The sequence below is a fragment of the Streptomyces sp. NPDC051041 genome (assembly GCF_044456065.1).
Classification (GTDB): Bacteria; Actinomycetota; Actinomycetes; order Streptomycetales; family Streptomycetaceae; genus Streptomyces; species Streptomyces glaucus.
Genome location: NZ_JBITFM010000013.1, coordinates 57672 through 114755 on the forward strand (window position 1 = coordinate 57672; position 57084 = coordinate 114755).

Genomic DNA, 57084 nt, shown 5'->3' on the forward strand with positions numbered 1-57084 from the left:
AGCGCTTCACAAGCTTGGAGAGCTGGATGGTCACCCTCGCCGAGGTCGCCCAGCACGCCGGAGTCTCGGCGAGCACGGTGAGCTATGTCCTCAGCGGCAAGCGCTCCATCTCCGCGACCACCCGGCAGCGGGTCGAGCGGAGCATCCGCGAGCTCGGGTACCACCCGAACGCCGGCGCCCGCGCCCTGGCCAGCAGCAGGTCGAACATCATCGCGCTGATGGTCCCGCTGCGCACGGACATGTACGTGCCGGTGATGATGGAGATCGCCATCGCGGTGGCGACCACCGCGCGCACGCACGGGTACGACGTGCTGCTGCTCACCGGCGAGGAGGGCCCGGACGCGGTGCGCCGCGTCACCGGCAGCGGGCTGGCCGACGCGATGATCCTGATGGACGTCGAACTCGACGACGAGCGGCTGCCGCTGCTGCGCGCGACCGACCAGCCGTCGGTGCTGATCGGGCTGCCCGCCGACACCTCCGGACTGACCTGCGTCGACCTGGACTTCGCGGCGACCGGCGCGCTGTGCGTGGAGCACCTGGCGAAGCTGGGGCACCGCGACATCGCTGTCATCGGCGAGGCCCCCGCGGTGTACGAGCGGCACACCGGCTTCGCGGAGCGCACCCTGGAGGGGCTGCGCACCCGGGCGCGGGAGCTGGGGCTGCGGCTGCTGCACCGTCCCTGCGAGGGCGGGTACGACGCGACGGCCGTGACCCTCGCCCGGATCTTCGACGAGCGGCCCGGCACCACGGGCTTCGTCGTGCAGAACGAGTCGGCGGTCGAACCGCTGCTCGCCCTGCTGCGCCAGCAGGGGCGGGCCGTGCCCGAGGACGTGTCGGTGGTGGCGGTCTGCCCCGACCAGGTCGCCACCCAGGCCTCGGTGCGGCTGACCTCGGTCGCCATCCCCGCGCAGGAGATGGGCCGGCACGCCGTGGAGCACCTGGTCGCCAAGCTCGACGGGCGCGGCAGCGACGAGGTCGTGCTGATCGCGCCCGAGCTGACGGTCCGGGCGAGCTCGGGGCCGGCGCCCGGCCGGCCGTAGCCCCGGGCCCGCCCGCGCGGCGGTCCGCCCGCACCGGGGCAGCCCCGCCCGCACCCCCGTCGGCGCCTCCCCCCGCCTCCTCCACCGGCCCGTCCGTTCTCCCTGCCGGTCTCCCTGCCCCGCGCTCCCTCGCCGGCGCCCCTGTCGGCATTCCCCTGCCCGCACTCCCCCTCAGGAGCACCCCTCGTGACTCAGCCTGCCGAGAACCGGCCCCAGCCGGGCGCGGTCAGCCTCGCCCAGTCCTCCCCCACCGTCGGCACGTTCCGCGAGCGGGACGGCGCGCTGGAGTGGAGCGGCCGCCAGGAGACCGTCCGGATCGAGCCGTGGGGACCGGACGCGGTCCGGGTCCGGGCCCGGCTCGGCGGGCCGGTCCTCGAAGGGCTGCCGGGCGCGCTGCTCGACGAGCCGCCGGCCGCCGAGAGCACGGTCGAGGTCGTGGACGGCACGGGGACGCTGACGGTCGGCGCGCTGACCGTCGAGGTCGACGCCGAGGGCATGATCCGTTTCCTGCGCACGGACGACCGCGCCGAGCTGCTCGCCGAGGAACGCGCCCACTTCTGGTGGCCCGGCCCCCGCCTCTACACCGCGGTCGGCAACGGCCACCACCGTCTGGAGCAGCGGTTCGCCGCCTACGACGACGAGCAGCTGTACGGCCTCGGCCAGCACCAGCACGGGCGGCTGGACCAGAAGGGCCTGGTGGTGGACCTGGTGCAGCGCAACGCCGAGGTCTCCATCCCGGTGCTCACCTCCAGCCGCGGCTACACGCTGCTGTGGAACAATCCCGCGATCGGCCGGGTGGAGCTGGCGCACAACGGCACCCGGTGGGTGGCGGACTCGGCCCGCCAGATCGACTACTGGATCACCGCGGGCGCCCCGGCCCAGGCGCAGCGCCGCTACAGCGCGGTGACCGGCCGCACCCCGATGCTGCCCGAGTGGGCGGCGGGCTTCTGGCAGTGCAAGCTGCGCTACCGCACCCAGGACGAACTCCTCGCCGTGGCGCGGGAGTACAAGCGCCGGAACCTGCCCATCGACGTGATCGTGTGCGACTTCTTCCACTGGACGCACCTGGGCGAGTGGAAGTTCGACCCGAAGGAGTGGCCGGACCCGGCGGCCATGGTGCGCGAGCTGGCCGAGCTGGGCATCAAGCTGGTGGTCAGCGTCTGGCCCTCGGTGTCCCCGCTGAGCGAGAACCACCGGCCGATGGAGATGAAGGGCTACTTCATCGGCACCCAGTACGGCCCGGCGGCCCACGCCGACTGGCCGGACAAGGAGGTCGCCGCCCCGGTCCAGGTGGCCTTCTACGACGCCACCAACCCCGAGGCCCGGCAGTTCGTGTGGTCGAGGGTGAAGGAGAACTACCTCGACCCGTACGGCATCACCGTGTTCTGGCTGGACGCCTGCGAGCCGGAGCTGAAGCCCGGCTTCCCGGAGAACCTGCGCTACTGGGCGGGCCCGGGCCTGGAGGTCGGCAACCTCTACCCGGCCGAGAACTCCCGCACCTTCCACGAGGGGCTGCGCGCGGCCGGCGAGCAGGAGGTGATCACCCTCAACCGCTCGGCGTGGGCGGGCAGCCAGCGCTACGGCGCCGCCCTGTGGTCCGGGGACATCGGCACCGACTTCGCGACCCTGCGCCGCCAGATCGCGGCCGGCCTGAACACGGCCCTGTCGGGCATCCCGTGGTGGAACACCGACATCGGCGGCTTCCACGGCGGCGACCCGGACGACCCGGCCTACCGCGAGGTGATGGTCCGCTGGTTCCAGTTCGGCGCGCTGTCGCCGCTGATGCGCCTGCACGGCTTCCGCGACCCGGGCATGCCGCTGGGCCCGGAGATGACCGGCGGCCCGAACGAGGTCTGGTCCTACGGCGAGGAGGCCGGCGCGATCCTGGAGAAGTACCTGCACCTGCGGGAGCGCCTGAAGCCGTACGTCCTGAGGGTCATGCGCGAGGCCCACGAGGAGGGCCTGCCGGTGATGCGGCCGCTGTTCCTGGAGTTCCCCGGGGACCGGGCGGCCTGGTCGGTCGACGACGCCTACCTGTTCGGCCCGGACCTGCTGGTCGCGCCCGTCCTGGAGGCGGGCGCGACGGCCCGCACGGTCCACCTGCCGGCGGGCGCGCGCTGGACGGACGCCTGGACCGGGCAGGTGTACGAGGGCGGCCGGCCGGTGACGGTGGACGCGCCGCTGGACCGTATCCCGCTGTTCCTGCGGGACGACGCCCGGCTGCCCGTCGCCGGGTGAGGCGGAGCGCGGCCCGCCCCCTCCGGCGGAGGGGGCGGGCCGCGCGGCCGTGCCGGGTCAGCTGCTGCTGACCGTCAGGTTGTTGGTGGTGAAGTCCAGGCCGCCGGACGACGAGGTGATCTCGTAGCCGAACTGCACGTCGCCGATGGTCTCGTTGCCCATCCAGCCCTTGGTGTCCTTGATCCACTTCAGGATCGGCAGGATGCTGACCGTGCCGGAGGTGGAGTCGGAGGTGCGCAGGAACGAGAAGACCTCGTTGGCGCCGTTGTTGCCCTTGTAGACGTTCCAGGTGTGGCCGCCGAGGGTGACGCTGCCCTGGGAGGTGCCCAGCGGGCCGACGGCCCCGTTGTAGTTCACCCAGAGCATGATCTCGTAGTCGTAGTCGGTGTCCCAGATGTCGTACGAGGTGTTGTACGCGCCGGACGACGGGACGGTGACGTTGTAGCTGCTGGTGAGCGAGGTGAGGGAGGTGATCGGCTTGTTGATCACCTTCTTGGCGTTGGGGTAGGACTTGATGCCGCCGGTGTTCGGGTGGTCGGCGTCGACGCCCCAGTTGGTGCCGGAGTTGGCCCAGATGCACTGGCTGCCGGCGCCGGAGCCCCAGATGTTGTTGTAGAGCGTGTAGCCGTTGAGCGTCGTGTTGCCCCACTGGTCGCAGGAGCTCCAGACGGCGGCCTGGGCGGGCGCGGCGGCCAGGCCGACGGTGGCGCCCAGGGCCAGGGCCGGGGCCAGCAGGGCCTTGGCCAGACGGCTCGGTGTGCGTGTTGCCATGGTGTCCCTTCCATGGGTGGGGGGATTGCGGTGGATCACCGCGCCTTCACGCGAAGGACGCGGTCTTCTCCGGCGACGAGGTCGAGCGGCTCCGCGCCGGAGGGGGTCCTGAGTTCGATGCGTACGGTGCGGGCCGGCCGGAGGAGGGCCGTGGCCTCCCGCGGGTTCCAGGCGAGGTCCAGTTCCGCGCCGAACCGGGTGCGCACGCCCCTCAGTTCGCCGCTCGGGTACGCGCCCGGCAGTGCGGGCAGCAGCACCAGCCGGCCGGGCGTGGAGTGCACGAGCGTCTCGATCAGCACGGCCGGCAGGGTGTGCGCGGCGTCCGCGTTGTAGACGTCCCGGTCCGGGTAGTGCGCGCTCATCAGGGAGGCGTGGAAGAAGCCGCCGCCCAGGACCTGGCGCAGGGCGTGGGCGACGCGCCCGCCGTCCCCGAGGCGGGCCGCGACGAGGGCGTGGTGGAGGTGGCCGTGCGCGGAGTCGTTCTCGGCGCCGCGCAGCTCCAGCGCCCGGTGGGCGGCCGCGGCCAGGCCGGGGGTGTCGTACGGGGTGATCTCGTCGAGCGGCCAGACGCCGTAGAGGTGGCTGAGGTGGCGGTGGTCGTAGGAGTCCGCCAGGCCGGGCCTGGCCCATTCGGCGAGGGCGCCGTCGGCGTTGACCCGGTGCGGCGGGAGGCGGTCGGCGAGGGCGCGCCAGCGGTCGGCGCGCTCCGGGTGGTAGGCGGCGGCCGTGCGCAGGGCGTGCCGGGCGGCCGAGAGGTCCATCGCCGCGTCGAGGGTGCCCCAGCTCGCGTTCGCGGGCCGGTTCTCCGGGGAGTAGGAGGGGACGACGACGAGCCGGCCGTCGGCGTCGGTGCGGGTGAGGAAGTCCTCGTAGAAGAGGGCGACCTCGGCGAGGGCGGCGGCGGTGCGCGGGTCGCGCATGCCGTAGGTCTCGTCGTGGTCGACGAGCGGCTTGAGCAGCCAGTCGGCGCCCGCGGTCCACAGGTGCAGGGGGTACTCGCGGCTGAAGTGGTACGCGTGCCCGCTCTCGCCGTCGCTGTGCGCGGGCGCGACCACGCCCCGGGCGCCGAAGACCGCGCGGGCGTTGTCCCGCCAGTCGGGGAGCTGCCGGTGGATCAGGGACGCCAGGGCCTCGGTGACCTCGGGCAGGGCCGCGGCGGCGGCGGAGGCGGTCTGGAGGTTGAGGTTGGCGTCGTGGGTGAAGGCGCCCGACCAGGCCGTGTCCCAGTCGCCGGTCCACAGTCCGGTCAGGCGGGGCGGGTTGAGGCCGCTGGCGGACAGCAGGTGGTAGCGGCCGGCGGCGAACAGCCGTTCCAGCAGGGCCGGGCCGCCGGTCCGCCGGAGCAGCTCGGAGCCGGGCAGGGCGCGTTCGGCCGGGTCGGCGGCGAGGTCGAGGGCGACGCGCTCGTAGGCGGTGCGGTGCAGGGCGAGGTGCCGGCCGAGGAGGTCGTCGTACGACGCCCCGTGCAGCAGGTCGCGCAGGGCGCGGCCCTCGGCGGCCGGGTCCGGCTCGCCGGTGTGCCGGCGCACCCGGGTCAGCAGCAGCACCTCCCGGGCGCCCTCGACGCGCACGCCGGGCGGCGCGAGGGCGGTGGTGCCGCCGGTGACGGCGATCAGGGTGACGCCGGTGTAGGCGAGGTCGCTGCCGGGGTAGCGGACGCGCAGGCTCAGCAGGGCGCCCTCGGGGGTGAGGACGGATCCCTGACCGATGCGCAGCCCGGTGGGGGCGCCGGGCAGGCGGGGGTCCAGGCGGAGGTCGAGGGCGAGGTGCGGGGCGGTGACCCGCTGGACGATCACGTCGTCAGCGCGGGAGACGAAGACCCGGCCGGTCCGCTCCCCGCACTCGGCGGTCACCTCGCCGGTGGTGAAGTCGACCGACCGGCGGTAGGGCCGCCCGTCGCCGGCCTGCCCGCGCAGCCGCACCTGGAAGGCGGGGTGGAAGGGGCGCACCCACTGCAGCGGGCGGCCGTCGGTGAAGTCCTCGGCGGCGGTGCGGTCGCCCGCCAGCAGCCGGTCCTGGAGGGCGGGCAGCGCGGCGGCCAGCTCCGGGGGCCGGCGCTGTTCGCCGGGCAGGGGGCGGACGAGGGTGTGGTGGGTGACGACGACCCGTTCGTCGTCCGGGCCGCCGAACACCAGGGCGCCGTGGTGGCCGTTGCCGCTGAGGAAGCCGTCCTCCCAGCGGGCGGCCGGGCGGGGCTCCCAGGTGCCGTGGACGGGGCCGCCGGTCATGACGCCAGCACCCGTACGCCGTAGCGGCCCAGCTCGGCCCGGTCCGTGACCGTCTCCCCCGTCAGCAGGTCGCGGTGGCTGCCCGGCACCTCGACGGTCACCGGCGTGCGCCCGTGGTTCAGCAGGAACAGCAGGTCGCCGCGGCGCACGGCCTCGACGCCCGCCGGGATCCGGTCGAGCACCGGACGGACGCCCGCGCCGGCGGCGATGTCCGCGAGCAGGCCGCGCAGCGCCTCGGGTTCCGGGAGCGTCGAGACGTACCAGGCGCGGCCCTTGCCCAGCACGGCGGGCAGCCCGTCCAGCTCACCGCCGCGGTACCGGACGGTCTCGTCGGCGGTGCCGTCGGCCTCCAGCTCCTCCGACCACAGGGTGCCGCGGAAGCCGTCGCACTCGACGGTCTCCCCGGCGGGCAGCGGCCACCACTCGTGCAGGACGCGGATGCCGAACAGCTCGCGCAGCCGGGCGTCCATGCCGCCGGGCCGCACCCGGTCGTCCCGGTCGGCGATGCCGGTGAGGAAGCCGCACACCAGGGTGCCGCCGCCGCGGACGTAGGACAGGAGGTTGTCGACGGCCGCGTCGGTGAGCAGGTAGAGCTGCGGGGCGACCACCATGCGGTAGCGGGACAGGTCGTGCTCGGGGTGGGCGAAGTCGGTGGTGAGGTGCGCCTCCCACAGGGCGCGGTGCCAGGCGCGCAGGACGACGGGCGGGTCCGCTCGGGAGAAGGGGCGGGCCTCCTGGGCGGCGGCCCACCAGGCGTGCCAGTCGTGCAGGACGGCGACGTCGGCCGCGATCCGCGTGCCGGACACGTGGGGGGCGATCCTCGCCAGGTCGGCGCCGAGCCGCTTGACCTCCTGGAAGGCGCGGCCTCGCGGCCCCGCGTGGCCGACCATCGCGGAGTGGAACTTCTCCGCGCCCTGCCGGGACTGGCGCCACTGGAAGTAGCAGACGGCGTCCGCGCCGCGGGCCACGGCCTGGAGGGACCACAGGCGGTTCAGGCCGCGCGGCTTGGGCTGGTCCACGTCCCGCCAGCCGACCGCGCCCGTCGCCTGCTCCATCAGCATCCAGGGCCCCCGGGCCTGCGAGCGCGTCAGGTCCTGCACCAGGGCGCCCTCCTGGGCGCCGAGCGGGTCGCGCGGGTCGGGGTAGAGGTCGACGGAGACGACGTCCTCCTCCTCGGCCCAGCGCCAGCCGTCCTGCCCGAACCACAGCGGCATGAAGTTGGTGGTGACCGGCAGGTGCGGGGTGTGGCGGCGGACGATGTCGCGCTCGGCGGCGTAGCACTCCAGGAGCATGTCGGAGGTGAAGCGCCGGAAGTCCAGGACCTGGGCGGGGTTCTTCAGGTAGTGGGTGCGGCGGGGCGGCAGGATCTCCGCCCAGTCGCCGTAGCCCTGGCTCCAGAAGGCGGTGCCCCAGGCGGTGTTGAGCGCCTCCAGGGTGCCGTACCGGTCCCGGAGCCAGATGCGGAAGCGGGCGGCGGCCTCGTCGCCGTGGTCGTAGGTGCAGTACTCGTTGTTGATGTGCCACATGGTCAGGGCCGGGTGGCCGGCGTAGCGGGCGGCCAGGGCCTCGGTGATGGCGGCGGCGTGGCGGCGGTAGGCGGCGCTGGAGTGCGAGAAGTGCTGCCGGCCGCCCCACCACTCGACGCGGCCGTCCTCGTCGCGGGGCAGCGTCTCCGGGTGCAGCCGGCCCAGCCACGGCGGGGGCGAGGCGGTGGGGGTGGCGAGGACGACGCCGACGCCGGCCTCGTGCAGCAGGTCCATCAGCCGGTCCAGCCAGCCGAAGTCCCGTTCCCCGGGGCGGGGCTCCAGCCTGGCCCAGGAGAACACGCCGACGGTGACGGAGTTGACGCCGGCGTCCTTCATCAGGCGGACGTCCTCGTGCCAGGTCTCCTCGGGCCACTGCTCGGGGTTGTAGTCGCCGCCGTAGAGGATGCGGCCGCGGGTGGCGTCGCTCAGGTCCGGCATCACACCGGCTCCCCGTACTGGATGCCGCGGCCGTTGGTGGCGAGGTAGACCCGGCCGTGCACGCGCGGGTCGCCGGTGATCGCCTCGCCGGTCCAGCCCCACTGGTGGGCGTCGTCGTTGATCCGCACCCAGGTCCTCGCCTCGTCGTCGGAGCGCAGGACGGCGACACCGGCCCCCACCGAGCCGACCTGGTAGAGCGCCGGGTAGGAGGCGCCGCGGGCGGCCCGGCCGAAGCCGAGGCAGTACGAGGCCCGGCAGCTGCCGGCCTTCGTGAAGGCCGCGCCGCCGTCGGTGGAGCGGTACAGCCCGTTCTCCTTGGCGCTCAGCCACAGGTCGCCGGACCGGCCCGGGGCGGCGGCCAGCTTGAACTGGCTGTCCCCCGAAGGCAGTCCGGTGGCCCGCGCGGTGAAGGTGCGGCCGCCGTCGGTGCTGGCGTACAGCGTGCCCGTGTCGGTGTCGTAGGCGTAGAAGCGCGCGGGGTCGAGCGGGTCGGCGACCGGTACGGCGCCCTTGGGGAAGGAGGCGACCTGCGACCACGTCGCCCCGTCGTCCGCCGAGCGGTGGGCGGCGTGCTTGGTTCCGTCCCAGTGCACGAAGGACCACAGCAGCACGCCGCCGTCGGCGCTCGTCGCGATCGGCCCGGGCGCGTTCCGGGCGATCTCCGGCTGGCTCGCGAAGGGCGCCCAGGTGCGGCCGCCGTCGTGCGAGGACGCGCCGTTGCCGTGGTCGCCCCAGCCGGCGCGCACGACGTACGACGGTCTGAGCGCGGCCTGCGCCAGCCCGGTCGCCGTGCCGGTCACGGGGTTGGTCGCCATGCCGCGCGAGGGGGACGCCGTGAGGGACTCGTGGTACAGCACGCCGATGTCCCCGGATCCGCTGATCAGGTGCGCCCGGCCGGTGGGCGGCGAGATCAGCTGGCGCACGGAGGTCTCCTCCAGGCCGCGGATCCGCGGGGCCCAGTTCCTCAGGTCCCGGGTGCCGTACAGGGTGGCGCCGGTGCCGTACACGAGGTGCCGGGAGTCGTACGGGTCGAGGGCGAGGGCCTGGATCCACCAGCCGAACTTGGGCTCGTCCTCGCCCCACTTCAGGTAGGGCGTCTCGGAGACGTCGAGGACGGCCGTGTCCTTCAGGGACGTCCAGGTGCGGCCGCCGTCGGTGGAGCGGAAGACGGTGTCGACGGCCGCCCAGCGGTTGTTGGTGGAGACGACGACGGTGCCGGGGCGGCGGGCGTCGACGGCGACGCCGCCGTAGCCGAAGGTGTCGGCCGCCCCCTCGGCGGTGGTGCCGCCCGGCTTCACCGGGGTGACCTCGGTCCACCGGCCGTCGGTGGTGCGCAGCTTGTGCACGCTGCCGTCGGACTGGCCGTTGGGACCGGGCGCGTCGGCGTACGTGACGTACAGCTCGCGGGCGTGCCGGTCGTAGGCGGCGCGGACCGGGACCTTCGCGGCGGGGCCGGCGGGCTGTCCGGGGACGGCCTCCCAGGCGGTGCCGTCGGTGGTGCGGAACAGGGCGGCGGCGGTGCCGTCGCCGTCGCCCCAGCCGGCGTAGACGGCGCGGTCCGCGGCGACCAGGAGGGTGATGCCCTGGCCGGTGGCGCGGGGGGTGGCCGGGAAGGCCGCGGGCTGCCAGGTGGCGCCCCGGTCGGCCGACTTCAGCAGCCCGTCGTGCCGGGTGCCCAGCCACAGGGTGTCGCTGTCGCGCGGGTCGACCAGCAGCCGCTCCCCGCAGCCGCGTCCGTCCTCGTTGGCGCCGAGCTTGACGGTGAGGTCGGTGCGCCGCCAGGTGGCGCCGCGGTCCTCGGAGCGCAGGACGGCGCCGTCGGACGCCCAGGGCTGGGCGTAGGTGCCGACGGCGAGGTAGAGCCGGTCGGGGTGGGCGGGGTCGACGGCCATCGCCTCCACGCCGAGCAGGTTCCAGTCGTCCCAGCCGAGGTGGTCCAGCAGCGGGATCCAGCGGGCGGTCCGGTGGTCCCAGCGGTAGGCGCCGCCGATGTCGGTGCGGGCGTAGGCCAGGCCGCGCACCGAGGGGTGGAAGAGGACGCCGGTGATGAAGCCGGTGCCGCCGATGACGGCGTTGCGCCAGCGGTAGGCGGGGGCGGCGGCCGGTTCGGCGGCGTGCGCCCGTCCCCCGGCGGACGGCAGGGCGGCGAACGCGGCGGTGGCCGCGGTCCCGGCGAGAACGGCACGACGGCTCAGACGGGACGCGTACATGACATACCTCGTTCTGTGCGGCTCGGGGGTCTGGGGCCGCCGCGGCCGACCGCTGGGCAGGAGCAGGTCGGCCGCGGCGGGGTCTTCCGGGTGTCCGGCGCCGGGGTCAGCCCTTGACGGCGCCGGTGAGCATGCCCTTCTTGAAGTGGCGCTGGACGAAGGGCGACAGGACGGCGACGGGCAGCAGGGCCATGACCATGACGGCCATCTGCACGGCCAGGCCGGACAGCTCCCCGGTCTTGATCGCCTGGCCGAGGCCGACCGGCGCCTCCTGCTTCTGCACGAGCTGGATCATGACGTTCTGCAGCGGCATCATGTCCTGGTCGTTCAGGTAGAGGGAGGCGTTGAACCAGGCGCTCCAGTACCCGACGGCGTAGAACAGGGTGATCACCGCCAGAACCGCCCGGGAGAGCGGCATGACGATCTGCCACAGGATGCGCACGTCCCCGGCTCCGTCGATCCGGGCGCTGTCGATCAGCTCCTGCGAGATGCCCATGAAGAAGCCGCGCAGCACCAGGATGTTGAAGACGCTGACCGCGCTCGGCAGGATCAGCGCCAGGTAGCTGTCCGTCAGCCCCAGCGACTGCACCAGCAGGTACGTGGGGATGAGGCCGGCGCTGAAGAACATGGTGGCCAGCAGCAGCATCAGCAGCCAGCGGTGGCCCAGGGAGCCGCTGCGGGACAGGCCGTAGGCGCACAGCACCGACACCGTCATCGAGAACAGCGTGCCGACGAGGGTGACCAGGACGCTGATGACCGCGGCGCGGGTGACCTGGCCGCCGCTGAGCAGTTCCTGGTAGGCGACGAAGGTGATGTCCTCGGGGATCACCACCAGGCCGCCGGCCTCGTCGATGGTCCGGCGCGAGGACAGGCTGGTGACCACGACGATCCACAGCGGGAACAGGATCGCCAGGCAGGCCAGGGCCAGCACCAGGCCCTTGGCGGCGAGTCCGGCCGGGCCGGGCTTCTCCTCCCACACCGGCCGGGGCGGCGCGGCCCACCGGCCGGGCCGGCGGGCGGGCCGGTGCGCGGGGTCGTCGATCACGGCGGTCATTTCTTGTACACCCCCTGCTCGCCCATCAGGTGGGCCACCTTGTTCGCGGCCAGGACCAGGCCGAGACTGACGACGCCCTTGATCAGGCCCGCGGCGGCGGCGTAGCCGAAGTCCTGGTTGCGCACGCCGTTCCACCACACGAACGTGTCCAGGACCTCCGCGGCCCCCGGTCCGACGGCGTCGCGCTGGAGCAGGATCTGCTCGAAGCCGACGGTGAGGGCGTCGCCGACCCGCAGCACCAGCAGCAGGGCGATCACCGGGCGCAGCGCGGGCAGGGTGACGTGCCACATGCGGCGCCAGCGTCCGGCGCCGTCCATCGCGGCGGCCTCGTACAGGTCGGGGCTGACCGAGGCCAGCGCGGCGAGGAAGACGATGATCCCCCAGCCGGCGTCCTTCCACACGCTCTGCGCGGTGATCAGGAGCGCGAAGGTGTCCGGGTCGGTCATGAGGTCGAGCCCGTCGTACCCATGCTGCCGCAGCAGCTGGGAGAGGATCCCGGCGCCGCCGAAGATCTGCTGGAAGACGGCGATGACCAGCACCCAGGAGAAGAAGTGCGGCAGGTACAGGACGGCCTGCGCGACCGCCCGCACCCGGGGCCGGACCACGCTGTTGATGAGCAGCGCGAGCAGGACGGGGACCGGGAAGAACAGCACCAGCTGGAGGAAGAACAGCACCAGCGTGTTCCGCACGGCGTTCCAGAAGGCCGAGTCCTCGAAGATGCGCTGGAAGTTGTCCAGGCCCACCCAGGGGCTGTGCAGGATGGAGACGACCCCGTTGTCGCTGACGTAGGGGTCGTACTCCTGGAAGGCGACGACGTTGCCCAGGATCGGTGCGTAGTTGAAGAGCAGCACCAGCAGGACGGCCGGCAGCGTCATCAGCAGCAGGACGCGGTCGCGCCTGAACCGGAGCCTCAGGCTCGGTCTTCCGGTCGGTTTCTTCCCGGGCCCGGCGGCGTCGCCGGGCGCCACCGGGGTCTTCTCCGTCGTGTCGGCCTCGGTCCCGCTCCGAGGCACCGTGCTGTGGGACACGGCCGTTCTCCTCGCCTCGGTGCCGGTCAGCTCGCCGCCGAGCCGTTCTCGTCGAGCAGCTTCCTGTACCAGTCGCGCAGTTCGTCGCCGCCCTTGCTCCGCCAGTCGGAGACGGCCTGCTGCACGTCGCTCATCTTCTTGCGGCCGCGGACGAAGTCGTCCTCCAGCTGCTCGAAGTCGTTGGAGAGGTTGGTCCAGCGGGCGGGCTCGGTGATCTGCATGCCGTAGAACGCCGACTTCCTGGTGAAGGCGCCCATCCGCTGCTGCCACTCGACCTGGCCCCTGGCGACCTCGGGGAAGTCGGGGTGGGCGATGGTGGGCGCGGGGCTGGCGATCATCACGTAGGCGTTCATCACGTCGATGTTGCCCTGGTCGGTCTTGGTGGGGACGCCGTCCTCGACCGTGTAGTGGGTGCCCTCCACGCCGTAGTTGGTGAGCATGTACTCCTTGGTGCCGTACGGCGCGGCGGTGACGTTGGCGACGGCCAGCACGTCGCGGATCTTGTCCTCGGACGCCTTCTTGTTGACGAAGGCGAAGATGCCGGCCGGATTCTTGGCCCACAGCGTGGGGTCACCGCCGTCGTGGCCGAAGATGTCCATGCCCCAGATCTCGAAGTCCGGGTTCTGCGTGGCCTGTTCGGCGGTGCGGCTCCACCACTGCGACATGTCCTGGTTGTAGATGAGGAACTCGCCCGCGGCGAACTTGGGCCCGGGGTCGGTGGCGTTGCTCTTGCCCAGCTCGGCGTCGGGGTGGACGACGCCGGCGGCGAACAGCTTGCGCGTCCACTCCAGCGCTTCGAGGTACTCGTCGGTCTCGACGCGGTAGACCAGCTTGCCGTCGACCTCGTTCCAGCCGAGCGACTTCTCCTCGCCGGAGAGCACGCCGAAGGCGTTGAAGGCGGTCCACTTCATGTCCAGGCAGGCCCAGCGCTTGGCCCTGGCGTTGGTGATCTCCTTGGCCAGCGCCATGAACTCGTCGGCCGACCTGGGGACCTCGTACCCCTCCTCGTCGAAGACGTCCTTGCGGTACAGGGGCACGATGCCGGTGACGTACGAGGACGGCATGGGCAGGCCGCGCAGCTTGCCGCCGAAGATGGAGCGCTGCCAGGCGTCGGTGGGGATCGCCGCGAGGTTCGGGTAGTCCTTGACCGCGTCGCCGGACAGGTAGGGGCCCAGGTCGGCGAACTTGCCGATGACGGCGCTGGGGATCTTGCCCGTCATGTTCCAGCCGGGCACGACCACCACGTCGGGCACGTCGCTGGAGGCGAGGACCGCGCCGAGCTTCTGGTCGTAGGTGTTGCCGTCCTGGTTCTGCCAGACCACGTCGACGCCGATGAGGTCGTTCATCGCCTTGTAGTAGGCGTTGCCGTCCTTGGGCGGGGAGCCCCAGAACGGCGACATGACGGTGACCCGGCTGCCCTTGCCCAGCTTCTCGGGCACCGACGTCTTCAGGTCCGCGAGGTCGAGCTTGCCGGTGAAGCCGACCGCGGAGCCGTTCCTGCTGGGGATGTCGGGGGTGACGACGTTGCTGGCCACGTACGCCGGCAGCAGTTTCCTGGCGTCCTTGCCCGACGTGGTGCCCTCGCGCGAACCGGCGCCGGATCCGCCGCCGCACGCGGCGAGCAGGGGCATCCCTCCCGCCACCGCTGCGGTGGCGACCGCCGTGGAGGCGAGGAAGCTTCTCCGGGTGGGGGCGGAGGCGTTCGGCGTCATTGCGTCAACCCTTCGTGGCGCACCAGGACACCCGGCGGTGGGCCGTCGGCTGCGGTGTCTCGAGTGGAACTGGCTGAGCTGAAGCGGTCGTCCGACGAGTGCGCACCGCCCGGCGGCGACCTCTTCGTCGAAGCGCTTCGATGTTGCTGCGAGGTTAAGTGAACGCCTGGGGGCGCACAAGGGTCGTTCCCAAGATTCCTCGGAGGTCTCCGGGGGCCCGGCCGCCCTCCTGGCCGGCTTGGAATGTCGGCGGGGATTCGCGGTTGTCGCGTCGGAGTGTCTTGACACCCGACCCGAGGCGAATGAGCATCGAAGCGCTTCGAAAGCGCCTCGCCGCTCCTCCGCAAAGGGAACCTCACGTGACCGAACCCACGCCGCCCGCACCGCCTTTCCGCGATCCGAGCCTGCCGCTCGCGAAGCGCGTCGACGATCTGTTGTCGCGGCTCACCCCGGAGGAGAAGACGGCGTTCCTGCACCAGTTCGCGCCCGCCGTCGAGCGGCTCGGCGTCGCCGCCTTCCGCACCGGTCAGGAGGCGCTGCACGGCGTGGCGTGGATGGGCCCGGCGACGGTGTTCCCGCAGGCGGTGGGGCTCGGCGCGACCTGGAACCCGGACCTCGTGCGGCGGGTCGGCGAGGCGGTGTCCAAGGAGGCCCGCGCGATGCGGGCCCGGGACGAGCGCGTCGGCCTCAACGTCTGGGCGCCGGTGGTCAATCTGCTGCGCCACCCCCTGTGGGGCCGCAACGAGGAGGGCTACTCCGAGGACCCGAAGCTCACCTCGGCCATCGCCACCGCCTACACCCGCGGTCTGCGCGGCGGCCACCCGGTGTACTGGCGCACGGCGCCGGTGCTGAAGCACTGGCTCGCGCACAACAACGAGACGAACCGGGACACCACGTCGAGCTCGGTCCGCCCGCGCGTGCTGCACGAGTACGACCTGCGCGCCTTCCGCGAGACCGTCGAGGCGGGCGCGGTGGCCGGCGTCATGCCGGCGTACAACCTGGTCAACGGCCGCCCCAACCACGTCTCGCCCTATCTGCGCGAGCACCTGCGCACCTGGACGGACGAGGAGCTGCTGGTCTGCTCGGACGCGGGGGCGCCCTCCAACCTGGTCGACTCCGAGCACTACTTCGCCACCCACGAGGAGGCGACCGCCGCCGCGCTGCGGGCCGGCGTGGACAGTTTCACCGACCACGGCACGGACTCCTCGACGATCGTCGGACGGGTCCGGAGGGCGCTGGAGCGGGGCCTGCTCACCGAGGCCGACGTCGACGCCGCCGTCCGCCGCCAGCTCTCGGTCCGTTTCCGCCTCGGCGAGTTCGACGCCCACGACGACCCCGGCGAGTTCGACACGCCGGAGCACCGCGCCCTGGCGCAGGAGGCCGCCGAGCAGGCGGTCGTGCTGCTGAAGAACGACCGCCTGCTCCCCCTCGCCCCCGGCACCACCCGCCTCGCCGTGGTGGGCCTGCTCGCCGACGAGTGCAAGCTCGACTGGTACAGCGGCACGCTGATCCGCCGCTCCACCCCGCTGGAGGGCCTGCGCGAGCGGTTCGGCGCCGGGCACGTGGAGTTCGCGGAGGGCGTGGACCGCGTCCTGCTGAAGACCCGTGCGGGAACGTTCCTCCAGGTGCCCGCGGCCGAGGACGCCCCCGAGGAGGTGCGCGGCGCCGAGGGCGCCCTCGACCCGGCGCTGCTCGCCGGCCGCACCGACCTGCCCCCGCTGACCACCGGTGCCACCGGCACCGAACTCGCCCTGGCCGACTGGGGCGAGGGCGTCCTCACCCTGCGCGCGCCCGACGGCCGCTACCTCTCGGTCGCCGAGGACGGCCGGCTCCGCGCCTCGGCGGACCAGCCCGGGGGCTGGGTCGTGCAGGAGACGTTCCGTCTGGAACCCCACGGCGACGGTCACCTCCTCAGGCACACGGGAACGGGCCGCCACGTGACGGTCGCCGCCGACGGCGTGCGGGTTGCCGCCCCGGACGAGGGGGATCCGGAGGTCTTCGAGCTGGTCGTCGTCGAGCGCGGCGAGGAGGCGGTGGCGCGCGCCGCGGCCCGGGCCGACGCGGTCGTGGTGATCGCGGGCAACGACCCGCACATCAACGGCCGCGAGACCGAGGACCGCACGACGCTGCGGCTGCCCGGGCACCAGGAGCGGCTGCTGCGCGCCGCCCGCGCCGCCAACCCGGACACGGTGCTGGCGCTGGTCTCCTCCTACCCGTACGCCGTCGACCACGCGGACCTGCCGGCCCTGCTGTGGACGGCGCACGGCGGCCAGGCCGCCGGCACCGCCCTGGCCCGCGTCCTGGCCGGCGACGTCTCCCCCGCCGGGCGCCTGCCGCAGACCTGGTACGCCGACGACGCCGACCTGCCCGGCCTGCTCGACTACGACGTGATCGGCGGCCGCCAGACCTACCTGTACTTCGAGGGCACGCCCCTGTTCCCGTTCGGGCACGGCCTGTCGTACGCGTCCTTCGCCTACGGCGGCCTGGCGGCCCGGGTGGACGAGACGGCGGTGCACGTGTCGTTCACGGTCACCAACACCGGCGACGTCACCGCCGACGAGGTGGCCCAGCTCTACGTGCGGGCCCTCGACCCGTCGGTCCCGCGTCCGCGCCGCGAGCTGGTGGCGCACCGCCGTCTCACGCTCGCCCCGGGCGAGACGGCGGAGGCGGACTTCGAGGTGCCGCTGTCCGCCTTCGCGTTCTGGGACGTGGCGCACGGCCGGTGGCGGGTGGAGCCGGGCCCGTACGCCCTGCTGGCGGGCGCCTCCAGCGAGGACGTCCGGCTGCGGACGACCGTCACGCTCGACGGCGAGCCGGCCGCGCCGCGCCCGGTGGTGGAACGCGGCCTGGCGGCGGCCGACTTCGACGAGCAGAGCGGCGTCGAGATCGTCGACCGGACGAAGGAGGCGGGCGACGCGGTGACGCCCGCGGCCGGGCAGACCGGTGAACTGGTCTTCCGCCGCTGCGACTTCGGGGCGGGCGTCGCGGAGGTGACCGTGGCGGTGGCGGGCGAGGGCACCGTCGAGGTCCTGCTCGACGGCGGTCCGGTGCTCGCCGCGCTGACCCCCGGGGCGCCCGCCTCCGGTCCGTACGACTACACCACCCTCGCCGCGCCGGTCACCGCCCGGGGCGTGCACGACGTGCGCCTGAGGCTGCGCGGCCCGCTGCGGCTCGCGCACGTCGGCTTCTCCGGTTGAGGGTCCGGACCCGGCCGACGGCAGGAAGGGGCCCGGCGCCAGAAGCATCGGCGCCGGGCCCCTTCACGGAGCCTGCGGGGGACGGTTCCCGTCGGCTAGAGGGCGAGCCCGGTGAGGACCATCACCCGCTCGTAGGTGTAGTCCTCCATCGCGAACCGCACGCCCTCGCGGCCCACGCCGGACTGCTTGACGCCGCCGTACGGCATCTGGTCGGCGCGGTAGGAGGGCACGTCGCCGACGACCACGCCGCCGACCTCCAGGGCCCGGTGGGCGCGGAAGGCGGCCTGCAGGTCGTGCGTGAACACGCCCGCCTGGAGGCCGTACTTGGAGTCGTTGACGGCGGCGAAGGCCGCGGCCTCCCCGTCCGCCTTCTGCACGGTGAGGACGGGCCCGAAGACCTCCTCGCAGGAGATCGTCACGCCGGCCGGCACGTCGGCCAGGACGGTCGGCGCGTAGGAGGCGCCGTCGCGCTTGCCGCCGGTGAGCAGCGCGGCCCCGGCCGCCACGGCCTCGTCCACCCACGCCTCCACCCGCCGGGCGGCGTCCTCGCTGATCAGCGGGCCGACGTCGGTGGCGTCGTCGTTCGGGTCGCCGGTGACCTGGGCCTCGACGGCGGCGACGATGCGCGGCAGCAGCCGGTCGTACACCGAGGCGTCGGCGATCACCCGCTGCACGGAGATGCAGGACTGGCCGCCCTGGTAGTTGGAGAAGGTGGCGATGCGCGCCGCGGCCCGGTCCAGGTCCTCGTCGCTCGCCCAGTCGGCCAGCACGACCGCCGCGCCGTTGCCGCCCAGCTCCAGCGTGCAGTGCTTGCGCGGCACCGAGTCCATGATCGCGTAGCCGACCTTCTCGGAGCCGGTGAAGGAGATGACCGGCAGGCGCTCGTCCTGGACGAGGGCGGGCATGCGGTCGTTGGGCACCGGCAGGATGCTCCAGGAGCCGGCCGGCAGCTCGGTCTCGGCCAGCAGCTCGCCGAGGACCAGGGCGGACAGCGGGGTCGCCGGGGCGGGCTTGAGGATGATCGGCGCGCCGGCGGCGACGGCCGGGGCGACCTTGTGGGCGCACAGGTTCAGCGGGAAGTTGAACGGCGCGATGCCGAGCACGACGCCCTTGGGGAAGCGGCGGGTGAGGGCGAGCCGCCCCTGGCCGCCGGGGTCGGTGTCCAGGCGCTGGGCCTCGCCGCCGTTGAACCGCCGGGCCTCCTCGGCCGCGAACCGGAACACCGACACCGCGCGCCCGACCTCGCCCCGGGCCCACTTGACCGGCTTGCCGTTCTCGGCGGAGATCAGCCGCGCGATCTCCTCGGTGCGCTCGGCCAGGCGCCGGGCGACGTGGTCGAGGGCGGCGGCCCGCGCGTGGGCGGGGGTGGCGGCGAACTCGTCCCGGACGGCGTACGCGGCGGCCACGGCCTCCTCGGTCTGCGCGTCGGTCGGCACGCTCACCGTGCCGACGAGACGGCCGTCCCACGGGGAGGTCACGTCGAAGGTGTCCTCGCCGGTGACCTGGCGGCCGGCGAGCCAGAAGGCGTGGGTGGCCCCCACGTTCTTTTCCTGGGGCATGGGTGGGTTCCGGCCCTTCCGCATCGGGGGTGGGTACGTGATCTGCTGGATCCACGGTAGGGGCCGGACGGCGGCGGGTCGTTTGTCCGGGGCGTAGCAGTGGCCGGCGGGGACGCGCCGGATTGGCGTACGGCTACTCGCCGGCGGTCGCCTTCAGCGCCAGCCACAGCTCCATCCGCACGTCCGGGTCGTCCAGCGACCGGCCGAGGATCTCCTCCACGCGCCGCATCCGGTAGCGCAGCGTGTGCCGGTGCACACCGAGGTCGGCCGCCGCCGCGTCCCACTGCCCGTGCCGGGACAGCCAGGCGCGCAGGGAGGCGACGAGGTTCCCGCGGCCGGTCGCGTCGTGCTCGCGCAGCGCCCGCAGCAGCCCGTCGGCGAACGCCCGCACCGCGTCGTCGGCGAGCAGCGGCAGCACCGAGCCGGAGGCGAGCCGCTCGTGCTCGACGAGCACCCGTCCGCGCCGCCGCGCCACCGACAGCGCCTGCTCGGCCTGCTGGTACGCGGCGGCCGCGGCGGCCGGCCCGGACGGCGCCGACAGGCCGACGACCAGTTCGTGCTCCTCGCCGCCCGCCGGCCGCTCGCGCACGGCCGGGGTCCGCGCCGCCTCCAGCGCCGCCGCGTACGCGCCGCCGGCGGCGACCGCCGCGCCGCCGTCCGCCGCCAGCACCACCAGCCGCCGCCCCTCGGGCACCACCAGCACCGCCTCCCCGGCGCGGGCCGCGGCCGACTCCACGGCCTCGGCGAGGGACCCGAGCGGGTCCCCGCCCGGGCCGGCGACGGCGAGCGCGGCCGCCGAGGACCCGCCGGCCGGGTGCGCCCGGCCGGGGGCGCACCCGGCCGGCGCCGACTCGGCGACGATCACCCGGAAGGGGGCGTCCAGCAGCCCGCCGTACAGGTCCCCGGCGACCGTGCGCGCGTGGTCCGGCTCCCCGGCGAGCAGCATGCGCAGCACGGCCGCGCCGAGCCGCTGCTCGGCCGCGTGCAGCGAGCGCGACCGCTCCGTGGTCAGCGTCAGCAGGGCGACCGCGGAGTGGACGGCGTAGCGCTCGGCGGTGCCGAGGGCGGCGGCGGTGCCGACGGCGAGCGCGGCCCGGGGGCGGCGTCCGGTGCCCAGGGAGTGCAGCTCGACCCGGTCCTCGCCGCCGCCGGCCACCGAGGAGGCGGGTGCGGGCCGCTCCCGCAGCCGCTGCACCTCCGCCGTGAGCCGCGCCGCCCGGCGGCCCGCCCACTCCGGTGCCGCGGCGACGACGGCGCCCGAGGCGTCGTACAGCGCCGCCCATCCGTCGACCTGCGCGGCGAGCGCGGCGAGCAGCCCCTCCGGGCCGGCCGCGAGCGCCTGCCGGGTCAGTTCCCGCTGCGCCGCGAACCCGGCCGTCACGGCCCGGTACTGCTCCGCGGCGATCGTCGCGGAGACGGCCTTGCTGATGGCGAGGAACGGGGTGCGGCGCGGCACCTCCAGCAGCGGCAGCCCCTCCTGCGCGCAGGCGTCGACGAGCGCCGCGGGGATCTCGTCGTAGGTGACGCCGACGGCGAAGCCGAGCCCGACGACGCCCGCGCCGGCGAGCCGCCGCACATAGCGGCGCATCGCCTCCGGGTCCTCCGCGTCCAGCTTGAGGGCGGTGATCAGCAGCAGCTCCCCGCCCTCCATGTAGGGCACGGGATCGGCCAGCTCGCTGACGTGCGCCCAGCGCACGGGCACGTCCAGGCGGTCCCCGCCCGCCCGCACGGTCAGCTTCAGCGCGGAGTGGTGGACGAGCGAGGCGAGCGTGGGGGGCATGGGGCTCTCGGGTAGGCGTCGGGGCTGGGTGACCGCTGCGAGGTTTTGGCCGGGACGGATGAACGCCCCATGCCGATTCTGCCTCACTGTACGGTCCCGGGGCCCGCACCGGCCCGGAGGGCCTCAGCCCCTGAGGTCCACCAGCAGCGGCGGCGCGTGCTCGCCGCGGACGTTCGTCAGCGACAGCACCGCGTGTCCCGGCGGCACCGCGTGCGCCAGCTCGGAGGCGGACCACCGCTCCCGCTCCACCTGCCGCACGGTCACCGCCCGCGCGGTCGGCGCCTTGCCGGTGATCACCCGGCGCAGTGCGTGCACAGCCTTGCCCGCAGGGGTCTCGGCGATGATCTGCCGGTCGGTGACGTCCCGGGCCTCGGTCCACTCCTTGCCCCACACCTCGGCGAAGTCCTGCCCGTCCCACGGGGTGAGCCCGGACAGCGCCATCCGGCAGCCGGTGGCCCCGAGCAGCGGCCCGCGCAGCGGGCGCGGCACGTCGTCCAGGGTGCGCAGGGTCAGCACCACCCCGGCGTGGGCGGAGCGCAGCCGCTGGATGCCGCGGACGGACTCGGGGGTCACCACGCCCGTGGCGTCGTCCAGGACCAGGCAGGCGAACAGCGACCGGTCCTCGCGCACCGCGACGCTCGCCGTGAACTGGGCGAGCACCAGCCGCGCCAGTATCCGCGAGGCGTCCGCGTGCCCCCGCTCGGGCAGGTCGACGCGCACCCGCACCGGATGGTCCAGGGCCTTGAGCGAGAACGGCCGCGAGGCCCCGGAGGTGTCGAAGAACCCGGCGAAGGCGGGCCGGTCCAGCAGCGCCACGCGGTCGGCGAGCACGGCCGCCACATCGCCGGGCTGTCTCATCTGCCGCTCCCGCGCGTCGAGTTCGCGCAGCAGCGACTCCCGTCCGGCGTCCTGCAGCGCCGTGCGCAGCGCGGCGAGCGGCCCGGGCGCGCCGTCGAGCAGCTGCCGCAGCTCCGGCACCGAGGGGAAGCGCCCGTGAACCGCCCGGAACGGCCCGAGCAGCTGGGCGAGGACGGTCGTGGAGCGCCGGCTGTCGCTTCCCGGGTGCGGGTCGGCGAGGTCCCCGACGAGCGCCTCGGCGAGCACGGCCGCCGCCTCGTCCGGGTCGCTGGTCCCGCCGTACAGGTTGAGGTCGTACACGGAGTCCGGGTTCCCGATCCGTATCACGACGTCGTAGGCGTCGGCCGGTCCCAGTCCCGCGCCGGCCGCGCCGACCACGACCACGGCGGCCCGGCCGGCGAGCGCGTGCAGGCACAGCGACTCGGCGAGCGGCCGGACGACGCTGCCGGTCTTGCCGGACCCGGCCGGGCCGACCGCCAGCAGGGAGGTGCCGAGCAGGTCGGGGCCGAGGGCCAGGCCGGTGCCGCGGTAGGCGTACGGGTTGCGGGGGTCGTCGGCGGTGGTGCCGAGCCGGACCTGCCCGGTGACCAGGTCGTGCGGGGCCTGCCGGGCGGGCAGGTCGCGCGCGCCGGACGGGTGCGGACAGGCGGCGGCGCCGTCCTTGAGCACCGCGCCGCTGAAGGCGGCGAGGCTGTGCCGGCCGCTGCGCACGCCCTGCCAGGCGCGGGTGATCCGGGCGTGGTCGACGTCCCGCATCAGCCCGGCGCGGGCCTCGGCGGCCAGCCGCTCGGCGGCGTCGACGGCCCCGGCGGCCCGCAGCTGCGGGTAGTCGGCGGGGTCCTGCTCGGGGACGGGGGGCGGGGCGGCGGCGGAGGCGGTGCGGCGCCAGGCGGCAGGGCCGTAGCGGCGCCACACCTCGGACCAGTGGCCGAGCCTCGCGAAGACGACGAAGACCGCGGCGAACACCAGGCCCGTGTAGACGTACGAGGCCGCGCCGCCCAGGGCCCCCGCCTGTCCCAGCGTCCACGACTCGGGGGCCAGCACGTACCACGGCCACAGCCAGAAGTCGCCCAGGTAGCCGTTCCACAGCAGGGAGCAGAGCAGCCACCCGCACAGGAACGCGATGACCGCGCCGCCGACCAGCTGCCGTCCGGGAACCCGTTCCGGCTCCTCCTGCGGCCGCGGCCGGTGCCCGAACCGCCACACGCCGGGCAGGGCCTCCGGCCGGGGCGTCCGCAGCCACGCCAGGAACGCCGACCCGTCCGGCGCCGGCGGCGCCCCGGGTGCCCGCGTCGGCCGCGGCGGCACCGCGGGCGGCTGAGGCGGCGCCGCCGGACGCGGCACAGGATTCGCATGCGTGCCCCGCGCGTCCCGGATCCCGTCGCTGTCCATCGCCCTTGCCCCCTGACCAGCCGCTCCGTCCACCGTCAGCGAGTCAATCTAACGCCCCCGCCCGGGGAGTCCACCGCTTGACGCGGCCGGACCCGGGCGGACGGTCCTCGCCCGCCGCGCCCGCCGGGAACGCCGCTATGTCCACCGCGGACAACCGCACCCCCCGACAACGCCCACATGGAGCATGCCCAGTCCCCTCCCCTCGTCCTAGCCTGCGGGAAAAGAAGGCATGTGTCCGCAAGGACCCACGACCGCGTACGGAAACCGAGCACACCCAGGAGCCCCGCATGACCGCACTTCCGCAGGAGCGCCGCGTCGTCACCGCCATCCCCGGCCCGGAGTCGCTTCGGCTGCAGGCCCGCCGTACCGCCGCGGTCGCGCAGGGCGTGGGCTCCGTGCTGCCCGTGTTCACCGCGCGCGCGGGCGGCGGGATCATCGAGGACGTCGACGGCAACCGGCTGATCGACTTCGGCTCCGGCATCGCCGTCACGTCCGTCGGCGCCTCCGCCGAGGCCGTGGTGCGCCGGGCCGCCGCCCAGCTCGCCGACTTCACCCACACCTGTTTCATGGTCACGCCGTACGAGGGCTACGTGGCCGTCGCCGAGGCGCTCGCCGAGCTGACCCCCGGTGACCACGCGAAGAAGTCCGCCCTGTTCAACAGCGGCGCCGAGGCCGTCGAGAACGCCGTGAAGATCGCCCGGGCGTACACCCGGCGGCAGGCCGTCGTCGTCTTCGACCACGGCTACCACGGCCGCACCAACCTCACCATGGCCCTGACCGCGAAGAACATGCCGTACAAGCACGGCTTCGGCCCGTTCGCGCCGGAGGTGTACCGGGTGCCGGTGGCGTACGGCTACCGCTGGCCGACCGGTCCGGACAACGCCGGCCCCGAGGCCGCCGCCCAGGCCATCGACCAGATGTCCAAGCAGGTCGGCGCGGAGAACATCGCCGCGATCATCATCGAGCCGGTGCTCGGCGAGGGCGGTTTCATCGAGCCGGCCAAGGGCTTCCTGCCGGCGATCCGCCGGTTCGCCGCGGACCACGGCATCGTCTTCGTCGCGGACGAGATCCAGTCCGGCTTCTGCCGCACCGGCCAGTGGTTCGCCTGCGAGGACGAGGGCATCGTCCCGGACCTGATCACCACCGCCAAGGGCATCGCCGGCGGCCTGCCGCTCGCCGCCGTCACCGGCCGCGCCGAGATCATGGACGCCGCGCACGCGGGCGGCCTCGGCGGCACCTACGGCGGCAACCCGGTCGCCTGCGCGGGCGCGCTCGGCGCGATCGAGACGATGAAGGAGCTCGACCTCAACGCCCGGGCGAAGGACATCGAGGCGGTCATGAAGGCCCGGCTGACCGCCATGGCCGAGAAGTTCGAGGTCATCGGCGACGTCCGGGGCCGCGGCGCGATGATCGCCATCGAGCTGGTCAAGGACCGCGCCACCAAGGAGCCGAACCCGGAGGCGACGGCCGCGCTCGCCAAGGCCTGCCACGCCGAGGGCCTGCTCGTCCTGACCTGCGGCACCTACGGCAACGTGCTGCGCTTCCTGCCGCCGCTGGTCATCGGCGAGGACCTGCTGAACGAGGGCCTCGACATCATCGAGCAGGCGTTCGCGCGCATCTGAGCCCTGTTTCCGCACGTCTGAGGGGCCGGCGGCAGAGGGTGTGAAGAAGGTGTGGGAGGTGGATGGCGGGACGCCGTTCTCCCTGTCGCACGCGCACCCCCTGCCGTAGGTTCTAGGCAGATGAGAGATACACCCCCACCCACAGGGGACTGTGGGTGACCTCAGGCCGGGGCCTCCCCAGCTTCGACCTGGTCGTGCCCTCGCGCACACCGGAGCCGACGGCTCCGGATCTCCTCACCGATCGGACGGTCGCCCGCCCCAGACCCCCCGGGGCGCGCGACGTTCCGGTCCGGACGGCCGCCTCGGAACCATCCCCCCTCGTTCCGGGGCGGCCGACCTCCTTCTCCGCTGCCCGGCCGGATCTGCCAGGCTGTGCGCCGTGGCGATCCTCCTCCCCCTCGGGCTTCCGGCCCTGCTGTTCGCGCTGATCACCTGGCAGGTCGTCGCCGACGGCGCCCTGGTGGGCGCGGACGAGCGGCTCAGCCGCGCCCTGGTCCACCCGGACCTCCTCTCCGAGCTCCTCGCCGACCTGGGCGCCGTCCAGGTCGCGGTGCCGGTGCTCGCCCTGGTGGCGGCGTACGTCGCCCGGCGGGGCCGGGCCGGCGGCGCGGAGCGGTGGTGGCGGCCCGCCGTGGCCGCGGCGCTGCTCATGGCCCTCGTCCCGGCGCTGGTGATCCCCCTCAAGGAGCTCACCGGCCGGCCGGGCCCACCGGTCATGCCGCCGGGCACCGGCTACTACCCCTCCGGGCACACCGCCACGGCCGCCGTCGCCTACGGCTCAGCCGTGGCCGTCCTCCTCCCCTGGCTCCGCGCCGCCCCCGCCCGCCGGGCGGCCGTCGCCGCCTGCGTCGTCGTCAACCTCGGCGTGGGGTTCGGGCTGGTCCGCCGCGGCTACCACTGGCCGCTGGACGTCGTGGCCGGCTGGTGCCTCGGCGCGGTGCTGCTGACCGGCCTCGTGGTGTTCCTCGGCCGGGGCGGCCGGCCTCCCCGGGGGGTCAGCTGTCGAAGCCGAGGCCCAGCCGGTCCATCGTCCGCAGCCACAGGTTGCGCCGGCCGCCGTGCGCGTCCGCCCGGGCCAGCGACCACTTGGTGAGCGCGATGCCGGTCCACGCGAAGGGCTCGGGCGGGAACGGCAGGGGCTTGGTGCGGACCATCTCCAGCTCGGTGCGCTCGGTGCGCTCCCCCGCCAGCAGGTCCAGCATCACCTCGGCGCCGAAGCGGGTGGCCCCGACCCCGAGACCGGTGTAGCCCGCCGCGTACGCCACCCTGCCCCGGTGGGCGGTGCCGAAGAACGCCGAGAAGCGCGAGCAGGTGTCGATGGCGCCGCCCCACGCATGGGTGAAGCGGACGCCCTCCAGCTGCGGGAAGCAGGTGAAGAAGTGCCCGGCGAGCTTGGCGTAGGTCCGGGGCCGGTCGTCGTACTCGGCGCGCACCCGGCCGCCGTACGGGTAGACCGCGTCGTAGCCGCCCCACAGGACGCGGTTGTCCGCGGACAGGCGGAAGTAGTGGAACCGGTTGGCGCTGTCCCCGAGGCCCTGGCGGTTCCGCCAGCCGATCGACGCCAGCTGGGCGGCGGTGAGCGGCTCGGTCATCAGGGCGTAGTCGTAGACCGGGACGGTGTACGGACGGACCCGTCTGACCAGGCTGGGGAAGACGTTCGTGCCGAGGGCGACCCGGCGGGCGCGGACCTGGCCGTACGGGGTGCGGACGGCCAGCCCGCCGCCGTACGGGCGCAAGGTCAGGGCCGGGGTGTGCTCGTACACGCGGACGCCGAGGTCCAGGCACGCCCGCTTCAGCCCCCAGGCGAGCCGGGCCGGGTTGAGCATGGCCACGCCCCGCCGGTCCCACAGGCCCGCCCGGAAGGTCGGGGAGTCCACCTGCTCCCGCACCGCGTCGGCGTCCAGGAACTCGACGCCGTCGGCCAGGCCCCGGCGCCGCGCCTCCTCGTACCCGTCGCGCAGTTCCCACGCCTGGTGGATCTCGGTGGCGACGTCGATCTCGCCGGTGCGTTCGAAGTCGCAGTCGATGGCGTGGCGGGCGACCGCCCGCTCGATCTCGTCGAGGTTGCGGGCGCCCAGCTCCTGGAGCCGGTGGATCTCCTCCGGCCAGCGGGTGAGGCCGTTGGGCAGCCCGTGGGTGAGGGAGGCGGCGCAGAAGCCGCCGTTGCGGCCCGAGGCGGCCCAGCCCGCCTCGCGGCCCTCGAGGAGGACGACCTCCCGCCGCGGGTCGCGTTCCTTGGCGATCAGCGCGGTCCACAGTCCGCTGTAGCCGCCGCCGACGACCAGCAGGTCGCAGGTCTCGGCGGCGGTGAGCGCGGGCTCGGGGCGGGGTCTGGCGGGGTCGTCCAGCCAGTAGGGGACGGGCTGGGCTTCGGAGAGGGACTTCGTCCAGCGGCTCATGGCGCTCGGGGCCATGATCTCAACTCCCTACGAGGATCTCTCTATGCCTTCTGTCTGTCTCTGCGGTGGCCGACCACCGTCGACGCCAGCACGAGCAGCACGGCGACGACGAACATGGCCGTTCCGACGACGTTGATCTGCACGGGCGTTCCGCGCTGGGCCGAGCCCCAGACGAACATGGGGAAGGTGACGGTGGAGCCCGCGGTGAAGTTGGTGATGACGAAGTCGTCGAAGGAGAGCGCGAAGGCGAGCAGCGCGCCCGCGGCGATGCCGGGGGCCGCGATCGGCAGGGTGACCCGCCAGAACGTCTGGAACGGGCCGGCGTACAGGTCCTGCGCCGCCTGCTCCAGCCGCGGGTCCATCGACATCACGCGCGCCTTGACCGCCGTCACGACGAAGCTGAGGCAGAACATGACGTGGGCGATCAGGACCGTCCGGAAACCCAGCTCGGCGCCCATGTTGAGGAACAGGGTGAGCAGCGAGGCCGCCAGGACGACCTCGGGCATCGCCATCGGCAGGAAGATCAGCGCGTTCACGGCGCCCCGCGCGCGGAAGCGGTGGCGCGCCAGCGCGAAGGCCGTCATCGTGCCGAGGACGGTGGCGCCGAGCGTCGCCCAGAACGCGATCCGCAGGCTGACCGACAGCGCGTCGCACAGGCCGGGGACGCCGCACGGGTCCCGCCACGCGTCGAGCGAGAACCGCTGCCACTCGTAGTTGAAGCGCCCCTTCGGCGCGTTGAAGGAGAACACCGCCACCACGACGTTGGGCAGCAGCAGGTAGGCGAGCGTCACCAGGCCCGCGATGACGACGAGACGGCGCTTGAGCCAGTCGGCGAAGGGCATGTCAGACCAGATCCTCCGTCCCGGACCTGCGGATGTAGAGGGTGACCACGAGCAGGATCGCGGCCATCAGGATGAAGGAGAGGGCCGCGGCCGTCGGGTAGTCCAGAACGCGCAGGAACTGCGTCTGGATGACGTTGCCGGCCATGCGCGTGTCCGTGGAGCCCAGCAGGTCCGCGTTGACGTAGTCGCCGCAGGCCGGGATGAAGGTCAGCAGCGTGCCCGAGACCACGCCCGGCGCGGACAGCGGGAGGGTGACCTTCCGGAAGGTCGTCCAGGGCCTGGCGTACAGGTCGCCCGCCGCCTCGTGCAGCCGGGGGTCGATGCGCTCCAGCGAGGTGTAGAGCGGCAGCACCATGAACGGCAGGAAGTTGTACGTCAGTCCGCACACGACGGCGAGCGGCGTGGCCAGCACGCGGTCGCCGGAGGTCCAGCCGAGCCGGGCGGTGACGTCCAGGACGTGCAGCGCGTCGAGGGCGCCGACGACCGGGCCGCCGTCGGCGAGGATCGTCTTCCAGGCGAGGGTGCGGATCAGGAAGCTGGTGAAGAACGGCGCGATCACCAGGATCACGACCAGGGTCCGCCAGCGGCCCGCGCGGAAGGCGATGAGGTAGGCGAGCGGATAGCCGAGCAGCAGGCACAGGACCGTCGCGGTGCCCGCGTAGAGCACCGAGCGGACGAACTGCGGCCAGTACTCGCCCAGCGCGTCCCCGTAGGTGGCGAAGTGCCAGGTGACCCGGTAGCCCTCCTCCAGGGAGCCCGTCTGCACGGACGTGGAGGCCTGGTAGACCATCGGCAGCGCGAAGAAGACCAGCAGCCACAGCACGCCGGGCAGGAGCAGCAGGTACGGCGTGCGGCGGCCCCGCCCGCGCGGCGGCCGCCGCTCCCCGGGGGCGGCGGGGGTGAGCGGCGGGGGCGCCTCGGTGAGCGTCGTCATCGGGCGGCCGCCTCCTCCGCGGCCGGGCTCCCTTCCCCGTCCGGTGCGAACCGGGCGGCGTCGAGACCGAAGGTGTGGGCCGGGTTCCAGTGCAGGACGACCTCGGCGCCGGGCGCCAGCCGGGGGTCGCGGTCGATGTTCTGGGCGTAGACCTCGAAGGCGGGGCAGACGGGGCTGTCGACGACGTACTGCGTGGAGACGCCGGTGAAGCTGGAGTCGGCGATCGTCCCGGTGATCCGGTTGCGCCCGGCGGGGATCTCGCCGGCGTCGTCGGCGTGGGTGAGGGAGACCTTCTCCGGGCGGACCCCCACCAGCACCCTGCCGCCGGCCGCCGTGGGCGCGCCGCACCGCGCCCGGGGCAGCACCAGCCTGCCGCCGCCCGCCCTCAGCACGATCTCGCCGCCGCCGGCGGAGTCGACCTCGGCCTCGATGAAGTTGGAGGTGCCGAGGAAGTCGGCGACGAACGGGGTCCTGGGGTTCTCGTACAGGTCGGTGGGCGAGCCGAGCTGCTCGACGCGGCCCGCGTTCATCACGGCGACCGTGTCGGCCATCGTCATGGCCTCCTCCTGGTCGTGCGTGACGTGCACGAAGGTGATGCCGACCTCGGTCTGGATGCGCTTGAGCTCCAGCTGCATCCGGCGGCGCAGCTTCAGGTCGAGGGCGCCGAGCGGCTCGTCGAGCAGCAGCACCCGGGGGTGGTTGATCAGCGCGCGGGCGACCGCGACGCGCTGCTGCTGGCCGCCGGAGAGCTGGTGCGGCTTCCTGCGCGCCTGCTCGCCGAGCTGCACCAGCTCCAGCATTTCCTCGACCTGCTTCCGCACGTTCCTGACGCCGCGCCGGCGCAGGCCGAAGGCGACGTTCTCGAAGACGTCCAGGTGCGGGAAGAGGGCGTACGACTGGAAGACCGTGTTCACCGGCCGCTTGTACGGCGGGAGACGGGTGACGTCCTGGTCGCCGAGGTGGACGGTGCCGCTGGTGGGCTCCTCCAGGCCGGCGATCATCCGCAGGGTGGTGGTCTTGCCGCTGCCGGAGGCGCCGAGCAGGGCGAAGAAGGAGCCCTGCGGCACGGTCAGGTCGAGCGGGTGCACGGCGGTGACGGAGCCGTAGGTCTTGCTGATGCCGCGGAGGCGGACGTCGCCGCTGCCGTCGTTCGTCATGGTGGTCACGCCCCTATGAGCTTCGCGAACTTCTCTTCGCAGGCCGTCTCCTCCTGCGCGCTCAGGGAGCGGAAGGCACGGGACTTCGCCTGCATGGCCTTGTCGGGGAGGATCAGCGGGTTGTCCGCCGCCGCCTCGTCGATCTTCGCGAGCTCCTCCTTCACCCCGTCGACCGGGCAGACGTAGTTGATGTAGGCGGCGAGCCGGGCGGCGGTCTGCGGCTCGTAGTAGTAGTCGATCAGCCGCTCGGCGTTGGTCTTGTGCCGGGCCCTGTTGGGGATCAGCAGGTCATCGCTGGAGGTCAGGTAGCCGCTGTCGGGGACGAGGAAGTCGATGTCGGGATTGTCCGCCTTCAGCTGGACGACGTCGCCGGCCCAGGCCAGGCAGGCCGCGAAGTCGCCCTTGGCGAGGTCGGAGGTGTAGTCGTTGCCGGTGAAGCGGCGGATCTGGCCCCGGTCCACGGCCTTCTGCAGGCGGGCGATCGCCGCGTCGTAGTCGTCGCCGGTGAAGTCGCCCGGGTCCTTGCCCATGTCGAGCAGGGTCATGCCGACGGTGTCGCGCATCTCGGTGAGGAGGCCGACGCGGCCCTTGAGCCGGGGGTCGTCGAGCAGGTCGGAGACCGACGTCACCTCGATCCCGTCGAGCGCCTTCCTGTTGTAGGCGATGACGGTGGAGATGCCCTGCCAGGGGTACGAGTACGCCCGTCCCGGATCCCCGTCGGGGCTGCGGAACTGCGGCGCCAGGTTGGCGAAGGCGTGCGGCAGATGGGCCGGGTCCAGCTTCTGCACCCATCCCAGGCGGATGAGGCGGGCGGCCAGCCAGTCGGTGAGGACGACGAGGTCGCGGCCGGTGTCCTGGCCCGCGGCGAGCTGCGGCTTGATCTTGCCGAAGAACTCGCCGTTGTCGTTGATGTCCTCGGTGTACCGGACCGTGATGCCGGTCCGCTCGGTGAACGCCTCCAGCGTCGGGTGGCGCCTGCCGCTGTCGTCGACGTCCATGTACTCGGTCCAGTTGGAGAAGGCGACGGTCTTCTCCTGCGCCGAGCGGTCCTGTGCGGAGACGCCGCCCCGGGACCCGCCCGCCGCGGGGATGCCGCAGGCGCTCAGCGTCCCGGACCCGCCGGCCGCGAGCGCGCCGCCCGCACCGGCGCGCAGCAGGGAACGGCGGGTGAGGGCCGCCCTGCCGTTGCGGAGACTGCGCCGCACGGCGGCCGCTCGGGCCGGGGACAGGCGGTCGGGCTCGTACTGCTCCATACGCGTGGTGCCCTTTCGGGAGGGTTGGTGGTCGTGGTCGGCGGCCGTCCGTCACATGCGGCGGTGGCCGGTCACGGTCCGGTCGTCGCCGGTCGGCGGTTGCCGCCGGTCCCCGAAGCGGCGGGCGGCACCGGCGAAGGGCGCGGTGTCGTCGGTCCTCCCCGGCCCGTCGGACTCACGGGCCGGCTTCAGCGGCTTGCCGCACCGGAGGGACCCCCCGGCGCGGGCCGGGTCCTCGGCGCGGCCGGCCGGCCCGGCGGCGAGCCGGTCCGGGGCGGCCGGGGTGGCGCTGCCCGGGTTGTGCAGGTCGCTCTCCTCCCTGTCCCCGCGAGAGGGCCGACGTGGCTCAAGCTCGACTTGAGCGCCGATCCTGACAGAGCAGTGAGACTCCAACAAGTGATTCCGTTGTTGCCTTTTGGTTACGCGACGAAATCTGTTGATCAACTGTCGGGCGCGGCCCGAAAAAGGGTACGGAGCGTCGGGGGCGGGTGCCAGACTCGGCCGCATCGGACGGATCACGGGGGCGAGCGGATCGCGGGAGGCGAGGGATCGCATGACGGACGGGACGGACCGGGGCACCGGGACGGTCGATTCCCGGCAGGCGCTGATCAGGGCGGTCCGCGCGGGAGCCAGGGTCAGGTATCTGCACTTCTGGGGACACCGGCCGCGGCCGGACGGCCGGCTCGGGCCGGGCTGCCTGAGCCAGTGGTGGCCCTCGCCGTTCACGGTCGACGGGGTGGCGTACGCGACCGCCGAGCACTGGATGATGGCGGGCAAGGCCCGGCTGTTCGGTGACGCGGAAGGGGAGCGGCGGGTGCTCGGCGCGGCGCATCCCGCCGAGGCCAAGAAGGCGGGGCGGCTGGTGCGCGGCTTCGACGAGGCGATATGGCGGCGGGAGCGGTTCCGGATCGTCGTCGAGGGCAATGTGCACAAGTTCGGCGCGCACGCCGGGTTGCGGGAGTTTCTGCTGAACACGGGGGATCGGGTACTGGTGGAGGCGAGCCCGGTGGACCGGGTGTGGGGCATCGGGCTGGCCGCGGCCGACGAGGCGGCCCAGGATCCGGAGCGGTGGCGGGGACCGAATCTGCTGGGGTTCGCCCTGATGGCGGCGCGGGAGCGGCTGCGGGCCGGGTGAGCGGGGATGGCCCGCCGCGGGGAACGGGACCGGTGCGCGGGCCGGCCCCTCGCGGCGGGCCGGGGGTCAGGACGCGCCGATCCCGCCCATGATGCCGGCGAAGAGCAGGAAGCCCAGCAGCGGAAGCAGCACCGTGGCCACGATGCCGCAGACCAGGCCGGCGGTCGCCGCCCCCTTGTTGGTGGCCTCGCCGCGGTTCGCCTTCCCCCGGCCGATGGCGCCGAAGATGATCGCCAGGATGCCCAGGACGACGCCGAGGAACCACAGGAAGAAGGTCAGGCTGCACACCACGCCGATGATGCCCAGCACCAGCCCGGTGGTGCCCATGCCGTTGCTCGGCTGCAGGGGCTGGGTGTAGCCGGGCGCCTGCGGGTAGGGCGCGGCCGGCCAGCCGGGGCCCGCCGGCTGGCCGTAGCCCGGACCGGACTGCGGGTAGCCGTAGCCCGGGGCCGGCTGCTGCGGGGGCTGGGACGGCGGCCCGAATCCGCCGGGTGTGGGATTGGTGTGGGACATGAAGCGGTCTCCCCTCCGTTGACAGACGAGGCATGGTAGTGGCCTGTTCGCCGCGGAGAGCTCCCTTTCGCGGGGCTGGTGCGGAGGCGTTTCGGCCGGGGGCGTCGGTGGGTTCGGTGGTCGGGCGGGGGCACGGGCCCTGGTCCGGCGGCCGGGCGCCGCGGCCGTCCGGGGCTCAGCGGTCGGCGAGCACCGTGGCCGTCGGGGTGAGGGCGCCGTAGTACGGGTCGTGGCCGTCCTGCTCCTCGTTGATGGCGGCCGTGATCCCGACGGCGATCAGGACGATCACGATGACACCGAGGACGAGGCCGATGACGCCCATGATCAGGCCGGCCTGGGCCTGGCCGTGGTTGTCGGCCAGGCCCTGCTCGGCCTTCTTGCGGCCCTTGATGCCGAAGACCACGGCGAGGATGCCGAGCACGACCGAGACCACGCCGTACATGCAGAACAGGCAGCAGGACAGGATGCCGAGCACCATCGCCGCGATGCCCGTGCCGTTCTGCGGGGCCATCGGCATGCCGGCCCAGCCGTAGCCCTGGGGGTAGGCGGGGTAGCCGTATCCGCCGGGCGCTCCCGGGCCGGTGGGCGCGACGGGCGGGGGCGGCACCGCGGAGCCGGAGCCGCCGAACGGAGGCGGGCCGCCCACCGGAGCGGATCCGCCGGGCGGGACGTGGCCGGGCGGGGGGAAGCCGGGCGGGGGGAAGCCGGCGGACGGCATCGAGGCCATCGTGGCCTGGTCGTGCACGGACGGCGGCTGCGCCGGGGGCGCCTGCGGCGGCTGCCCGGCGGCGGGGGCCCGGTCCTTCTCCGGCGCGGGCCTGCTCTCGGGTGGCGCCCAGGGGTCGTAGTCGCCCGCGCTGTCCCCGCCCGGCCGCGGTGTGTCCGTCATGTCGCTTCCCCCCGTGGGTCGATCGTGCCGCCATGCTACGGCCACCCCCGCCGCCCGCCACCGCCCGGCCCCGCCCCGCGCCCTCCCCACCAGCCGGGACACCGCCCCGCCCCCCTTCTCTCCCCCGGCCCTTGTCCCGGCCCCTGCCCGAACGCTCTGCCCCCGCGCCGTTCCACCGCCTACGATGATCCCGGCCCACCGATCAGCCGATCACCGCGTCCCGTCCGCCGCACCCCACGGACCGGACGCCGTTCTGGGGAGGAACCTTGACCGACCACCTCGTCGACGCGCACGCCCCGCGCGACCTGCGCGCCTTCATCGCCGCGCTGCCGAAGGCCGAACTGCACGTGCACCACGTCGGCTCCGCCTCCCCCCGCATCGTCTCGGAGCTGGCCGCCCGCCACCCCGACTCCAGGGTCCCCGCCGACCCCGAGGCCCTGTCCGACTACTTCACGTTCACGGACTTCGCCCACTTCGTCGAGGTGTACCTGTCGGTCGTCGACCTGATCCGCACCCCGGAGGACGTGCGGCTGCTGACCTACGAGGTGGGCCGGGAGCTGGCCCGGCAGCAGGTGCGGTACGCCGAGCTGACCGTCACCCCGTACTCCTCCACCCGCCGCGGCATCGACGAGCGGGCCTTCATGGACGCCATCGAGGACGCCCGCAAGGCGGCGGAGGCCGAGTTCGGCACCGTGCTGCGCTGGTGCTTCGACATCCCCGGCGAGGCCGGGCTCACGGCGGCCGAGGAGACCACCCGGCTCGCCACCGACGACCGGCTGCGCCCCGAGGGGCTGGTCTCCTTCGGGCTCGGCGGACCCGAGATCGGCGTGCCGCGGCCGCAGTTCGAGCCGTACTTCGACCGGGCCCTCGCCGCGGGGCTGCACTCCGTCCCGCACGCCGGCGAGACCACCGGCCCGGAGACGGTGTGGGACGCGCTGACCCACCTGCGGGCCGAGCGCATCGGCCACGGCACCAGCTCCGCGCGGGACCCGAAGCTGCTCGCGCACCTCGCCGAGCACCGCATCCCGCTGGAGGTCTGCCCGACCTCGAACATCGCCACCCGCGCGGTGCGCACCCTCGACGAGCACCCGATCAGGGAGTTCGTACGGGCCGGGGTGCCGGTCACCGTCAACTCCGACGACCCGCCGATGTTCGGCACCGACCTGAACAACGAGTACGCGGTCGCCGCCCGCCTGCTCGACCTCGACGAGCGGGGCCTGGCGGAGCTGGCGAAGAACGCGGTCGAGGCGTCCTTCCTGGACGAGGCCGGCAAGGCCCGGATCAGGGACGAGATCGACGCGTACACCTCCTCCTGGCTCGCCGCCTGATGTCCCCCGCCCTTCGCCGGGTGACCGCCGTCGCCCACCGCGGCGACCCCTACCGCGTCCGCGAGAACACGGTCGGCTCACTGCGTTCCGCGCTCCGCCGGGGCGCGGACGCCGTCGAGATCGACGTCCGGCTCACCCGGGACGGCGTGCCCGTGCTGCTGCACGACGAGACGCTGAAACGGCTGTGGGAGCGGGACCGGCCGCTGCGCGCGCTGTCGGCGGCCGAGGTGCGCGGGCTGACGGACGGTCTGGTGCCGACGCTGGCGGAGGCGCTGGAGGCGACCGACGGCAGCCGGGTGATGCTGGACCTGCCCGGCGCGCCGGACCCGGCGGCGGTGCGCCGGATCGCGGGCGTGGTGCGCGAGTGCGGGGCGCGGGACCGCGTGTACTACTGCGCGGGCGCCCCCGCCATGCTCGCCGTGCGCGCCGCCGATCCGGCCGCCGAGATCGCGCTGACCTGGACGACCCTGGCCCCGCCCCGGCCCGTCCTGCTGGCGGCGGTCCGTCCGCGCTGGCTCAACTACCGCTTCTCGCTGGTCGACCGGGCCCTGGCCGACCGCGTCCACGCCGGCGGCCACCTGCTGTCCGTCTGGACCCCGGACACCCGCCGCTCCATGCGCCGCCTGCTCGCCCACGGCGTCGACTCGATCACCACCAACCGCGTCGACACGCTGTGCGCGCTCAGGAGAGGCCTTCCGGCGGAACCGGCGTAGGCGCCTTTCGGCCACCGGAGTACGCCGACGGCGGCGCGACCGCCTGCGCGTCCGCCCCCGCAGCGTCTCCGCCGGCCCGGCGACGACGTCGACGGCGGCACCGTACGGCACGGCCGGCGGCGCCGCGTCCGTGAGGACATGAAGCCGGTGGCCGCGCGGATCGCCGAGGCGGCGCTCAGCGGCTGAGCACCAGGCTGGTCACCGGAGCGGTCAGCGCCTCCAGCCGCTTGATCTTCTGCCGGACGACGGCCAGCGGGATGATCCCGAACACTCCGAACGACATGTCGATCAGGGACCACCAGAAGGGGATGCCGCGGATCGGCCCGCAGATCAGGGCGAGCGGGACGATGCCCGCGCAGGCGATCATCCCGAACTCCACGACCCAGATGTTGCGGACCGGGTCGCGGTAGGGCCCGTAGAACGCGACCGCGATCACCAGGTGCGCGAAGGCCAGCCAGTCCGTGCCGTACAGCAGGAACGGGTACTCGGCGTCGGCCTCGTCCAGACCCGCCCGGACCCGCTCGATCCAGCCCGTCAGCCCGGGCAGGTGGGCGTCGGCGGAGAGCGCGTGCAACAGCTGCTCGGCCCACCGCAGTTCGTGCACCAGGGGGAAGGCCGTGGCGCCGCTGAGGACCAGGCAGACGACGAAGAAGACCAGCCATGCGCGGATGCCCTTCAGCAGGGCGGCTCTGTCGCTCACGGGGCCCACTCTACGCTCGCGACTGAACACGTTCAAAAAGACCTCGGGCGGCCCGGGCGGCCCGCCGTCCAGGCTGCCGGCGCCCGTGGCCGGGGCGGCGGGCGGACGCAAGGCCGCGGCCCCGGACGGGAGTCACCCGTCCGGGGCCGTACCGGGAGCGCGGCCCGCGGCTCACCCGTCCAGCGACGTCATCACGTGCTTGATCCGCGTGTAGTCCTCGAAGCCGTAGCCCGACAGGTCCTTGCCGTAGCCGGACTTCTTGAAGCCGCCGTGCGGCATCTCGGCGACCAGCGGGATGTGCGTGTTGATCCACACGCAGCCGAAGTCGAGCTTCTTGGACATCCGCATCGCGCGCGCGTGGTCCTTGGTCCACACCGAGGAGGCCAGCGCGTACTCGACGCCGTTGGCCCACTCCACCGCCTGGTCCTCGTCGCGGAAGGACTGCACGGTGATGACCGGGCCGAAGACCTCCTTCTGGATGATCTCGTCGTCCTGCCTGACGCCGGAGACCACGGTCGGCGCGAAGAAGAAGCCCTTGTCGCCGACGCGCTTGCCGCCGGCCTCCACCCGCGCGTGGGCGGGCAGCCGCTCGATGAAGCCCTCGACCTGGGCGAGCTGGTCGGGGTTGTTGAGCGGCCCGAACAGCACGTCCTCGTCGTCCGGCATGCCGGTCCTGGCCTCGGCGGCGGCCTTGGCGAGCGCCGCGACGAACTCGTCGTGGATCGCCTCGTGGACCAGGACGCGGCAGGCGGCCGTGCAGTCCTGGCCGGCGTTGAAGAAACCGGCGACGGAGATGTCCTCGGCGGCCTTGGCGATGTCGGTGTCCTCGAAGACGACGACCGGCGCCTTGCCGCCCAGCTCCAGGTGGACGCGCTTGACGTCCTTGGCGGCGGACCCGGCGACCTGGATGCCGGCGCGCACCGAGCCGGTGATGGAGGCCATCGCCGGGACGGGGTGCTCGACCATCATGCGGCCGGTCTCGCGGTCGCCGCAGATGACGTTGAAGACGCCCTTGGGCAGGATCGAGCCGAGGATCTCGGCGATGAGGACCGTGGAGGCCGGGGTGGTGTCGGAGGGCTTGAGGACGACCGTGTTGCCCGCCGCGATCGCCGGGGCGAACTTCCACACGGCCATCATCATCGGGTAGTTCCACGGCGCGACCTGCGCGCAGACGCCGACCGGCTCGCGGCGGATCATGGAGGTCATCCCCTCCATGTACTCACCGGCCGACCGGCCCTCCAGCATCCGCGCCGCGCCCGCGAAGAAGCGGATCTGGTCGACCATCGGCGGGATCTCCTCGGAGCGGGTCAGCCCGATCGGCTTGCCCGTGTTCTCCACCTCGGCCGCGATGAGTTCCTCGGCGCGCTCCTCGAACGCGTCCGCGATCTTCAGCAGGGCCTTCTGGCGCTCGGCCGGGGTGGTGTCGCGCCAGCCGGGGAAGGCCGCGGCGGCGGCCGTCATCGCGGCGTCCACGTCCGCCTGTCCGGACAGCGGGGCGGTGGCGTACGCCTCGCCCGTCGCGGGGTTGACCACTTCGGTGGTCCGTCCGTCGGCGGCGTCCCGGAACTCACCGGCGATGTAATTGCGCAGCCGACGCAGCTCGGTGCTCACTGCGGCCCTCCAAGTTCGGGTGTCCCAATCACTGAGACACCCACCCTAGTCAGTGACGCCACGTTTTCAACACCCCCGCTCCCGCCAGGAGTGCGGAATCCGCAGGCTGGAACTTCATAAACAACGGATTTCATCGATCCAGCCTTGCGAAACTGTCGAGACGTCGTGCACAGTGAGCTCGTGGCCAGTCGAAGCGCAGACCAGAGGGACTCCCGCGAGTCCAGGAACGGCGGCACCACCCAGCTGGACGCCGTCTCCCTCGCCATCATCGAGCAGCTCCAGGAGGACGGCCGCCGGCCGTACGCCGCCATCGGCAAGGCCGTGGGCCTGTCCGAGGCGGCCGTGCGCCAGCGCGTCCAGAAGCTGCTCGACCAGGGCGTGATGCAGATCGTCGCCGTCACGGACCCGCTCACCGTGGGCTTCCGCCGGCAGGCGATGGTCGGCATCAGCGTCGAGGGCGACGTGGAGACCGTCGCCGACGCGCTGACCGCCATGTCCGAGTGCGAGTACGTGGTGATGACCGCAGGCTCCTTCGACCTGATGGTGGAGATCGTCTGCGAGGACGACGACCACCTGCTGGACGTCATCAACAAACGCATCCGGGCCGTCCCCGGAGTGCGCTCCACCGAGAGCTTCGTCTACCTCAGGCTCAAGAAGCAGACCTACATGTGGGGAACCCGATGAACGTGAGCACCGACCGCCCGAAGGACCTCAGCAGGGCCGCGTACGACCACCTGTGGATGCACTTCACCCGCATGTCCTCGTACGAGAACTCCCCCGTGCCCACCATCGTCCGGGGCGAGGGCACCCACATCTACGACGACCGGGGCAGGCGCTACCTCGACGGTCTCGCCGGCCTGTTCGTGGTCCAGGCCGGTCACGGCCGCGTCGAGCTGGCCGAGACCGCCTTCAAGCAGGCGCAGGAGCTGGCGTTCTTCCCGGTGTGGTCCTACGCCCACCCCAAGGCCGTCGAGCTGGCCGAGCACCTGGCCCACCACGCGCCGGGCGACCTGAACAAGGTCTTCTTCACCACCGGCGGCGGCGAGGCGGTCGAGACCGCCTGGAAGCTGGCCAAGCAGTACTTCAAGCTGGTCGGCAAGCCCACCAAGCACAAGGTGATCTCCCGCGCGGTCGCCTACCACGGCACCCCCCAGGGCGCCCTGTCCATCACCGGCCTGCCGGCCCTGAAGGCTCCCTTCGAGCCGCTGGTGCCGGGCGCGCACAAGGTCCCGAACACCAACATCTACCGGGCGCCGGTCCACGGCGACGACCCGGAGGCGTTCGGCCGCTGGGCCGCCGACCAGATCGAGCAGCAGATCCTCTTCGAGGGCCCGGACACGGTCGCCGCGGTCTTCCTGGAACCGGTGCAGAACGCGGGCGGCTGCTTCCCGCCCCCGCCCGGCTACTTCCAGCGGGTCCGCGAGATCTGCGACCGGCACGACGTGCTCCTGGTCTCGGACGAGGTCATCTGCGCCTTCGGCCGGCTCGGCACCATGTTCGCCTGCGACAAGTTCGGCTACGTCCCGGACATGATCACCTGCGCCAAGGGCATGACCTCGGGCTACTCCCCGATAGGCGCCTGCGTCGTCTCGGACCGCGTGGCCGAGCCGTTCTACCGGGGCGGCAACACCTTCCTGCACGGCTACACCTTCGGCGGCCACCCGGTCTCCGCCGCGGTGGGCCTGGCCAACCTCGACCTGTTCGAGCGGGAGAACCTCAACCAGCACGTCCTCGACAACGAGGCCGCGTTCCGGGCCACGCTGGAGAAGCTGCACGACCTGCCGATCGTCGGCGACGTCCGCGGCAACGGCTTCTTCTACGGCATCGAGCTGGTCAAGGACAAGGCCACGAAGGAGTCCTTCGACGCGGAGGAGACCGAGCGGGTCCTGTACGGCTTCCTGTCCGGGAAGCTGTTCGAGAACGGCCTGTACTGCCGGGCCGACGACCGCGGCGACCCGGTCGTCCAGCTCGCCCCGCCGCTGATCTCCGACCAGTCGACCTTCGACGAGATCGAGCAGATCCTGCGCGCGACGCTGTCGGAGGCGTGGACGAAGCTGTGATCATCGTCCTGGACGATCTGTGATCATCTTCCTGGATGACCGGAACCGGCCCCGGCGCCGCCCGTTCGAGTGAGAAACGGCGGCCCGGGGCCGCGTGCTGTCCGGCCTCCCGCCGTCTTCTGCCTAGCGTGCCAGTGACCGATCGGCCTCGCCTTCGTTCCCCCGGACGGGGGAACGGCACGGGAACTACGGATCTGAACCGAGGTGTACGCCCATGGAGGTCCCACCGGACAGCGACGTGCTCTGGGCACACGCCCTGCACTTCCGGCACGACGACGGCTCGCCCGGGCTCAGCGGCGTCTCGCTCGGCGTCCGGGAGGGCGAGATCCTCGCCGTCAGCGGACCGCGCGGCAGCGGCAAGACGACCCTGCTGCGGTGCCTGTCCGGCCAGGTGCCCGTGGCGCGCGGCGAGGTGTGGTTCAACAGCGTGCCGGTGCACACCATGGGCCCGCTCACCCGCGAGCGGCTGCGCCGCGACCGCTTCGGCTGGATCGACCCGGCCCCCGTGCTCGTCCCGGAGCTGAGCGCCTGGGAGAACACCGCCCTCCCCCTGATGCTGCGCGGCACCGGCCGCCGCCGCGCCAAGGCCGCCGCCCTGGAGTGGCTGGAGCGCCTGGACGTCGGCGGGGCGGCCCGCCGACGCCCGCACGAGCTGCGCCAGGCCGAGCGGCAGCGCGTCTGCATCGCCCGCGCGCTCGCCCCCGCCCCCTCGGTGCTCTTCGCCGACGAGCCGACGGCCCCCCTGCACCGCGCGGACCGCCGGCACGTCCTGCGCACGCTGCTGGCGGCCGTCCGCGCGCACGGCGTCACGGTCGTCCTGGCCACGCAGGACCCGGAGACGGCCGCCCTCGCCGACCGCACGGTGTCGCTGCTGGACGGGCGGCGCGTGAAGACGGTGCACCTGCCCCCGGTCTCCGAGACCACCGGGACGGAAGGCCGGGCCGCGTGCTCGCTCTCCGCCTGACCCACGGCGCCCACCTCGCCGTCCGGCTGCGCCGCCTTCTGCTCGCGACGGCGTCGGCGGGCACGGGATTCCTGCTGCTGTGCAGCCTCGGCCACGCCCTGAGCCACCCCGGGGCGCCGGGCGCCTCCGCCCTCCGCCTGGCCTGGTGCGCGGCCCCGCTGGCCGCCACCGTGCACTTCGCGGTCGTCGCCGCCCGCACCGACCCGGCCACCCGGCCCCGCCCCGGTCTGTCGGCGATCGGCCTCGGCCCCGGCCGTCTGATGGCCGTCTCGGCGACGGTCACGGCCCTCGCCTGCACGCTCGGCTCGCTGCTCGCCCTGCTCCTGTTCCTCCACCTCCGCGGCGACCTGGGCGGCCCGCCCTTCGCCGGCCCGGCCCCCGACGTCCTCGCCGCCGGCCGGCCCCTCCCCCTCCCGGCCGCCCTGACCCTGCTCACCGTGGTCCCGGCGAGCGCGTCGCTGGCGGTGGCCCTGGTCCTGCGCCCCCGCGACCCCCGCCCCGCCGCGTCCCCCGGCGGGGCCGGCCGCCCCGACGCCGCCCGGGAGACGGCCGGGGCGCACACGCGCTCCCGTACGCGGGCCGGGGACACGGAGCGCCGGGCCGCCGCGCCGCGGCCCGCGGACGGCCGGCGGGGCCTGCCGGACGCCCCCGCCGGCCCGGCCCCCGAGCCCCCGTCCGCCTCCGGGCCCCCGTTCCCCCGCGGCGCGCCCGCGAGCCTTCCGTGGGGCATCGCCGTACTCGCCGCGGGCCTCGCCGTGGAGACGTACACGAGCCGTACCGCCACCGCCCCCGTCCTCACCGCCGATCCCGCCGGCGGCCCCCCGGGCGTCCTCCTCGGATGGGTCCTCACCGCCCTCGGTCTCGCCCTGGCCGGGCCCGGCCTCACCCACCTGTGCGGGCGGCTGCTGCAGAGCGTCCGCCCCGGCGCCCTGCGCCTGCTCGCCGGCCGTGTCCTCATGGCGGAGGCGACCCGTATCGGCCGCCCCCTCGGGATCGTCTGCGCGGTGGGGTCGGCGGCGTACGCGACGGCGGTCCTGTACGGCGCCGGCGGACCCTTCTCCGGTCCGCTCGGCGCCCTCGGCGCGCTCCTGGTGGCCGGCTGCGCGCTGGCCACCCTGCTCACCACCGCCGCGGAGACCAGGCACGCCCGGGCCGAGATCACGGCCGCGCTGGTGCGCCTCGGCGCGCCCGCGGCGGTGCTGCGCGGCGCCGCCGCCCTCCGCGCCGCCGCGCTGCTGGCGCTGTGCGGCCCGGTGACCCTGCTCGTCGCGGAGCTGGCGGCGCTGCCGCTGACCCGCTGAGCGACGCGGCCGGCCCCCGGGCGAAAAAAGTTCCGCGCCCGCCGATGAGTTCCGCCCCGGCCGCCGGTCTACCCCACCGAACACCGCGAACCGGATGGGAGAGACCCCGATGACCACGGCGTACCAGCAGATGATCTTCGTCAACCTGCCCGTGGACGACCTCGACGCCTCGAAGAAGTTCTTCACGGAGCTGGGTTACTCGATCAACCCGCAGTTCAGCGACGAGAACGCCGCCTCGGTCGTGATCAGCGACACCATCGTCGCGATGCTGCTGACCAAGCCGTTCTACGCGACCTTCACCAAGAAGGAGATCGCGGACGCCACGCGGACCAGCGAGGTGCTGCTGTGCCTGAGCGCCGAGAGCCGCGAGAAGGTCGACGAGCTGGTCGAGAAGGCCGTCGCCGCCGGCGGCACCGCCTCGGAGCGGGTCCAGGAGCTGGACTTCATGTACGGCCGCTCCTTCGACGACCTGGACGGCCACACCTGGGAGGTCGTGTGGATGGATCCGTCGGCGGTGCAGGGCTGACCGGACCGGATGCCTAGCATGGGCGGGTGCATCCGACGCCCGCCCAGCCGTACGACGGCTCCCGCGACCGTGAGATAGAGACCCTCGCCGAGTTCGACGAGGTCGTCTCCGCGCACGGCACCCTCGCCCACCACCGCGTCCAGGCCGTCGACCTGACGGACCGTACGGACGTCCTGCTGACCGTCGACACCGCCGGCGCCGTCTTCCTCGGCTGCCCGATGGACCCCCGGGCGGCGGCCGGGGTGCGGGCCGCCGGGGCCCTGGTGTTCCCGCCGGTCCCGGGCCTGCCGTTCGACCCCTATCGCGGGCACGTCTACTCCCCCGAGGAGCTGTTCGCCTCCCTCGGCGAGGGGTACGAGGCGACGCCGGACGCCCGCGCGTACGCCTGGTTCCGGCGGACCAGGGCCGACGGGGACGTCTTCGGCTCGCTGCTGCGCGCGATCCACGACGACTCCGTCTCCGACGCCCTCGACGAACTCCTCACCGGCGCGCAGGTGGTGGGCGTCATGGGCGGCCACGCCATGGCGCGCGGCACACAGGCGTACGCGGGTGCCGCGCGCCTCGGCCGGGAGCTGACGCGCGCCGGGTTCACCGTGGCCACGGGCGGCGGGCCGGGCGCGATGGAGGCAGCGAACCTCGGCGCGTACGCCGCCCCGTTCGGCGACAGGATGCTGGAGGAGGCCCTGCTGCTCCTCGCCAAGGCCCCGTCGTTCGTGCCGTCGGTCACCGAGTGGGCGCGCGCCGCGTTCGAGGTGCGCGAGCGCTGGCCGGGCGGCGGCGCCTCGGTCGGTGTCCCCACCTGGTTCTACGGTCACGAGCCGCCCAACCCGTTCGCCGCGCACATCGCCAAGTACTTCGCCAACGCCACCCGCGAGGACGGCCTGCTGGCCCGCTCGAACGCGGGCGTGGTGTTCCTGCCGGGCGCCGCCGGCACCGTGCAGGAGATCTTCGACAACGCGACGCCGAACTACTACGAGTCGCGGGGCGAGCCCACGCCCATGGTGCTGGTGGACCGGGCCCACTGGACGGAGCGGCTGCCGGCCTGGCCGCTGCTGCGCTCCCTCGCCCGGGGGCGGTCGATGGAGGCGCGCATCGCGCTGGTCGACCGGATCGACGAGGCTCCGGAGGCGTTGAAACGTCTCGCCGGTTAATAAGAGGGCAAAGCCAACACCCGTTGCCTGCCTACGCGTTGACACTGCTTATGTGCCGCTTATAGACCTGTGAGTCTCTTGGGAGCGCCGATGTCCGCAAAGTGGTGGACCGTCAGCGCTCCCTCCACCCCCCGCATTTGGGCATTCTGTAAAGGACAAACGTGACAGTCCTGTCCATATCCCGCCGTACCGCAGCGCGTTCCGCGCGCGTTCTCGGCGTCGCCTCGGCCTCGGCCGCGCTCGCGCTCGGTGTCGCCGGCACCTCCTTCGCCTGCAACATCAACGAGTTCTCGGCCGAAGCCGCGTGCGACGGCGACAAGGGCGTCATCACCGTCACCGACGTGGACCCGGCCGGCGTCCCGGCGACCGTCACCGTCTACCTGCAGGACAAGCAGATCGGCCAGCAGGTGGTCAAGGGCTCGCGCGAGGGCACCACCATCACCTTCGCCGAGGACTGGAAGCCGAACACCGAGTACCGCATCCACGTCAAGGCCGAGCCCTACGTCGACGAGGACATCAAGCCGAACCTGGTCACCCCGGCCACGGCCTGCAAGACCTCCGAGGAGTCCCCGGCCCCGGTCCCGACGCCCACTCCGACGGCGCCGAGCGAGACGCCGTCGGAGTCCGCCGCCCCGGCTCCGTCCGAGGAGACCACGGCGCCGGCCCCGTCGGCCCCCGCAAGCGGGAGCGCCGCCCCCGCGGACACGGCGGGCAACGCTCCGTCGCCCGCGACCGGTGACTCCAACCTCGCCGAGACCGGTGCGAACTCCAGCACCGGCCTGATCGCCGGCATCGCGGCCGTCCTGGTCGTCGTCGGCGGTGGCGCGGTCTTCCTCGGCATGCGCCGCCGCGGGGCGAACAGCGGCAGCTGATCCCCCGCACACCCCGTCGTGGCCCGTCTCCGCCGTCCGCGGAGGCGGGCCACCGCGCGTTCCGGACGACCGGACCGCGCCCCCGGCGGGTCGGCGCCGGCCGGCGGTCCCGGGCCGCTCACGCCGGGCGCGTCAGCCCCGCGGGTGAACCGGTCACCCCAGTACGACGATCTCCGCCGCGTCGAACTCCACCCCGACCGCGTCCCCGGCCTCCGGCGCCGACCGCAGCGGGCACGCCGCCTCCAGCCGGGGCGCGTCCTGCGGCTGCAGGTGCACGGCGACGTGCGTGCCCTTGAAGGAGCGGGCGGCGACCGTGCAGCGCAGGCCCGCGTCGGCGGGCACCAGGCGCACGCCGGCGGGCCGTACCAGCAGGGTGCGCGCGCCCTGCGGGGCGTTCTCCGGGACCGGCACCTTGCCCCAGGGGGTCTGTGCGGCCTGCCCGGTGACGGTCGCCTCGACGACGTTCTCGAAGCCGAGGAAGCGGGCCACGAAGGCGTCGGCCGGGCGCTGCCACACCTGGAGCGGCGTACCGGCCTGGGCGATGCGCCCGTCCCGCATCACCACCACCCGGTCGGCGAGCGCGAAGGCCTCGCCCTGGTCGTGCGTCACGGCGAGCACGGTGGTGCCCAGCCGTCCGAACAGCTCCCGCAACTCGACCACCAGGCGCTCCCGCAGCGAGCGGTCGAGCTGGCCGAGCGGCTCGTCCAGCATCAGCAGCCGCGGCCGGGGCGCCAGCGCCCGCGCCAGCGCCACCCGCTGCTGTTCCCCGCCGGACAGCGCGGCCACGGCCCGGCGGCCGGCGCCCGGCAGCCCGACGAGGTCCAGCAACTCCCGGACGCGTTCCTCCCGCCGGTCCTTCGGCTCCCCCTGCATCCGCAGTCCGAAGGCGACGTTGCCGCCCACGTCCCGCTGCGGGAACAGCTGGTGGTCCTGGAACATCAGCCCGACCCCGCGCCGGTGCGCGGGCACCCCCGCCTGGTCCCGCCCGTCGAGCAGCACCCGCCCGGCGTCGAGCGGCTGCAGTCCCGCGACCGCCCGCAGCAGCGTCGACTTGCCGCTGCCGCTGGGCCCGAGCACGCACACGATCTCGTGCTCGGCGACCTCGAGGTCGACGGCGTCGAGCACCGCCCGCCCGCCGAAGCGGACGGTGGCGCCCTGCAGGCTCAGCAGCATCCTCAGAACTCCCCGGTCCGGTCGGTCCGCAGCCGCTCCAGCACCAGCAGCGCCACCGCGCACACCACCATCAGAATCGTCGACAGGGCCATCGCCTGCCCGTAGTTGAGGTCGCCCGGCCGTCCCAGCAGCCGCGCCACGGCGACCGGCAGGGTCGGGCTGTCGGGCCGGGCGAGGAACACGGTCGCCCCGAACTCGCCCAGCGACACCGCGAAGGCGAACCCGGCCGCGACCAGCAGCGCCCGGCCCACCAGCGGCAGGTCGACCTCCCGCCACACCCGCCACGGCGACGCCCCCAGCACCGCCGCCGCCTCCCGCAGCCGCTGGTCCACCGCCCGCAGCACCGGCAGCATGGTCCGCACCACGAAGGGCACGCCGACCAGCGCCTGGGCCAGCGGCACCAGGATCCAGGAGCTCCTGAGGTCCAGCGGGGGCTCGTCCAGCGCGATCAGGAACCCGAAGCCGACGGTCACCGCGGACACGCCGAGCGGCAGCATCAGCAGCGCGTCGAAGCCGCGCACGAACCGGCCCGCGTCCCGCCGGGTGAGCGCGGCGGCGGCGAGGCCGCCGATCAGCACGGCGATGGCGGTGGCGGCGACGGCGTACACCAGCGAGTTGCCGACCGCGGCGATCGGCGGGACCAGGAACGTGCCGCCGTCCTGCCGGGTCAGCGCCCGGTAGTAGCCGAGGCCGGGCGCGTCCAGCGACCGCTCGACCAGCACCGCCAACGGCAGCACGAGCAGCACGGCGACGGTGCCGAGCACCCCGGCCAGCAGCGTCCACTGCCCGGCCCCGCGCGGCCGGCGCGCGGTCACGGACGCGTCCACCAGCCGCAGCGCGGTCTCCCGCCGCCGTACGGTCCAGGCGTGCAGGGCGAGGATCGAGCCCACCGCGGCGAACTGGACCAGCGTCAGCACCGCCGCCGTGGACAGGTCGAAGATCTCGGAGGTCTGCCGGTAGATCTCGACCTCGAGGGTGGAGAAGGCGGGCCCGCCGAGGATCTGCACGACGCCGAAGGAGGTGAAGGTGAACAGGAAGACCATCAGCGCGGCGGCGGCCACGGCGGGCGCGAGCGCGGGCAGGGTGACCGTCCGCCAGGCCGCGAGCCGTGAGGCGCCCAGCATCCGCGCGGCCTCCTCCTGCCGCGGGTCGAGCTGCGCCCACAGCCCGCCGACGGTGCGTACCACGACGGCGTAGTTGAAGAAGACGTGCGCGAGCAGGATCGCCCACACGGTGGTGTCCAGCCGCAGGCCCCACAGCTCGTCGAGCAGCCCGCCGCGCCCGGCCAGCGCCAGGAACGCCGTGCCGACGACGACCGTCGGCAGGACGAACGGGACGGTGACCACCGCCCGCAGGAGCTGCCTGCCCGGGAAGGCGAAGCGCGCGAAGACGTACGCGCCGGGCAGCGCGACCAGCAGCGTGAGGGCGGTGGAGACGAGCGCCTGCCAGGTGGTGAACCACAGCACGTGCCGCACGTCGGACTGCGCCAGCACCTGGCCGATCCGCCCGGGGTGCCAGGCCCCGTCGGCCCTGAGCCCGCGCGCGACGATCGCGGCGACGGGGTAGGCGAAGAACACCGCGAAGAACGCGACGGGCACGGCCATCAGCCCGAGCCGCGCCGCGTTCCCCGTCCGGCGCCGGGTCACTTCAGTACGAGCGAGGTCCACGACTTGACCCACCGGTCACGGTTCTCGGCGATCTTCGCCGGGTCCATGGTCTCGGGATCCTCGGCCTGCGGCCCGTACTCCGCGAACTCCCGCGGCACCCGCGCGTCCTCGCGCACCGGGTAGACGAACATGTTCAGCGGCATGTCCTCCTGGAACCGCTTCGTGAGCAGGAAGTCCAGGAACGCCTTGCCGCCCTCGGCGTTCCTCGCGCCCGCGAGCAGTCCCGCGTACTCGACCTGGCGGAAGCAGGTGCCCGTGGCCACCCCGGTCGGGGCGGTGCCGGGCCGGGGGTCGGCGTAGACGACCTCGGCGGGCGGGGAGGAGGCGTAGGAGACGACGAGCGGCCTGTCGCCCCCCGCCTTCTTCCCGCCGGCCGAGCCGGAGAACTCCTCGTTGTAGGCCTGCTCCCAGCTGTCGACCACCTTCACGCCGTTGGCCTTGAGCTTCTTCCAGTAGTCCGCCCAGCCGTCGTCCCCGTACTCCGCGGCCGTGCCGAGCAGGAAGCCGAGACCGGGCGAGGAGGAGGCGGCGTTCTCGGTGACGAGGAGGTTCCTGTACGCGGGCTCGATCAGGTCGTCGAAGGTCCGCGGCGGGTCGAGCTCGCGGTCGGCGAAGTACTCCTTGTCGTAGTTGACACAGATGTCGCCGGTGTCGATGGGCGTGACCCGGTGCTTGCCCTGGTCGACGCGGTACTCGGACTCGATCCGGTCGGAGCCCTGCGGCCGGTACGGCTGGAACACGCCGTTGTCGAGGGCGCGCGACAGCAGCGTGTTGTCGACGCCGAAGAAGACGTCGCCCTGCGGGTTGTCCTTGGTGAGGACGGCCTTGTTGACGGCCTGCCCGGCGTCGCCGTTCTTGAGGACCCTGACCCGGTAGCCGGACTCCTTCTCGAAGGCGGCGATGACGCTCTTCGACGCGGCCCACGAGTCGTGGCTGACGAGGGTCACGGTCCGGGTGCCGCCGGATGACTGCTCGCCGGACGACCCGCACCCGGCCAGGCCGCCGGCCAGACCGAGTCCGACGGCCAGGATCGTGACCTTCTTGGTGATGTTCACCGGATTCCTCCTGGGGTGACCAGGAAGAGACGCGGCCCTGCCCGAAACCCCTGGCGGGGTTCCGGGCAGGGCGCAACAGCTCGAGTGATGACCGATCTCCCTACCCAGAATGACCTGGGCGAGGTTCGGAGGGTCTGCGGCCCGTGCCGCACTCTCAGCGCTGTGGCGCTCCCCTGTCGGAATATGCAGATGTGCTTGCGGTGGTTCGACGACGGTCAGGTTACCGCTCGCTCGCGGCGAGCTGACCGCAGGCCCCGTCGATCTCCTGACCACGGGTGTCCCGGATCGTCACCGGCACCCCGTGGGCGGCGATCGCCTCCACGAACGCCTTCTCGTCCTCCGGCCGGGAGGCGGTCCACTTGGACCCGGGCGTCGGGTTGAGCGGGATCAGGTTGACGTGCACGGGCCTGCCCTTGAGCAGCCGCCCGAGCCGGTCGCCGCGCCACGCCTGGTCGTTGATGTCCCGGATGAGGGCGTACTCGATGGACAGCCGCCGGCCGGACTTGGCCGCGTACGCGAAGCCCGCGTCCAGGACCTCCCGCACCTTCCACCGCGTGTTGACGGGGACGAGGGTGTCGCGCAGTTCGTCGTCGGGGGCGTGCAGCGAGATGGCCAGGCGGCACTTGAAGCCCTCGTCGGCGAAGCGGTGGATGGCCGGGACGAGGCCGACCGTCGAGACCGTGATGCCGCGCTGGGACAGCCCGAGCCCGTCGGGCTCGGGGTCGGTGAGCCGGCGGATGGCGCCGACGACCCGGTTGTAGTTGGCGAGGGGCTCGCCCATGCCCATGAAGACGATGTTGGACAGCCGCGCCGGGCCGCCGGGGACCTCGCCGTCCCTCAGCGCCCGCATCCCGTCCACGATCTGGTGCACGATCTCGGCGGTGGACAGGTTCCGGTCCAGGCCGGCCTGCCCGGTGGCGCAGAACGGGCAGTTCATGCCGCAGCCCGCCTGGGAGCTGATGCACATCGTCACCCGGTCCGGGTAGCGCATCAGCACCGACTCCACGAGCGTGCCGTCGAAGAGCCGCCACAGCGTCTTGCGGGTGGTGCCCTCGTCGGTCGACAGGTGCCGGACGACCGTCATCAGCTCCGGCAGCAGCGCCTCCTGGAGCCGGGGGCGTGCGGCGGCCGGGATGTCGGTCCACTGCGCCGGGTCGTGCGCGTACCGCGCGAAGTAGTGCTGCGAGAGCTGCCTGGCGCGAAACGGCTTCTCGCCGATCGCGGCGACGGCTTCCTTGCGCTCGGCGGGCGTGAGGTCGGCAAGGTGCCGCGGCGGCTTCTTGGCTCCGCGCGGGGCGACGAATGTGAGTTCTCCGGGCTTGGGCATGGTCCTACCAGTGTCGCAGATCGTCCGCGGTGGCCCGTTCCGGTGTCCGCCGCCCCCGGAACCGGCGCGACGGCCCGGTCGCGAACGCGGAGGAGCCCCCGCCTGCACGAGGCGGGGGCTCACGCGGTCCGCCGGACCGGACTCCGAAAGCCGTGTCCGCTCAGCCGGATCCCACGAAGACGACGAGCAGCAGCCACACCACCGGCGCCGTGGGCAGCAGCGAGTCCAGCCGGTCCATGATGCCGCCGTGACCGGGCAGCAGCGTGCCCATGTCCTTGATGCCCAGGTCCCGCTTGATCATGGATTCGCCGAGGTCGCCGAGCGTGGCGCTGGCCGCGACCGCGAGGCCGAGCAGCAGGCCCTGCCACCAGGTGCCGTCGTCGATGAGGAACTGCAGGCACAGCGCGCCCACCGCCATCGCGAAGGCGACGGCGCCGACCAGGCCCTCGCGGGTCTTGCCGGGGCTGATGCGCGGGGCGAGCTTGCGCCTGCCGAAGCGCCAGCCGACGGCGTACGCGCCGGTGTCGCTGACCACCGTCAGCAGCAGGAACGTCAGCACGCGGTACGGCCCGTCCTCGGCCGTCAGCATCATCGCGACGAACGTCGCCAGGAACGGCACGTAGAACGCCGCGAAGACGCCCGCCGTGACGTCCTTGAGGTAGCCCTCCGGCGGCTCCGTCATCCGCCAGACCAGCACCGCGAGCGCCGTCAGCGCCATCGCCACCCAGGCGCCCTCGGCGCCCCGGACGTACCCGGCCACCACCATCGCGGCGCCGCCGACCGCGAGCGGCACGAGCGGCGCCCTGATGCCCTTGCGTTCCTCCAGCCGCTTGGTCAGCTCCCACAGGCCCACCACGACGGCGACCGCTATCACGCCGACGAACACGGCCTTGACGATGAACAGCGATGCGACGATCACCGCGCCGAGTCCGACCCCGACCCCTATCGCGGCGCTCAGGTCGCGCCCCGCGCTCTTCTTCTGCGGCGGGGGTGCCGGCTGGGAGGCGTCGGGCATGGGCTCCGGATTCTGCGGCGCCGCCGCGAAGGCCTGCGCCGGCGGGGTCTGGTGCGTCTCGTCGCGGAACAAGGGGCCGCTCAGCCGAGCGGCCCCCCGGTCGTCATCCTGGTCTCCGCCGTGTTCGGGTACGTCGGGCACGATGGGCATGGGGCGAGTCTGCTGCGCGTCACGCGCATCGTACGCGGGACCCGCCGGGGCTGCCCCCGGAGCGGGTCCCTGCTCGGACGGCCCCCAGTACCCGGCTTGTGGCGGCGCCCCCCAGGAAGAGTCGTTCATCAGACCTCGAGCAGCTCCGCTTCCTTGTGCTTCAGGAGCTCGTCCACCTGGGCGACGTACTTCGCGGTGGTGTCGTCGAGCTCCTTCTCCGCACGGCGGCCCTCGTCCTCGCCGACCTCGCCGTCCTTGACCAGCTTGTCGATGGCGTCCTTGGCCTTGCGGCGCACGGAGCGGATGGAGATCTTGGCCTCCTCGCCCTTGTGCCGGGCCACCTTGATGTACTCGCGGCGGCGCTCCTCGGTGAGTTCGGGGAACACCACTCGGATGATGTTGCCGTCGTTGCTCGGGTTGACGCCCAGGTCGGAGTCGCGGATGGCCTGCTCGATGTTGCGCAGCGCGCTCTTGTCGAAGGGGGTCACCACGGCCATGCGCGGCTCGGGCACGGAGAACGAGGCCAGCTGGTTGATCGGCGTCGGCGCGCCGTAGTAATCGGCCACGATCTTGTTGAACATCGCCGGGTGCGCACGGCCGGTGCGGATCGCGGCGAAGTCCTCCTTGGCGACCACGACGGCCTTCTCCATCTTCTCCTCGGCCTCGAGGAGGGTCTCTTCGATCACCACTTGCTCCTGCGTGTCTTGAGTAGGCCCGGCTGCGGTTCCTCTTCGGGGCGGCGGCCGGCTGCGTCGCGTCTTCTTCCTGCACGGTTCCCGACCGGCAGGACATTGTCCATCCCCCGGCCCGGAGCCGTCCCGCCCGTCCCCCGGACAGGTGGTGTCCGGTGGACGGGACGGTTCACCGGTCAGTTCCGGCTGCCCTGGTCACCCACCAGCGTGCCGATCTTCTCACCCTTGACGGCGCGGGCGATATTGCCCTCCGCCAGAAGCTCGAAGACCACGATCGGGAGCTTGTTGTCGCGGCACAGCGTGATGGCCGTGGCGTCGGCGACCCGCAGGTCGCGCGTGATGACCTCGCCGTAGCCGAGGTGGTCGAACTTCACGGCGTCGGGATTGGTCTTGGGGTCGGAGTCGTAGACCCCGTCGACCCCGTTCTTGCCCATCAGCAGTGCCTCGGCGTCGATCTCCAGGGCGCGCTGCGCGGCGGTGGTGTCGGTGGAGAAGTACGGCATGCCCATGCCCGCGCCGAAGATGACCACGCGGCCCTTCTCCAGGTGGCGCACGGCGCGCAGCGGGATGTACGGCTCGGCGACCTGCCCCATGGTGATGGCGGTCTGCACGCGGCAGTCGACGCCCTCCTTCTCCAGGAAGTCCTGCAGGGCGAGGCAGTTCATCACGGTGCCGAGCATGCCCATGTAGTCGGAGCGGGCCCGGTCCATGCCACGCTGCTGCAGTTCGGCGCCGCGGAAGAAGTTGCCGCCGCCGATGACGACCGCGATCTGCGCGCCGTCCCGTACGACGGCCGCGATCTCGCGCGCGATGGCGTGCACCACGTCGGGGTCGACGCCCAGGCCCCCGCCGCCGGAGAAGGCCTCTCCGGACAGCTTCAGCAGAAACCGGCCGCGCACTTTGCCGTCGTCGCTCTTCTCGGCCTTGGTGGTCATGGAGATCCCGCCTCTGTTACGTGTTGCACATACGAAGAAGGCCATTGCCGGTGGGGCGTGGTTCGCATCCCATGCGCGGCAATGGCCTCCTCGTCAGATCTGCTGTCGTCCGGCACGCGCGCGTGCTCGACCGCGTACCCGGACGACCGCTGTCGACCCTATCGGGGTCGCGCGCCCGTCACGGGACGGACTCAGATGCCGACCTTGATGCGCACGAAGCGCTTCAGGGTGACACCGGCCTCGTCCAGCACCTTCTGGACGGACTTCTTGTTGTCCAGCGCGTACGGCTGGCCGAGCAGCGTGGCGTCCTTGAAGAAGCCGTTGAGGCGACCCTCGACGATCTTCGGCAGGGCGGCCTCGGGCTTGCCCTCGGCGCGGGTGGTCTCCTCGGCGATGCGGCGCTCGGCCTCGACGACCTCGGCCGGGACGTCCTCCTTGGAGAGGTACTTCGGCGCGAAGGCGGCGATGTGCTGGGCGACGCCCTTGGCGACCTCGGCGTTCGGCTTGTCGAACTCGACGAGGACACCGATCTGCGGGGGCAGGTCGGGCATCGTGCGGTGCATGTAGGCGGTCACGAAGCCGTCGGAGAACTGCGCGAAGCGGTCCAGGACGATCTTCTCGCCGAGGTTGGCGTTGGCCTCGTCCACGAACGCCTGGACGGTCTTGCCCGGCTCGATCTCGGAGGAGAGCAGGGCCTCGATGTCGGCCGGGGAGGTCTTCGCGACGTGCTCGGCGATGGCCTTGGCGACGGCCTGGAACTTCTCGCCCTTGGCGACGAAGTCCGTCTCGCACTTCAGCTCGACCAGGACGCCGGAGGAGTTGTCGTCGGCGATGATCGAGACGACGGCGCCGTTCTCGGCGGAGCGGCCCTCGCGCTTGGCGACGCCCTTCTGGCCCTTGATGCGGAGCGCCTCGACGGCCTTCTCGACGTTGCCCTCGGCCTCGTCCAGCGCCTTCTTGCAGTCCATCATGCCGGCGCCGGTGAGCTCGCGGAGCTTCTTGACGTCGGCGGCGGTGTAGTTCGCCATGAGTCTGTGAATCTTTCTCGAAGTCTGGAAGATCGAAGATCTGCGGGGTCCGCGGCCTCCATGAAGCTGTAGGGCCGTGACGCGCCGCCGACCTACGGGTGAACGGCGGGAGCGGTGGGGACGCCTTCCCTGCCCGGCGGGCAGGGAAGGCTCATGTCGCCGCTCCCGCCGTCATCACTGACGCTGACGGGTCGGTCAGGCCTGCTCGGCCTCGGCGGCCGGAGCCTCGGCAGCCGGAGCCTCGGCGGCCGGAGCCTCGGCGGCCTGCTCGGCCTCGGCCGGCTTCTCGGCCTCGTCGGCCTTCTTCTCGCCCTCGAGCAGGTCGCGCTCCCACTCGGCGAGCGGCTCGCCCGCGGCCTTCTCGCCCTTGCCGGCCTCGGCGACACCGGAGCGGGCCATCAGGCCCTCGGCGACGGCGTCGGCGATCACGCGGGTGAGCAGGGTGACGGAGCGGATCGCGTCGTCGTTGCCCGGGATCTTGTAGTCGACCTCGTCGGGGTCGCAGTTGGTGTCGAGGATGGCGACGACCGGGATGTTGAGCTTCCGGGCCTCGCCGACCGCGATGTGCTCCTTCTTGGTGTCCACGATCCAGACGGCGCTGGGCACCTTCTGCATCTCGCGGATACCGCCGAGGGTCTTCTCCAGCTTGGCCTTCTCGCGGGAGAGGACCAGGAGCTCCTTCTTGGTCAGACCGGAGGACGCGACGTCCTCGAAGTCGATCTGCTCGAGCTCCTTCAGGCGCTGCAGGCGCTTGTAGACGGTGGAGAAGTTGGTGAGCATGCCGCCCAGCCAGCGCTGGTTGACGTAGGGCATGCCGACGCGGGTGGCCTGCTCGGCGATGGCCTCCTGCGCCTGCTTCTTGGTACCGACGAACATGACCGTGCCGCCGTGGGCGACGGTCTCCTTGACGAACTCGTAGGCGCGGTCGATGTACGACAGCGACTGGAGCAGGTCGATGATGTAGATGCCGTTGCGCTCGGTGAAGATGAAGCGCTTCATCTTCGGGTTCCAACGGCGGGTCTGGTGACCGAAGTGGACGCCGCTCTCCAGCAGCTCCCGCATCGTGACGACGGCCATGGCCGTACTCTCCTCGTGTTTCCCGGTTGTGCCGCGGATGCCGGACGGCTTCCGCGCCTGACGCCCGCGGTGCGCCGTGCCGCGAAGGACCGAGAGGCGCTGATACGAGCCGTGTGGCGGCCTCGTACCGGGGCGTGCGAAGTCGACCCGGTGGCCCGGGTCGCCACCAGAAGTGTACGGGACCGGCGAGGCGCCGGGTGACGCCGTTGTCCACAATCGGTGAATGGTCCACAGGTCCCGGCCATGATCACGTGGTTCGCGGCACGGTTCCCCCATGCGAGCGAAGCGACGTGTGCGTGTCTGTGCGGGGCTGGGGCTGCTGGCGCTGCTGGTGCCGGCTTCCCTGCCGGGGGCGGAGCCGGCGGCGGCGGGCGGCGGTCCCCCGCCGTCACCGGGCGGCCCCGCGGTGCCCGCCGTCGCCCGCGTGTGGCCGGTCGGCGACCGCCCCGCCGTCCTGCGGCCCTGGGAACCTCCGCCCACCCCCTACGGCCGGGGCCATCGCGGAGTGGACCTCGCGGCGCCGCCCGGCACACCGGTCCGGGCGGTGGCGCCCGGCAGGGTGTCCTTCGTCGGCCGGGTGGCGGGCAGGGGGGTCGTCTCGGTGGAGCTGACGGGGACGGGCGAGCCGCCCCTGCGGACGACGTACGAGCCGGTACGGGCGTCGGTGGAGAAGGGGCGGGAGGTGACCGCCGGGGAGGTGCTGGGCAGGGTGGAGGCGGCGGGCGCGCACTGCCCGGGGGGTTGCCTGCACTGGGGCCTGCGCCGGGGCGACGCCTACCTGGACCCGCTCTCCCTGCTGCCGCCGTGGCTGCTGCGCAGGGGTCCGTCGAGACTGCTGCCGGTCCTGGGCGTACCGCTGCCGCCGTGAGACGGCGCGCCGCCGGCGGGCGCCGGCCGCGCGCACGCCGCCGCAGCCGTCCGCGCCCGGCGGCGCGCCCGGTGCCGGCCTCGCACGGCTGCGGCCGCAGCCGTGCGCCCCGGCGAGCCGGCCGGTCTCAGCCGCGCACGCCCCGCAGCGCCATGGCCACGGCTGCTTCCGTGATCACCGCGGGATCCTCCGCCGCGCCCAGCTCGATGCGGCGCACCGCCGCGTCCACGACCCCCTGCAGCAGCATCGCCGCCAGCCTGGGCTGCTCGTGCCCCACCGCCCCCAGCGCCTCGACGACCATGGCGACCAGTCCGCCGTGCGCCGCGCGGATCTTCTCCCGCGCCCCGGCGTCCAGCTCACTCGCGGAGATGGCGACCACGGCGCGGTGCCGCCGGTCACCGACCAGTTCCAGCTGCTTGCGCACGTACGCCTCGACCTTCGCCTCGGGCCCGTCGGCCGCGGCCATCGCGGCCTCGACCTCCGCCGCCCAGACCGGGAAGTCGACCTCGCACAGCTCCTCGACCACGGCCGCCCGCGACCGGAAGTACTCGTACACGCTCGACCGCGCGAGCCCCGTCCGCTCGGCGAGGGCCGGGAAGGTCAGCGCCTCCGTCCCGCCCTCGGACAACAGGGAACGAGCCGCGTCCAGCAGGGCGGCTCGCTGCATCGACCGGTGCTCGGCCACGGAGGCCGCTCGAATCCTTGGCACGTCGACCACTTTACGGACGGACCATCCGCGGTGGGAGCCACTGCCCCGTTCAGCGCCCGAAGCCGGACAGTTTCGCCCGCAGCTGCAGCACGGACTTGGTGTGGATCTGGCTGACCCGGCTCTCCGTGACGCCCAGCACGTTGCCGATCTCGGCGAGCGTCAGCCCCTCGTAGTAGTACAGCGTGACGACGGTCTTCTCCCGCTCGGGCAGCGTGTTGATCGCCCGGGCCAGGAACCGCCGCAGCTCGCGGTCCTCGGCCACCTCCACCGGGTCGTCGGCGGCGGTGTCCTCCAGCGTGTCCATGAGACTCAGCCGGCCGCCGCCCTCGCCCCCGACGTGCAGCAGCTCCTCCAGGGCCACCACGTTCGCCAGCGACAGCTGGCTGA

At 73.4% G+C, this 57084-nt stretch carries 46 protein-coding genes and 1 riboswitch (1 of these 47 cut by a window edge); of the genes, 16 read left to right on the top strand and 30 right to left on the bottom strand.

Features of this window, described 5'->3' with window-relative positions; translation table 11 throughout:
- Window positions 1-26 precede the first annotated feature (26 nt).
- Window positions 27-1040, top strand: coding sequence for a LacI family DNA-binding transcriptional regulator (locus ACIBAI_RS20450; RefSeq protein ID WP_399036280.1), 1014 nt, complete (start codon window positions 27-29; stop codon window positions 1038-1040).
- Window positions 1041-1226: 186 nt separating this feature from the next.
- Entirely contained in the window at window positions 1227-3278 is a 2052-nt protein-coding gene (locus tag ACIBAI_RS20455; protein WP_399036133.1) for a TIM-barrel domain-containing protein, read from the top strand.
- A gap of 57 nt (window positions 3279-3335) precedes the next feature.
- On the opposite strand, the gene ACIBAI_RS20460 is transcribed toward ACIBAI_RS20455, so the two are convergent.
- The 7 genes from ACIBAI_RS20460 to ACIBAI_RS20490 form a co-directional block, all read right to left on the bottom strand.
- Window positions 3336-4049, bottom strand: coding sequence for a hypothetical protein (locus ACIBAI_RS20460; protein WP_399036135.1), 714 nt, complete (start codon window positions 4047-4049; stop codon window positions 3336-3338).
- A gap of 35 nt (window positions 4050-4084) precedes the next feature.
- Window positions 4085-6277, bottom strand: a complete 2193-nt coding sequence (locus ACIBAI_RS20465; protein ID WP_399036137.1) for a glycosyl hydrolase family 95 catalytic domain-containing protein — start codon at window positions 6275-6277, stop codon at window positions 4085-4087.
- Window positions 6274-8241: a beta-galactosidase gene (locus tag ACIBAI_RS20470; protein ID WP_399036139.1), complete on the bottom strand. Its 1968-nt coding sequence runs from the start codon at window positions 8239-8241 to the stop codon at window positions 6274-6276. The genes ACIBAI_RS20465 and ACIBAI_RS20470 overlap by 4 nt, the downstream gene beginning before the upstream one ends.
- Window positions 8241-10451 (bottom strand): 1,4-beta-glucanase, encoded by a 2211-nt coding sequence (locus ACIBAI_RS20475; protein WP_399036141.1) that lies wholly within the window; start codon window positions 10449-10451, stop codon window positions 8241-8243. The genes ACIBAI_RS20470 and ACIBAI_RS20475 overlap by 1 nt, the downstream gene beginning before the upstream one ends.
- 106 nt (window positions 10452-10557) lie before the next feature.
- Window positions 10558-11505: a carbohydrate ABC transporter permease gene (locus ACIBAI_RS20480; protein WP_399036143.1), complete on the bottom strand. Its 948-nt coding sequence runs from the start codon at window positions 11503-11505 to the stop codon at window positions 10558-10560.
- Entirely contained in the window at window positions 11502-12533 is a 1032-nt protein-coding gene (locus ACIBAI_RS20485) for an ABC transporter permease (protein ID WP_399036145.1), read from the bottom strand. The genes ACIBAI_RS20480 and ACIBAI_RS20485 overlap by 4 nt, the downstream gene beginning before the upstream one ends.
- Before the next feature lie 26 nt (window positions 12534-12559).
- Entirely contained in the window at window positions 12560-14245 is a 1686-nt protein-coding gene (locus ACIBAI_RS20490) for an extracellular solute-binding protein (RefSeq protein WP_399036146.1), read from the bottom strand.
- Between the two features lie 359 nt (window positions 14246-14604).
- On the opposite strand from ACIBAI_RS20490, the gene ACIBAI_RS20495 reads away from it, so the two are divergent.
- Complete coding sequence (locus ACIBAI_RS20495; protein WP_399036148.1) at window positions 14605-17442, top strand: glycoside hydrolase family 3 C-terminal domain-containing protein; 2838 nt, start codon at window positions 14605-14607, stop codon at window positions 17440-17442.
- A gap of 95 nt (window positions 17443-17537) precedes the next feature.
- Here ACIBAI_RS20495 and ACIBAI_RS20500 read toward each other — a convergent pair whose 3' ends face one another.
- From ACIBAI_RS20500 to ACIBAI_RS20510, 3 genes are all read right to left on the bottom strand, one after another.
- Window positions 17538-18983 (bottom strand): aldehyde dehydrogenase family protein, encoded by a 1446-nt coding sequence (locus ACIBAI_RS20500; protein ID WP_399036282.1) that lies wholly within the window; start codon window positions 18981-18983, stop codon window positions 17538-17540.
- Window positions 18984-19134: 151 nt separating this feature from the next.
- Complete coding sequence (locus ACIBAI_RS20505; protein ID WP_399036150.1) at window positions 19135-20781, bottom strand: PucR family transcriptional regulator; 1647 nt, start codon at window positions 20779-20781, stop codon at window positions 19135-19137.
- Window positions 20782-20904: 123 nt separating this feature from the next.
- The gene (locus ACIBAI_RS20510; protein WP_399036152.1) at window positions 20905-23031 is read right to left on the bottom strand and encodes an ATP-binding protein; all 2127 of its coding nucleotides are present in this window, start codon (window positions 23029-23031) and stop codon (window positions 20905-20907) included.
- 287 nt (window positions 23032-23318) lie between these two features.
- Between ACIBAI_RS20510 and gabT the strand changes: the two genes are divergently transcribed.
- Together gabT and ACIBAI_RS20520 are read left to right on the top strand one after the other, a co-directional pair.
- A complete protein-coding gene (gabT, locus tag ACIBAI_RS20515) occupies window positions 23319-24653 on the top strand; it encodes a 4-aminobutyrate--2-oxoglutarate transaminase (RefSeq protein WP_399036154.1) in 1335 nt (444 codons plus the stop codon).
- Between the two features lie 151 nt (window positions 24654-24804).
- A complete protein-coding gene (locus ACIBAI_RS20520; protein ID WP_399036155.1) occupies window positions 24805-25746 on the top strand; it encodes a phosphatase PAP2 family protein in 942 nt (313 codons plus the stop codon).
- Here the strand turns inward: ACIBAI_RS20520 and ACIBAI_RS20525 are convergent.
- From ACIBAI_RS20525 to ACIBAI_RS20545, 5 genes are read right to left on the bottom strand one after another with little or no spacing between them, the layout of a single operon-like run.
- Window positions 25649-27067 carry an NAD(P)/FAD-dependent oxidoreductase gene (locus ACIBAI_RS20525; protein ID WP_399036156.1) on the bottom strand — a complete coding sequence of 473 codons (1419 nt, stop codon included), beginning with the start codon at window positions 27065-27067 and terminating at the stop codon, window positions 25649-25651. The two genes, ACIBAI_RS20520 and ACIBAI_RS20525, sit on opposite strands and share 98 nt — an antisense overlap.
- Before the next feature lie 26 nt (window positions 27068-27093).
- A complete protein-coding gene (locus tag ACIBAI_RS20530; RefSeq protein WP_399036158.1) occupies window positions 27094-27894 on the bottom strand; it encodes an ABC transporter permease in 801 nt (266 codons plus the stop codon).
- A 1-nt stretch (window position 27895) separates the two neighbouring features.
- Window positions 27896-28828, bottom strand: coding sequence for an ABC transporter permease (locus ACIBAI_RS20535; protein WP_399036159.1), 933 nt, complete (start codon window positions 28826-28828; stop codon window positions 27896-27898).
- Window positions 28825-29985 carry an ABC transporter ATP-binding protein gene (locus ACIBAI_RS20540; protein ID WP_399036284.1) on the bottom strand — a complete coding sequence of 387 codons (1161 nt, stop codon included), beginning with the start codon at window positions 29983-29985 and terminating at the stop codon, window positions 28825-28827. Before ACIBAI_RS20540 ends, ACIBAI_RS20535 begins: the two co-directional genes overlap by 4 nt.
- A gap of 5 nt (window positions 29986-29990) precedes the next feature.
- The gene (locus ACIBAI_RS20545; RefSeq protein ID WP_399036161.1) at window positions 29991-31238 is read right to left on the bottom strand and encodes a spermidine/putrescine ABC transporter substrate-binding protein; all 1248 of its coding nucleotides are present in this window, start codon (window positions 31236-31238) and stop codon (window positions 29991-29993) included.
- Window positions 31239-31791: 553 nt separating this feature from the next.
- On the opposite strand from ACIBAI_RS20545, the gene ACIBAI_RS20550 reads away from it, so the two are divergent.
- Complete coding sequence (locus ACIBAI_RS20550) at window positions 31792-32373, top strand: NADAR family protein (protein WP_399036163.1); 582 nt, start codon at window positions 31792-31794, stop codon at window positions 32371-32373.
- A 66-nt stretch (window positions 32374-32439) separates the two neighbouring features.
- Here the strand turns inward: ACIBAI_RS20550 and ACIBAI_RS20555 are convergent, their stop codons facing one another.
- Both ACIBAI_RS20555 and ACIBAI_RS20560 read right to left on the bottom strand, forming a co-directional pair.
- On the bottom strand, window positions 32440-32886 hold the full coding sequence (locus ACIBAI_RS20555; protein ID WP_399036164.1) for a DUF4190 domain-containing protein: 447 nt from the start codon (window positions 32884-32886) through the stop codon (window positions 32440-32442).
- A gap of 175 nt (window positions 32887-33061) precedes the next feature.
- Complete coding sequence (locus tag ACIBAI_RS20560) at window positions 33062-33775, bottom strand: DUF4190 domain-containing protein (RefSeq protein WP_399036166.1); 714 nt, start codon at window positions 33773-33775, stop codon at window positions 33062-33064.
- A 266-nt stretch (window positions 33776-34041) separates the two neighbouring features.
- Here ACIBAI_RS20560 and ACIBAI_RS20565 point away from each other — a divergent pair, with 266 nt between their 5' ends.
- Both ACIBAI_RS20565 and ACIBAI_RS20570 read left to right on the top strand, forming a co-directional pair.
- Window positions 34042-35103, top strand: a complete 1062-nt coding sequence (locus tag ACIBAI_RS20565; RefSeq protein ID WP_399036168.1) for an adenosine deaminase — start codon at window positions 34042-34044, stop codon at window positions 35101-35103.
- Window positions 35103-35816 carry a glycerophosphodiester phosphodiesterase gene (locus ACIBAI_RS20570; protein ID WP_399036171.1) on the top strand — a complete coding sequence of 238 codons (714 nt, stop codon included), beginning with the start codon at window positions 35103-35105 and terminating at the stop codon, window positions 35814-35816. The genes ACIBAI_RS20565 and ACIBAI_RS20570 overlap by 1 nt, the downstream gene beginning before the upstream one ends.
- A gap of 175 nt (window positions 35817-35991) precedes the next feature.
- Here the strand turns inward: ACIBAI_RS20570 and ACIBAI_RS20575 are convergent, their stop codons facing one another.
- Together ACIBAI_RS20575 and ACIBAI_RS20580 are read right to left on the bottom strand one after the other, a co-directional pair.
- Window positions 35992-36516 (bottom strand): hypothetical protein, encoded by a 525-nt coding sequence (locus ACIBAI_RS20575; protein ID WP_399036173.1) that lies wholly within the window; start codon window positions 36514-36516, stop codon window positions 35992-35994.
- Between the two features lie 171 nt (window positions 36517-36687).
- On the bottom strand, window positions 36688-38127 hold the full coding sequence (locus ACIBAI_RS20580) for a gamma-aminobutyraldehyde dehydrogenase (protein WP_399036174.1): 1440 nt from the start codon (window positions 38125-38127) through the stop codon (window positions 36688-36690).
- Between the two features lie 165 nt (window positions 38128-38292).
- Between ACIBAI_RS20580 and ACIBAI_RS20585 the strand changes: the two genes are divergently transcribed.
- The 7 genes from ACIBAI_RS20585 (at window position 38293) to ACIBAI_RS20615 (ending at window position 45001) form a co-directional block, all read left to right on the top strand.
- A complete protein-coding gene (locus tag ACIBAI_RS20585) occupies window positions 38293-38811 on the top strand; it encodes an Lrp/AsnC family transcriptional regulator (protein WP_399036176.1) in 519 nt (172 codons plus the stop codon).
- A complete protein-coding gene (locus ACIBAI_RS20590; protein WP_399036178.1) occupies window positions 38808-40187 on the top strand; it encodes an aspartate aminotransferase family protein in 1380 nt (459 codons plus the stop codon). Before ACIBAI_RS20585 ends, ACIBAI_RS20590 begins: the two co-directional genes overlap by 4 nt.
- Window positions 40188-40401: 214 nt before the next feature.
- A complete protein-coding gene (locus tag ACIBAI_RS20595; protein ID WP_399036179.1) occupies window positions 40402-41151 on the top strand; it encodes an ABC transporter ATP-binding protein in 750 nt (249 codons plus the stop codon).
- Window positions 41133-42452 carry a hypothetical protein gene (locus tag ACIBAI_RS20600; protein ID WP_399036182.1) on the top strand — a complete coding sequence of 440 codons (1320 nt, stop codon included), beginning with the start codon at window positions 41133-41135 and terminating at the stop codon, window positions 42450-42452. Before ACIBAI_RS20595 ends, ACIBAI_RS20600 begins: the two co-directional genes overlap by 19 nt.
- Before the next feature lie 109 nt (window positions 42453-42561).
- Entirely contained in the window at window positions 42562-42978 is a 417-nt protein-coding gene (locus ACIBAI_RS20605) for a VOC family protein (RefSeq protein ID WP_399036184.1), read from the top strand.
- 26 nt (window positions 42979-43004) lie between these two features.
- Window positions 43005-44129 (top strand): LOG family protein, encoded by a 1125-nt coding sequence (locus ACIBAI_RS20610; protein ID WP_399036185.1) that lies wholly within the window; start codon window positions 43005-43007, stop codon window positions 44127-44129.
- Between the two features lie 161 nt (window positions 44130-44290).
- Window positions 44291-45001, top strand: coding sequence for an LAETG motif-containing sortase-dependent surface protein (locus tag ACIBAI_RS20615; RefSeq protein WP_399036188.1), 711 nt, complete (start codon window positions 44291-44293; stop codon window positions 44999-45001).
- A 153-nt stretch (window positions 45002-45154) separates the two neighbouring features.
- Here ACIBAI_RS20615 and ACIBAI_RS20620 read toward each other — a convergent pair whose 3' ends face one another.
- From ACIBAI_RS20620 to rpsB, 9 genes are all read right to left on the bottom strand, one after another.
- On the bottom strand, window positions 45155-46174 hold the full coding sequence (locus ACIBAI_RS20620; RefSeq protein ID WP_399036189.1) for an ABC transporter ATP-binding protein: 1020 nt from the start codon (window positions 46172-46174) through the stop codon (window positions 45155-45157).
- Window positions 46175-46176: 2 nt separating this feature from the next.
- A complete protein-coding gene (locus ACIBAI_RS20625) occupies window positions 46177-47841 on the bottom strand; it encodes an ABC transporter permease (RefSeq protein ID WP_399036286.1) in 1665 nt (554 codons plus the stop codon).
- Window positions 47817-48896, bottom strand: coding sequence for a thiamine ABC transporter substrate binding subunit (locus tag ACIBAI_RS20630; protein WP_399036191.1), 1080 nt, complete (start codon window positions 48894-48896; stop codon window positions 47817-47819). Before ACIBAI_RS20630 ends, ACIBAI_RS20625 begins: the two co-directional genes overlap by 25 nt.
- Before the next feature lie 79 nt (window positions 48897-48975).
- Window positions 48976-49081: riboswitch (TPP riboswitch) on the bottom strand.
- A gap of 35 nt (window positions 49082-49116) precedes the next feature.
- Entirely contained in the window at window positions 49117-50223 is a 1107-nt protein-coding gene (gene rlmN / locus ACIBAI_RS20635) for a 23S rRNA (adenine(2503)-C(2))-methyltransferase RlmN (RefSeq protein WP_399036193.1), read from the bottom strand.
- Window positions 50224-50383: 160 nt separating this feature from the next.
- Window positions 50384-51517, bottom strand: a complete 1134-nt coding sequence (locus ACIBAI_RS20640; RefSeq protein ID WP_399036195.1) for a phosphatidate cytidylyltransferase — start codon at window positions 51515-51517, stop codon at window positions 50384-50386.
- Window positions 51517-52074, bottom strand: coding sequence for a ribosome recycling factor (gene frr, locus ACIBAI_RS20645; RefSeq protein WP_344604293.1), 558 nt, complete (start codon window positions 52072-52074; stop codon window positions 51517-51519). Before frr ends, ACIBAI_RS20640 begins: the two co-directional genes overlap by 1 nt.
- A 182-nt stretch (window positions 52075-52256) precedes the next feature.
- A complete protein-coding gene (pyrH, locus tag ACIBAI_RS20650; protein WP_344604291.1) occupies window positions 52257-53015 on the bottom strand; it encodes a UMP kinase in 759 nt (252 codons plus the stop codon).
- A gap of 191 nt (window positions 53016-53206) precedes the next feature.
- Window positions 53207-54043, bottom strand: a complete 837-nt coding sequence (gene tsf, locus ACIBAI_RS20655; protein ID WP_344604289.1) for a translation elongation factor Ts — start codon at window positions 54041-54043, stop codon at window positions 53207-53209.
- Window positions 54044-54238: 195 nt separating this feature from the next.
- Window positions 54239-55120 carry a 30S ribosomal protein S2 gene (rpsB, locus tag ACIBAI_RS20660; protein WP_399036198.1) on the bottom strand — a complete coding sequence of 294 codons (882 nt, stop codon included), beginning with the start codon at window positions 55118-55120 and terminating at the stop codon, window positions 54239-54241.
- 274 nt (window positions 55121-55394) lie between these two features.
- Between rpsB and ACIBAI_RS20665 the strand changes: the two genes are divergently transcribed.
- Complete coding sequence (locus ACIBAI_RS20665; protein ID WP_399036200.1) at window positions 55395-55988, top strand: murein hydrolase activator EnvC family protein; 594 nt, start codon at window positions 55395-55397, stop codon at window positions 55986-55988.
- Between the two features lie 127 nt (window positions 55989-56115).
- On the opposite strand, the gene ACIBAI_RS20670 is transcribed toward ACIBAI_RS20665, so the two are convergent.
- Together ACIBAI_RS20670 and whiG are read right to left on the bottom strand one after the other, a co-directional pair.
- Window positions 56116-56673: a TetR/AcrR family transcriptional regulator gene (locus ACIBAI_RS20670; RefSeq protein WP_399036288.1), complete on the bottom strand. Its 558-nt coding sequence runs from the start codon at window positions 56671-56673 to the stop codon at window positions 56116-56118.
- A 73-nt stretch (window positions 56674-56746) separates the two neighbouring features.
- Window positions 56747-57084, bottom strand: partial view of an RNA polymerase sigma factor WhiG gene (gene whiG / locus ACIBAI_RS20675; protein ID WP_399036202.1) — the 3' portion only. 505 nt of this gene lie beyond the right edge of the window; only the last 338 of its 843 coding nucleotides appear in the window; the start codon falls outside the window, past its right edge — the gene reads right to left on this strand; it ends in the stop codon at window positions 56747-56749.

Excerpts from the sequence above, each read along its gene's own strand:
- ACIBAI_RS20460 (WP_399036135.1), bottom strand. The coding sequence starts at position 4,049 with ATGGCAACACGCACACCGAGCCGTCTGGCCAAGGCCCTGCTGGCCCCG.
- ACIBAI_RS20620 (WP_399036189.1), bottom strand. The coding sequence starts at position 46,174 with ATGCTGCTGAGCCTGCAGGGCGCCACCGTCCGCTTCGGCGGGCGGGCG.
- ACIBAI_RS20640 (WP_399036195.1), bottom strand. The coding sequence starts at position 51,517 with ATGAACGACTCTTCCTGGGGGGCGCCGCCACAAGCCGGGTACTGGGGG.
- ACIBAI_RS20605 (WP_399036184.1), top strand. The coding sequence starts at position 42,562 with ATGACCACGGCGTACCAGCAGATGATCTTCGTCAACCTGCCCGTGGAC.
- ACIBAI_RS20545 (WP_399036161.1), bottom strand. The coding sequence starts at position 31,238 with ATGGAGCAGTACGAGCCCGACCGCCTGTCCCCGGCCCGAGCGGCCGCC.
- ACIBAI_RS20550 (WP_399036163.1), top strand. The coding sequence starts at position 31,792 with ATGACGGACGGGACGGACCGGGGCACCGGGACGGTCGATTCCCGGCAG.
- ACIBAI_RS20590 (WP_399036178.1), top strand. The coding sequence starts at position 38,808 with ATGAACGTGAGCACCGACCGCCCGAAGGACCTCAGCAGGGCCGCGTAC.
- ACIBAI_RS20475 (WP_399036141.1), bottom strand. The coding sequence starts at position 10,451 with ATGTACGCGTCCCGTCTGAGCCGTCGTGCCGTTCTCGCCGGGACCGCG.
- ACIBAI_RS20510 (WP_399036152.1), bottom strand. The coding sequence starts at position 23,031 with ATGGACAGCGACGGGATCCGGGACGCGCGGGGCACGCATGCGAATCCT.
- pyrH (WP_344604291.1), bottom strand. The coding sequence starts at position 53,015 with ATGACCACCAAGGCCGAGAAGAGCGACGACGGCAAAGTGCGCGGCCGG.
- ACIBAI_RS20505 (WP_399036150.1), bottom strand. The coding sequence starts at position 20,781 with ATGCCCCCCACGCTCGCCTCGCTCGTCCACCACTCCGCGCTGAAGCTG.
- tsf (WP_344604289.1), bottom strand. The coding sequence starts at position 54,043 with ATGGCGAACTACACCGCCGCCGACGTCAAGAAGCTCCGCGAGCTCACC.
- ACIBAI_RS20525 (WP_399036156.1), bottom strand. The coding sequence starts at position 27,067 with ATGGCCCCGAGCGCCATGAGCCGCTGGACGAAGTCCCTCTCCGAAGCC.
- ACIBAI_RS20665 (WP_399036200.1), top strand. The coding sequence starts at position 55,395 with ATGCGAGCGAAGCGACGTGTGCGTGTCTGTGCGGGGCTGGGGCTGCTG.
- gabT (WP_399036154.1), top strand. The coding sequence starts at position 23,319 with ATGACCGCACTTCCGCAGGAGCGCCGCGTCGTCACCGCCATCCCCGGC.
- ACIBAI_RS20450 (WP_399036280.1), top strand. The coding sequence starts at position 27 with ATGGTCACCCTCGCCGAGGTCGCCCAGCACGCCGGAGTCTCGGCGAGC.
- rlmN (WP_399036193.1), bottom strand. The coding sequence starts at position 50,223 with ATGCCCAAGCCCGGAGAACTCACATTCGTCGCCCCGCGCGGAGCCAAG.
- ACIBAI_RS20530 (WP_399036158.1), bottom strand. The coding sequence starts at position 27,894 with ATGCCCTTCGCCGACTGGCTCAAGCGCCGTCTCGTCGTCATCGCGGGC.
- ACIBAI_RS20490 (WP_399036146.1), bottom strand. The coding sequence starts at position 14,245 with ATGACGCCGAACGCCTCCGCCCCCACCCGGAGAAGCTTCCTCGCCTCC.
- ACIBAI_RS20540 (WP_399036284.1), bottom strand. The coding sequence starts at position 29,985 with ATGACGAACGACGGCAGCGGCGACGTCCGCCTCCGCGGCATCAGCAAG.
- ACIBAI_RS20595 (WP_399036179.1), top strand. The coding sequence starts at position 40,402 with ATGGAGGTCCCACCGGACAGCGACGTGCTCTGGGCACACGCCCTGCAC.
- ACIBAI_RS20535 (WP_399036159.1), bottom strand. The coding sequence starts at position 28,828 with ATGACGACGCTCACCGAGGCGCCCCCGCCGCTCACCCCCGCCGCCCCC.
- ACIBAI_RS20480 (WP_399036143.1), bottom strand. The coding sequence starts at position 11,505 with ATGACCGCCGTGATCGACGACCCCGCGCACCGGCCCGCCCGCCGGCCC.
- ACIBAI_RS20470 (WP_399036139.1), bottom strand. The coding sequence starts at position 8,241 with ATGCCGGACCTGAGCGACGCCACCCGCGGCCGCATCCTCTACGGCGGC.
- ACIBAI_RS20465 (WP_399036137.1), bottom strand. The coding sequence starts at position 6,277 with ATGACCGGCGGCCCCGTCCACGGCACCTGGGAGCCCCGCCCGGCCGCC.
- ACIBAI_RS20560 (WP_399036166.1), bottom strand. The coding sequence starts at position 33,775 with ATGACGGACACACCGCGGCCGGGCGGGGACAGCGCGGGCGACTACGAC.
- ACIBAI_RS20570 (WP_399036171.1), top strand. The coding sequence starts at position 35,103 with ATGTCCCCCGCCCTTCGCCGGGTGACCGCCGTCGCCCACCGCGGCGAC.
- rpsB (WP_399036198.1), bottom strand. The coding sequence starts at position 55,120 with ATGGCCGTCGTCACGATGCGGGAGCTGCTGGAGAGCGGCGTCCACTTC.
- ACIBAI_RS20555 (WP_399036164.1), bottom strand. The coding sequence starts at position 32,886 with ATGTCCCACACCAATCCCACACCCGGCGGATTCGGGCCGCCGTCCCAG.